The 41,210-nt window shown below is 37.5% G+C and carries 32 protein-coding genes and 2 tRNA genes; 14 read left to right on the plus strand and 20 right to left on the minus strand.

What is annotated here, in order from left to right:
- The 4 genes from carB to KAS42_04010 form a co-directional block, all read left to right on the plus strand.
- A partial coding sequence (gene carB, locus KAS42_03995) for a carbamoyl-phosphate synthase large subunit (protein MCK4905386.1) occupies positions 1-1,415 on the plus strand: 1,415 nt, incomplete at its 5' end.
- A gap of 79 nt (positions 1,416-1,494) precedes the next feature.
- Entirely contained in the window at positions 1,495-2,910 is a 1,416-nt protein-coding gene (locus KAS42_04000) for an amidophosphoribosyltransferase (GenBank protein ID MCK4905387.1), read from the plus strand.
- Between the two features lie 183 nt (positions 2,911-3,093).
- The gene (gene glmS, locus KAS42_04005; protein MCK4905388.1) at positions 3,094-5,004 is read left to right on the plus strand and encodes a glutamine--fructose-6-phosphate transaminase (isomerizing); all 1,911 of its coding nucleotides are present in this window, start codon (positions 3,094-3,096) and stop codon (positions 5,002-5,004) included.
- Between the two features lie 4 nt (positions 5,005-5,008).
- On the plus strand, positions 5,009-6,535 hold the full coding sequence (locus tag KAS42_04010) for a DUF1846 domain-containing protein (protein MCK4905389.1): 1,527 nt from the start codon (positions 5,009-5,011) through the stop codon (positions 6,533-6,535).
- A gap of 219 nt (positions 6,536-6,754) precedes the next feature.
- Here KAS42_04010 and KAS42_04015 read toward each other — a convergent pair whose 3' ends face one another.
- The gene (locus tag KAS42_04015; protein MCK4905390.1) at positions 6,755-7,453 is read right to left on the minus strand and encodes a GAF domain-containing protein; all 699 of its coding nucleotides are present in this window, start codon (positions 7,451-7,453) and stop codon (positions 6,755-6,757) included.
- 378 nt (positions 7,454-7,831) lie between these two features.
- On the opposite strand from KAS42_04015, the gene nth reads away from it, so the two are divergent.
- Positions 7,832-8,479: an endonuclease III gene (gene nth / locus KAS42_04020; GenBank protein MCK4905391.1), complete on the plus strand. Its 648-nt coding sequence runs from the start codon at positions 7,832-7,834 to the stop codon at positions 8,477-8,479.
- A 228-nt stretch (positions 8,480-8,707) separates the two neighbouring features.
- A complete protein-coding gene (locus tag KAS42_04025; GenBank protein MCK4905392.1) occupies positions 8,708-11,695 on the plus strand; it encodes a PD-(D/E)XK nuclease family protein in 2,988 nt (995 codons plus the stop codon).
- A gap of 358 nt (positions 11,696-12,053) precedes the next feature.
- On the opposite strand, the gene KAS42_04030 is transcribed toward KAS42_04025, so the two are convergent.
- The 4 genes from KAS42_04030 to pyrR form a co-directional block, all read right to left on the minus strand.
- A complete protein-coding gene (locus tag KAS42_04030; GenBank protein MCK4905393.1) occupies positions 12,054-13,211 on the minus strand; it encodes an MFS transporter in 1,158 nt (385 codons plus the stop codon).
- A gap of 81 nt (positions 13,212-13,292) precedes the next feature.
- The gene (locus tag KAS42_04035; GenBank protein MCK4905394.1) at positions 13,293-14,579 is read right to left on the minus strand and encodes a dihydroorotase; all 1,287 of its coding nucleotides are present in this window, start codon (positions 14,577-14,579) and stop codon (positions 13,293-13,295) included.
- Complete coding sequence (locus KAS42_04040; GenBank protein ID MCK4905395.1) at positions 14,579-15,610, minus strand: aspartate carbamoyltransferase catalytic subunit; 1,032 nt, start codon at positions 15,608-15,610, stop codon at positions 14,579-14,581. Before KAS42_04040 ends, KAS42_04035 begins: the two co-directional genes overlap by 1 nt.
- Positions 15,610-16,173, minus strand: coding sequence for a bifunctional pyr operon transcriptional regulator/uracil phosphoribosyltransferase PyrR (pyrR, locus tag KAS42_04045; GenBank protein ID MCK4905396.1), 564 nt, complete (start codon positions 16,171-16,173; stop codon positions 15,610-15,612). The genes KAS42_04040 and pyrR overlap by 1 nt, the downstream gene beginning before the upstream one ends.
- 212 nt (positions 16,174-16,385) lie before the next feature.
- Between pyrR and KAS42_04050 the strand changes: the two genes are divergently transcribed.
- From KAS42_04050 to KAS42_04080, 7 genes are all read left to right on the plus strand, one after another.
- Positions 16,386-16,461 (plus strand) — tRNA-Asn (locus KAS42_04050).
- Between the two features lie 121 nt (positions 16,462-16,582).
- Positions 16,583-17,656, plus strand: coding sequence for a DUF933 domain-containing protein (locus KAS42_04055; protein MCK4905397.1), 1,074 nt, complete (start codon positions 16,583-16,585; stop codon positions 17,654-17,656).
- 266 nt (positions 17,657-17,922) lie between these two features.
- Positions 17,923-20,154, plus strand: a complete 2,232-nt coding sequence (gene pflB, locus KAS42_04060; protein MCK4905398.1) for a formate C-acetyltransferase — start codon at positions 17,923-17,925, stop codon at positions 20,152-20,154.
- 200 nt (positions 20,155-20,354) lie between these two features.
- The gene (gene pflA, locus KAS42_04065) at positions 20,355-21,068 is read left to right on the plus strand and encodes a pyruvate formate lyase-activating protein (protein MCK4905399.1); all 714 of its coding nucleotides are present in this window, start codon (positions 20,355-20,357) and stop codon (positions 21,066-21,068) included.
- Between the two features lie 277 nt (positions 21,069-21,345).
- Positions 21,346-22,743: an MBL fold metallo-hydrolase gene (locus KAS42_04070; GenBank protein MCK4905400.1), complete on the plus strand. Its 1,398-nt coding sequence runs from the start codon at positions 21,346-21,348 to the stop codon at positions 22,741-22,743.
- Between the two features lie 29 nt (positions 22,744-22,772).
- A complete protein-coding gene (locus KAS42_04075) occupies positions 22,773-23,255 on the plus strand; it encodes a regulatory protein RecX (GenBank protein ID MCK4905401.1) in 483 nt (160 codons plus the stop codon).
- A 2-nt stretch (positions 23,256-23,257) separates the two neighbouring features.
- Positions 23,258-23,671 carry a hypothetical protein gene (locus tag KAS42_04080; protein MCK4905402.1) on the plus strand — a complete coding sequence of 138 codons (414 nt, stop codon included), beginning with the start codon at positions 23,258-23,260 and terminating at the stop codon, positions 23,669-23,671.
- 8 nt (positions 23,672-23,679) lie between these two features.
- Here KAS42_04080 and KAS42_04085 read toward each other — a convergent pair whose 3' ends face one another.
- Positions 23,680-24,621, minus strand: a complete 942-nt coding sequence (locus KAS42_04085; GenBank protein MCK4905403.1) for an ROK family protein — start codon at positions 24,619-24,621, stop codon at positions 23,680-23,682.
- A 3-nt stretch (positions 24,622-24,624) separates the two neighbouring features.
- Positions 24,625-25,176 carry an SIS domain-containing protein gene (locus tag KAS42_04090; GenBank protein ID MCK4905404.1) on the minus strand — a complete coding sequence of 184 codons (552 nt, stop codon included), beginning with the start codon at positions 25,174-25,176 and terminating at the stop codon, positions 24,625-24,627.
- A gap of 175 nt (positions 25,177-25,351) precedes the next feature.
- Here KAS42_04090 and KAS42_04095 point away from each other — a divergent pair, with 175 nt between their 5' ends.
- Complete coding sequence (locus tag KAS42_04095) at positions 25,352-27,166, plus strand: diguanylate cyclase (GenBank protein MCK4905405.1); 1,815 nt, start codon at positions 25,352-25,354, stop codon at positions 27,164-27,166.
- Positions 27,167-27,325: 159 nt separating this feature from the next.
- Here the strand turns inward: KAS42_04095 and KAS42_04100 are convergent, their stop codons facing one another.
- The 13 genes from KAS42_04100 to bamA all read right to left on the minus strand — a co-directional run.
- On the minus strand, positions 27,326-27,607 hold the full coding sequence (locus KAS42_04100) for a hypothetical protein (GenBank protein ID MCK4905406.1): 282 nt from the start codon (positions 27,605-27,607) through the stop codon (positions 27,326-27,328).
- Positions 27,608-27,851: 244 nt separating this feature from the next.
- Positions 27,852-30,350, minus strand: a complete 2,499-nt coding sequence (locus KAS42_04105; GenBank protein ID MCK4905407.1) for a phenylalanine--tRNA ligase subunit beta — start codon at positions 30,348-30,350, stop codon at positions 27,852-27,854.
- Positions 30,351-30,536: 186 nt separating this feature from the next.
- Positions 30,537-31,736, minus strand: coding sequence for a SufD family Fe-S cluster assembly protein (locus KAS42_04110; GenBank protein MCK4905408.1), 1,200 nt, complete (start codon positions 31,734-31,736; stop codon positions 30,537-30,539).
- Positions 31,737-31,740: 4 nt separating this feature from the next.
- The gene (locus KAS42_04115; GenBank protein ID MCK4905409.1) at positions 31,741-32,481 is read right to left on the minus strand and encodes an ATP-binding cassette domain-containing protein; all 741 of its coding nucleotides are present in this window, start codon (positions 32,479-32,481) and stop codon (positions 31,741-31,743) included.
- A gap of 171 nt (positions 32,482-32,652) precedes the next feature.
- Positions 32,653-32,898: a hypothetical protein gene (locus KAS42_04120; protein ID MCK4905410.1), complete on the minus strand. Its 246-nt coding sequence runs from the start codon at positions 32,896-32,898 to the stop codon at positions 32,653-32,655.
- A 137-nt stretch (positions 32,899-33,035) separates the two neighbouring features.
- Positions 33,036-34,442 (minus strand): DEAD/DEAH box helicase, encoded by a 1,407-nt coding sequence (locus KAS42_04125; GenBank protein ID MCK4905411.1) that lies wholly within the window; start codon positions 34,440-34,442, stop codon positions 33,036-33,038.
- 357 nt (positions 34,443-34,799) lie between these two features.
- A tRNA-Ser gene (locus KAS42_04130) sits at positions 34,800-34,887 on the minus strand.
- Between the two features lie 92 nt (positions 34,888-34,979).
- Positions 34,980-35,906, minus strand: coding sequence for a Gfo/Idh/MocA family oxidoreductase (locus KAS42_04135; GenBank protein ID MCK4905412.1), 927 nt, complete (start codon positions 35,904-35,906; stop codon positions 34,980-34,982).
- 116 nt (positions 35,907-36,022) lie between these two features.
- Positions 36,023-36,826, minus strand: coding sequence for a UDP-2,3-diacylglucosamine diphosphatase LpxI (lpxI, locus tag KAS42_04140; protein ID MCK4905413.1), 804 nt, complete (start codon positions 36,824-36,826; stop codon positions 36,023-36,025).
- Positions 36,827-36,936: 110 nt separating this feature from the next.
- Entirely contained in the window at positions 36,937-37,773 is an 837-nt protein-coding gene (gene lpxA, locus KAS42_04145) for an acyl-ACP--UDP-N-acetylglucosamine O-acyltransferase (GenBank protein MCK4905414.1), read from the minus strand.
- Between the two features lie 102 nt (positions 37,774-37,875).
- Complete coding sequence (gene lpxC, locus KAS42_04150; GenBank protein MCK4905415.1) at positions 37,876-39,213, minus strand: UDP-3-O-[3-hydroxymyristoyl] N-acetylglucosamine deacetylase; 1,338 nt, start codon at positions 39,211-39,213, stop codon at positions 37,876-37,878.
- A gap of 26 nt (positions 39,214-39,239) precedes the next feature.
- Positions 39,240-39,908 (minus strand): OmpH family outer membrane protein, encoded by a 669-nt coding sequence (locus KAS42_04155; protein ID MCK4905416.1) that lies wholly within the window; start codon positions 39,906-39,908, stop codon positions 39,240-39,242.
- A 35-nt stretch (positions 39,909-39,943) separates the two neighbouring features.
- Positions 39,944-41,210: outer membrane protein assembly factor BamA (bamA, locus tag KAS42_04160; GenBank protein MCK4905417.1), on the minus strand; the 1,267-nt coding region annotated here is incomplete at its 5' end.

Raw genomic sequence — 41,210 nt, forward strand, 5'->3', positions numbered from 1 at the left:
CAGATTATGATACCTCAGACAAATTATATTTTGAGCCCTTAACCGTTGAAGATATATTAAATATTATTGATTTGGAAAAACCGGTGGGAATAATAGTCCAGTTTGGAGGACAGACGCCTCTTAATATGTCGGTTCCGCTTTGGAAATTAGGAATTAATATTCTGGGGACAAGCCCTGATTCTATAGATAAAGCCGAAAACAGAAAAAGATTCCAACAGATAATCAAGAAGCTTAAAATTATCCAACCTGATAACGGAACAGCTAACAGCCTGGAAGAAGCCAAAAAAGCAGCAAATAAAATAGGTTATCCCGTAATTGTAAGGCCTTCGTATGTTCTCGGCGGCAGAGCAATGGAAATTGTTTATGATGATGAAGGGTTGGCTGATTTTATGGCAAAAGCCATAGAAGTATCTCCCGGGCATCCAATACTTATTGATAAATTCCTGGAAGATGCGATAGAAGTGGATGTTGACGCGATAGCTGACGGCGAAAGATGCGTTATAGGCGGCATTATGGAACATATTGAGGAAGCAGGTATACATTCAGGTGATAGCGCAATGGTTATCCCGACTTATACGCTATCCAAAAAAATACTAAAAACAATAAAAGAAAATACGTATGCTCTGGCAAAAGAGTTGGAAGTAAAAGGATTATTAAATATTCAATATGCGGTAAAAGATAATGTAGTATATATTCTTGAAGTAAATCCGAGAGCGAGCAGAACCATACCGTTTATAAGTAAAGTTATAGGTGTGCCTCTTGCTAATCTTGCAACCAAGATAATGTTGGGTAAAACACTTAAAGATTTGGGATTCACCAAGGAAAAAGAAATCAACTGTGTTGCAGTCAAAGAATCAGTCTTCCCGTTTATACGCTTCCCGGGCGTAGATGCGGTGCTTGGTCCGGAAATGAGATCCACAGGAGAAGTCATGGGAATAGACTCAACATTCGGCGTTGCATACGCAAAAAGCCAGATAGCGGCAGGACAGAAATTACCTGTAAAGGGAAACGTATTTATCAGCGTAAAAGATAGTGACAAGAAACACATAGTCTCAATTGCTAAAAAACTTTATGAACTTGGGTTTAAAATCTTTGCAACTTCCGGAACAGCGAATATTATCAAGAACAATGGCATAGAAGTCCAAACTCTTCCAAAGCTTCAGGAGGGTATAAGACCAAACATAATTGACCTCATCAAAGACAGCAAAATAGACCTGATGATAAATACTCCCGCAGGCAAAGCTACCAAAGAAGATGAGACAAAAATAAGGTCACACTCAATACTTTATAACGTGCCCCTAATAACTACCATCGCCGGAGCACAAGCATCCGTAAACGGGATAGAAAACCTGATTAAGAAACCTAAGTTAGATGTAAAATCTCTACAAGAATACCAAAAGGATATAAAGAAGTAACCAGTAACCTGTTTACAGTTATTGTTTACTGATTACTGTACACTGGTTACTATAAACTACCGAGCGTAGCGAGGAAAACATGAGCGGAATTTTTGGTGTAATTTCTAAAAAAAGCGATTGTGCCCAAGATTTGTTTTACGGGACAGATTATCATTCCCATTTAGGCACACAATATGGCGGTATGGCAGTTCTCGGGAAAAAATTCACACGCCAAATACACGATTTAAGTCAAACCCAATTCAAATCTAAATTCTACGAAGATTACAAGAGAATAAAAGGGAATAAAGGAATCGGGGTTATAAGTGACTTTGACGAACAGCCAATTTATTTGGAATCAAAATTCGGTCCTTTCTGTATAGTTACAAACGGACTTGTAGGCAATGCTAAAGCACTTATGAAAAAGTTCCTTAAAGAGGGCGGCTCTTTCAGTGAAGTAAGCAAGGGAGCAGTAAACATTAGCGAACTTGCAGCTAAGTTGATAAGTAAAGGAAGTAATTTTGTGGACGGAATAGAAAAGATGTTTGATGTAATAGACGGTTCCTGTTCACTATTATTACTGAATAAAGAAGGTATCTACGCAGTAAGAGACCGACTCGGATATACGCCCCTTGTAATCGGGAAAAAACAAGATGCTTGGGCAGTTACTACTGAAACAAGCGCTTTCCCTAATCTAGGATTTAAAATAACAAAACACTTAGAACCGGGAGAAATAGTTCTAATCAACGAAAAAGGGATACTGAGTAAAAAACCGGGTGGAAGAACAAATCAGATTTGTTCTTTCCTGTGGATATATACGGGGTTTCCTGCATCAAGCTACGAAGGAATAAATGTAGAAATTACAAGGGAAAGAAGCGGAAGAGCTTTAGCAAAAGCTGATAAGGATATAGAGGTTGATATAGTTGCAGGAGTTCCGGATTCGGGCACCGCGCACGCAATAGGATATGCTATAGAATCAGGCAAACCATACAGACGACCACTTGTTAAATATACCCCGGGATATGGGCGAAGTTACACTCCTCCTTCACAACAGACCCGGGATTTAATAGCAAAAATGAAACTCGTTTCCATTAAAGAAATAATTAATGGTAATCGAATTGCAGTTTGCGAAGATTCTATAGTCAGAGGGACACAACTTAAAAACTTTACCGTAAAAAAGCTTTGGGATGATGGGGCTAAAGAAATCCACGTAAGACCTGCATGTCCACCACTAATGTTCCCATGTAAATTTAATCTTTCTACACGCAACATCAATGAACTTGCTACCCGCAAAGCAATCCGAGCCATTGAAGGTAAAAATATCAATGATGTTTCGAAATATATGGACCATAATTCTAAAGAGTATAAAAAAATGATTAAATGGATAGCTAAAGATTTGGAAGTGACTACATTAAGATATCAGACTATAGAAAATATGGTAAAAGCTATCGGACTTGCCAAGGAAAAACTCTGCCTCTATTGCTGGACGGGGAAATGTAAAAACAAGAGAAAAGAGTAACCATTTTACAGTAACCAGATTAGCATTTTTAACTGCAAACTATACACTGTTCACTGTAAAAGGACAGTTTTAAGTAATAAGCTCTAAGTATTAAGTTTAAAAACCTACAACTTCAGGAAATGTATAGTTATTTTTTTACTGGTTACTGTACACTGTAAACTAAGGAAACGTAGCGAGGTTAAAATGTGCGGAATAGTAGGTTATATCGGTAAGAAAAATGTTGTACCAGTTGTTTTAGAGGGATTAAAAAAACTTGAATATCGCGGCTACGATTCGTCCGGCATAGCTGTAATAGATAAGGGGGGAATTTCTGTTGCAAAGTGCAAGGGACGAATCGCCAATTTAGATAATATAGTCAAAAAGAAAAATCTCTTCGGCAATATCGGTTTGGGGCATACGCGCTGGGCTACACACGGTGACCCGTCAGACAGAAATGCTCATCCACATACAGATGGTTCCGGAAAAATTGCGGTAGTTCACAACGGCATCATAGAGAATTACGCATCTTTAAAAAAATTATTAATAGACGAAGGTCATAAATTCAAATCCGATACCGATACAGAGATATTCGCTCATCTAATACAAAAATTCTATAAAGGGGATATTCTAAAAGCCGTTCAGGAAGCGCTTGTTTTAACAGAAGGGGCTTATGCTTTTGCTGTTATATGCGAAGACGAGCCGGATAAAATTGTAGCTGCCCGTTTGGGAAGCCCCTTAGTTATAGGAATAGGCAAGAAAGGTGAATATATCGTAGCTTCTGATCCGATTGCCATAGTTAAACACACAAGAAAAGTAATATATTTAGATGACGAGGAAGTCGTATTGCTTCAACCTTCCGGTTATAGGATTACCGATAGACACAATGCCAAGGTGGAAAAAGAAACCGAAGAGATAACCTGGTCCCTGAACAGAATCACAAAGGGCGGATTTCCTCATTATATGTTCAAGGAAATATTAGAACAGAGCCAGACCGTATATGATGCTATGCGCGGACGCATACTACCTGCCTCGCCTTCTTCGACTCATCAAGGCGGGAAAGAAGGAGCAAAAATTAAGCTTGGCGGGCTGGAATCTCAGCTGAAATGGATTGATAAAAAAGACGGGAAAATAACGGGGTTAAAATGTCTTCTGAATGCAAAGAGAATAATAATAGTCGGATGCGGAACATCCTGGCACGCAGCTCTTATCGGCGAATATATATTTGAAAATATTATCGGCATACCGGTCGAAGTAGAATATGCTTCAGAAGCAAGATATAGAAATTTTATAGTTGATAAAAATACTGTTGTTATAGGTATAAGTCAATCAGGAGAAACTCTGGACACACTGGCTGCACTGCGAGAAGCAAAAAAAAGAGGAGCTATTACCTTAGGGCTTGTTAACTCGGTAGGCTCAACAATTGCACGGGAAACTCACGGAGGAGTATATCTACACGCAGGTCCTGAAATAGGAGTAGCTTCAACCAAAGCCTTTACCAGCCAGGTATGTGTATTGGCATTAATGGTACTTTTGATGGGACAGGAGAAAAAGATAATAAACAAGAAAACTTCACATACTATCATACACGCCCTTTTAAAAATTCCCGAACAGATAAAAGAAATACTGGAGCAAAGCGATGCTATCCTGAACACAGCAAAACAATATGTCAATTTTAATAATTTTCTTTATTTAGGAAGAGGTTATAATTTCCCAATTGCCCTAGAAGGTGCGCTTAAATTGAAAGAAATCTCTTATATTCATGCCGAAGGCTATCCTGCAGCAGAAATGAAACACGGGCCCATAGCGCTTATCGATAAAAATATGCCTGTAGTATTTGTTGCTACTGATACCGAAGACAAGATATACCAAAAGATAATTTCCAATATCCAAGAGGTCAAATCCCGTAAAGGACAAGTTATCGCTATCGCAAGTAAAGGTAATAAATCAATAGAAGAAATTGCCGATTCGGTAATTACTGTTCCTAAAACTCTCGATTTTTTAACATCTCTTCTTACCGTTATACCTCTTCAACTATTTGCTTATCATATGGCAGTTTTAAGAGGATGCGATGTTGATAAACCCCGTAATCTTGCTAAAAGTGTAACTGTAGAGTAAACCAATGACAAAAATTATAGAAAAAGTTGGCTTTGACAATAACAAATATCTCCAAGAACAGAGCGAAGCCATTTTAGAAAGAATCAATATGTTTGAAGGCAAACTTTACTTGGAATTCGGCGGGAAACTTCTATATGATTATCATGCCGCCAGAGTCCTGCCAGGCTATGATCCCAATATTAAGGTGAAGCTTCTGAAAAAATTAAAAAACAAGATTGATATCATCTTATGCATATACGCCGGAGACATTGAAAAAGGTAGAATAAGAGGAGATTTCGGGATAACTTATGACGTAGACGCCTTAAAACTTATCGACGATTTAAGAAGTTACAGTCTGGATGTCATGGCGATTGTGATAACACGTTTTAACAACCAGCCCCAGGTAATTAATTTTAAAAAAAAATTAGAAGCACGCAATATAAAAGTTTATCTTCATTCTGCCACCAAAGGATATCCTACAGATGTAGATACAATTGTAAGTGAAGAAGGATACGGCAAGAATTCCTATATAAAAACAAAGAATAGGCTTATCGTGGTTACAGGTCCCGGTCCCGGCAGTGGCAAACTCGCAACTTGTCTTTCGCAGTTTTATCATGATTATAAAAAAGGGATAGAATCGGGATATGCAAAGTTTGAAACTTTTCCTATCTGGAACATACCTTTAAAACATCCTGTAAATCTTGCTTATGAAGCAGCTACAGCAGACCTCGGAGATATTAACTTAATTGACCCTTTTCACTTAAAAGCTTACAAAAAAACTGCTGTGAATTATAATCGTGATATAGAGGTTTTCCCCGTGCTTAGAAGCATATTTTCAAAAATAACAAAAGGACATCTGCCGTATAAATCCCCGACTGATATGGGAGTAAGTCGAGCTGGGTTTGCCATAGTTGACGACAAGATAGTAAAAGAAGCTTCCAAACAGGAAGTAATAAGAAGATATTTCAGGCACAAATATGAGAATATTTTAGGCATATCCGACGAGAAGAGCGTAGAAAAAATAATGTTGCTTATGGAAGAGTTGGATATTAAGCCGGAAGATAGAAAAGCAGTTATTCCCGCAAGGCATGCCGTCTCGGGAGTAAGAAGAAAAACAAAAACAGTCCCCCAAATTAGTTGTGGCGCGGCAATAGAATTAAAGAACGGCAAAATAATAACAGGGAAAAATTCTTCACTTATGAGTGCATCCGCAAGTTTAGTTCTTAATACTATAAAAGTGCTAGCTAGAATACCGGATAAAATTCATCTCTTATCTCCTAATGTATTAAAAAACATTGCGAATTTAAAGAAAGATATCCTAGGATTGAAACGAGATAATCTTGATCTGCAGGAAACATTAATTACTTTGAGTATGTCAGCGGCAACAAACCCAACGGCTGAAATAGCTATGGAAAAATTAAAAGAACTTTCCGGCTGCGAAGTTCATTTAACTCATCTTCCCCGACCGGGAGACGAAATGGGGCTTAGAAGGTTGAAAGTTAACCTTACCACCGACGGCATTTTCCCCACCAATGATTTATATATGCTGTAATTTCCTAACCAGAAGACAGAAAATAAGTTAGAAATAAATTGAAATACTGTTGAAATATTTTGTCTTTATCATTAGTTTTTTGAAGTTATAGTATGTAATTTTTTTAGTTTTCAATCCTCTAACAATATATATCCATTTATATCTACCGTATATCTATGTATTTCCATGTATCGCTATTGTATATCTATATACGTCTATTATATTTCGGTTGTATTTCTGTCATCTGTCTTTCACTTCATAACTGATAATAAGAGATTCTGCAATTTCTTTCATTTGTTTTCTTGTTTTCATCGAGTATTTTCTCATTAAATTGTATGCCGCATCCTCGCTTAAACCTTGTTCCTTCATAAGGATTCCTTTTGCCTTTTCAACTTTCTTGCGTGTTTGAAGCTCTTCTTTCATAACCTGAGTTTCAAATACAAGCCGTAGATTATCTATTACAATAGCTGCCTGATTTGCTATCGATTCTAAAATGTTGATTTCCGATGGCGTAAATTCATGTTTTTGGGAAGTGTAAAAATTCAAGACACCAATTAGGGAACCCGTTGCATTAAGCGGCAAAGAAAGAAGCGAGCACAGCCCTTCTGCTTTTGCGATATCTTGGTTGATATAAAAAGGGTCTTTTCTTACGTCAGCAGAAATATACAGCTTATTCTCTTTGGCTACTTTTCCGGCTATGCCTTCGCCTAGTTTGATTGGGAGTTTTTTCAGATATTGTTTGCTGACCGATTGAGTCGCCTTGATGAAAAGTTCGCATTTTTCGGCATCAAGAAGCATAAGAGAACAAATTTTAAATCCCATAGCCTCTGCAGTAAGCGTGACTATCAATTTTAAAATATCTTCCGTATATCTCTGCGAGGTTATAGCATAAGATATGCGGGAAAGAGCTTCTAACTGTTTTTCTAATTCTTTAGCCATGCTTTATTAATGTAAAATGCAAAAATCAAATATAAAAATTACATATAAAAATGTAAATAGGATACCCTAAATCACTAAGATACAAGATACAAATAAATTCCAATATTCAATAACCAATTACCAAACTTTCTGCTCAAGTGTCTTTTAGTTATTGTATCTCAGTGTTTGGTTATTTAATTTTTGATTTGTCATTTTCCACCTAGAAATCCAAAGGATTTCCGGGACCAAAGTCCTTGAGATTGCCTTGCAATCTCTAAGGGCATTTTAATTCTTGATTTTTGATATCTTATTTGCAATATTATCACACTCCGAACTTATATGTCTAAAAGTTGACGTTAATATCCCTTCACTATAGAATAGTTTGTGGAGTTTAAAAAAATGAGTCTAAAAACAGAAAGAATAGAGGAAATAGTAAAAATTCTAAGGGCAAGTTATCCCAACCTAAAAACTTCTTTAAAATATAAAAAGCCTTTTGAACTTTTAGTCGCAACTATCCTCTCCGCGCAATGCACCGATGTGAGAGTTAATCAATTAACACCCTCGCTTTTTAAAAAATATCCGAGTATTGAAGGCTTTGCAAGCGCAAGACAAGAAGAATTGGAAAAAGACATTTATTCAACAGGATTTTATAGAAATAAAGCTAAAAATATTATCGGAACAGCCAAAAAGCTATTAGAAGATTTTAATGGTAATATCCCGGACAATATGGCGGATTTAATTACTTTGCCCGGAGTGGCAAGAAAGACCGCAAATGTAGTGCTTTCCTCAGCTTTTAAGAAAGCGGAAGGAATAACAGTAGATGTGCATGTAAAAAGACTTTCTGAGCGGTTAGAACTGAGTAAAGAAAAAACTCCTGAAAAAATTGAACGGGACTTAATGCATACAGTTCCTAAAAAATACTGGATGGAGATAAGTTATTTTCTTATAGACCACGGCAGAGCAATTTGCAAAGCAAGAAAACCATTGTGCCTGAAATGTCCTATAAAGCACCTGTGCTCTTCTGCGGGGAAAATCAATATAAAATAGAAATATGATGGATATAGATAGATATACAATAGCGATACATGGAAATACATAGATATACGGTAGATATAAATGGATATATATTGTTAAAGGATTGAAAACTAAAAAAATTACATACTATAACTTCAAAAAACTAATGATAAAGACAAAATATTTCAACAGTATTTCAATTTATTTCTATTGTATTTCAAAGGGGTGTTTTAATTATATTTCAATTTATATCAAAAGAGTATGCAAATAAAAACTATCGGTTTTAATTTACCCTTTCTTCCTGTATTGGCAAAATACATAATCAAAAAACATTCTTCTGTTTCCCCGGATTTTGGTTCCATTTTAATAGTGTTTCCTTCCGAAAGAAATAAAGTTTATTTTCGCGAATATCTATTGCAAGAGACAGGGAAAGAAGGAATCATTTCTCCCGCTCTTCTCACTATTGAGCAGCTCTATGACCATGTTCTTGAAAAAACAGGCGGCGAAAAATCCACCTTAACCAACGAAATAGAACGCAACGTTTTATTAAAAGAAGCTGTCGGGAAAATTAAATTTAAAAACTTCGGACAACTGCCGTTTATAAAATTCATATCAATAGGCAGAAAATTGTTAGGATTTTTTGATGAGCTTGCAAGCTGGAATCTTGCAATAAAAGACATAGATAATGTAAAAGAAAAACTGCATTTTCCGTCACAATATGTAGAAGAAGAACTTCCGATTTTGGGAAAAATACACAAACGATACGAAGAAATTCTAAACGATAAAGGACTTATTGATAAAACTTCGGCTTATCTTGCAATAGCAAAGAGTTTTAAAACCAAATACTTAAAAGATTTTGAATTTATTTATATCGCAGGTTGCCTTGCCCTGCCATTTACCGACATTTTACTTATAAAAAAAATTCTAACTGATTTGCAATCAGAGCTCATAATTCACTGCGATAAGAAAAATCTGGCAGATAATTCTTTGGACAATATTTTTTATCATCATAATAAGATATTAAGAATGCTTGATGCAGATATTCAAAACATCCAAACTATTTGTTCCAAGAATTCAAATGATAATTCTAAAACTACGGTTTATATTCAAAAGTGCAAAAACGCTTTGGACGAGGTTGGCTTTATCATGAAAACCATTTCCGAACTTTCCCCAAGATACCCGCTTCATCGTATAGGAGTAATGCTGCCAGAGGAATCTTTCTACTTACCGCTAAAAGATGCCTTAGATAAATTTAGCATTCCTTACAATCTTTCGATGGGAATACCTTTTAAGCATACGCCTTTGTATTCGTTCCTTAAAGACGCTTACGATTTTATTGACTCGAATTTTTCATCAAGCCGATTTCTGAGGCTATTAAAAAATCCTATTATCAAGGGGATAATCAAAGACGGGATATTGTTTAAGGAATTCGCATATAAACTCGACATCAGAATCAGAAAAGAAAATCTATCCTATATTAATCGCAAAATTACATCCGCCCATTTATCGCCTGAAGACAAGGGTTCAGAGCAGATACTAACAGACTTTATTTTCGACATAACAGACAAATTAAGCAAAGATTGTTCTTTCGGCGAATATGCAAAAAGCATACGCAAAATCATTCAAGAAACAGTTGAATTAAATGATGAGTTTTACAAGAAAACTTTTGCCGTTTTAAATAACTTAATGGAAAAACTTATACAGATAGAAAATTGCGAAGTGCCCGACGAATTCTGCCAAAAAGGTAAAGACAAATTAAAATTTATAATAAATGTCTTGGAGACAATGAGCTTCCCTATTTCAGGAGACTTCTTAAACGGCGTGCAGGTTATAGGCATTCTTGAAGCGCGCAACATAGATTTTGATTGCATTATAATCCCCTCATGCAATGAAGGCATCTTTCCGCAAAAAAGCGAAAAAGACCTTTTTCTGCCGGCAAATTTAAGGAAAGAATTGAATCTTCCTTTTTATAAGGAAAGAGATGCCCTTTACTGTTATTATTTCTATCAATTAATCACAGGCAAAAAAGAAGTATATCTTTCTTACAGGAATGAGGAAAAGACGCAACTGGGACTAAAAAATAGATGGATAGAAAAACTTCTTGACCCTGAACCAGAACGAGTTCGGTACGGGGCAAAAGGTAAAGAAAAAAACTTCATAGTGAAAGAAAACAAAGAAGTTAATTCTGCAACATTAAGCCAGCTTTATGTTCAAAACAACAAAGATAATTTTTGTGGAAAAAAATCTAAAAAAAACAAACAAACTCCCAGCGTATACAAAAATGACAGAACTCTGAATTTTTTAGAATCTCTTACTTTTTCACCGTCTACTTTAAAAACATACAAACAATGTTCATATAAATTTTATCTTTCATATATATTAAATATAAAAAAACCCAAATCCATAAAAGATGAATATGATGCTTCCATATGGGGAATAATTTTACATAACACTCTGGCACGGTTATACAACGAGGTTTATCCCGAAGGATACACCGAGGATATAAAAAAGCAGGTGATAAGCGCAATGTCCCAAATCGGCGAAGAAGAATTTAAAAAAGCCTATCCTTATCCCAAGGGTTCGCTTAATTTTGATTGGGAACAAAATAAGAAAAAGTTTATAACTCTTATAGATAATGAAATCAGCCATTTCAAAAACGGATTTAAACCCGTGAACCCCGTTAGAGATAGGTTGTCATTAGGCGACAGTACCGAAACGCCAGAAGCACTTTTTATCTCTAACGGGGTAAAGATGGATAAAAAACTTACACCTTACATAATTGATATAGGCAATAATATTAAAGTTAAGGTCGGAGGGATACCGGACAGAATAGATACAAAACCTGCCCAACAAGATTTGGCGGGCGGGGACAAAAAGTTTTATATTATTGATTACAAAATGAGCAAAAAGCCGTCACCCAAAACATATCAAATCCCGAACTGTCTATCAGGCAAGGATAACGATTTCACCGAATTCCAATTACCTTTGTACGGATTAGTTTTTACAAAAGGCAAAATAGATTTAATCGGAGGACTTATCTATTATCATTTAGATGAAAACCGCCAAAATTTTCTTACACTGGATATACTGGAAAAAGAAGGAAAAGACTATATCAAAAAATTTAAAGAAAAAATGCTTTTACCCATTCTAAAAGATATATTTAATAAAAACTCTTCTTTCCAATTAACCGAAAATCTGGACATCTGCCAAAGATGTATTTTTGTAGACCATTGCGAAAGAAGGGTGTAAAGTTACAAAAAAGAAACCAACGGTTTTCTCTCCTTACATTTCTCTTGAAATGTAACAGGGGGACTATGGGTTATCGTTAATATAAAACAATTTGCAGTTGCCGATTGAACAGCATGGTTAAAAGATATACGATAGATATAAATGGATATACATAGAAATACATGGATATACAACGGATATACAGTGAAAATACATAGAGATATGTAGAGAGACGATTTATTTCAACATATTTCTATCTATTTCAATCATATTTCTTTTTTATGTATTTCGATTTATTTCTAATTTCATTATTTTATTGTAGTTGCTGATTTATCAGCTCATCTAAAAAAGCCCCGCCACTGCTTCAATGGCGAGGCAACTATTCTGTCTTTATTGTTGAGAATATTGAAAATGAAGCTAATACCAATAAAGAAATAATAGCACCAAAGACAAATGCGTAAGTTGCGTTCAAATCCCACAAGTATCCTGCAATAAGACCGCCTGGTAAAGCCACCAAGCTAATCGACATATGGAAAGCTCCCAAAGCAGTGCCTCTAATCTGCTCCGGCGCCAAGTCTAATATAAATGCCCTCTGGTTAGAATCAACTAAAGCATAGTTCACGCCGAATAATAAAAACAATATTATAAAAAACCATAACGACTGCGCGAAAATAAAACCCAGACAGACCAAACCAAATAGGCCGTATCCCATAAATAGAACTGTCTTTCTGCCGATTTTATCTGATAACATTCCTGAGGGAATAGCAAATAAAGCATATGAAATATTATAAATAATATATAAGATTATCGGGACTGCGCCCCCCAATCTACCCGTAAAATATGGTTGGCTTTTCAAAACAAAAAACATATAGCTAAAATTACCCAATGCAAATAAAGTAGCAATTACTATAAAAAACTTAAGAGATACCGGTAAACTTTTAAGCCCAACCTTAAGAGTCATTGTCTTTGGTTCTAAATGTTTTTCTTTTACAAACAAAAGGGGGATTAAGGAAATGAAACTTATAAGACCGGCTATTAAGAATATATTTCTGAAACTGACTTGAAAAGACCAGAACAGAACAAATGCTAAAATGGCACCAAACACGGAACCACTGCTATCCATCGCCCTGTGAATACCGAACCATTTACCTCTGGTTTTCTTGTCCGTTGAAGCGGCGAGAATCGCATCCCTTGGAGCCGACCTCATACCTTTGCCTAATCTTTCAAAGGAACGTAGGACCAGAACCTGCGGCCAGATTGTTACAAAAGTGAAGAGAAATTTACAAAAAGAAGACAGTCCATATCCAAAAAACGTAAACGGTTTTCTCCTGCCTAATTTATCCGACCAAAACCCCGCGAACATCTTAAACAAACTGGCTATACTTTCGCCTAAACCGGAGATTATTCCTATGGCAATACCCGCTCCACCTATATCTTTTATGAATAGCGGTAAAACAGCAAGTATCATATCGCTGGCAGTATCGTTAATGAAACTGACCAGCCCTAACCACCAAACATTCTTTTTATTCTGGTTCATTGGGGGGATATTTTAATTGATACGGACTTTCATGCAAAATTATTACAGATAGGAGAAGAAAAATTCCTATATAATCGTTGACTAAACTTCACAGAATTCTATCTTCCCTCTGACAATCGTCCCGACAACCTTCCCCTTAAACTCCCAGCCAATAAACGGAGAGTTTTTGGATAGGGATTTGATGTCTTCTAATTTGAGCTGCCAGTGCTTCTTGGGGTCGATAATCGTGAGGTCTGCATCGTATCCAACTTTAATTTGACCTTTCTTTAAATTAAGTATTTGGGCGGGATTGATTGTCATCTTCTCAACTGCTTCGGATAAGGTGAGTATCTTTCTTTCAACTAATTGTTGCATTACAAGAGGTAGCGTAGTCTGCAGACCAATCATGCCAAATGGCGCAGTTTCGTATTCAAATTCTTTTTCTGTTGAAAGATGTGGCGCATGGTCTGAAGCAATTACATCAATGGTCCCATCTTTCAATCCCTTCTCTATCGCTTTTATGTCTTCTTTCGTTCTTAAAGGTGGATTTACTTTTGTATTGGTATCGAATGATTTAACCGCTTCTTCGGTTAATGTAAAGTGATGAGGTGTTACCTCGCAGGTAACTTTCACGCCTCTTTTCTTTGCTTCGCGGATAAGTTCCACCGAGCGTCTCGTTGATACGTGGCAAATATGAAGACGCGCTCCCGTTAATTCTGCAAGCAATAAATCTCTTGCAACCATTATTTCTTCTGATTCTTTAGGTATTCCTGAAAGGCCTAAGACTGTGGAAATATAACCTTCGTTCATGCTTCCGCCCAACGATAAACTTTCGTCTTCGCAGTGGCTTATTATCGCAACATCAAGCATAAGCGAATATTCCATCGCCCGACGCATTAACAGTGAATCTCCAACGCCATTGCCGTCGTCAGAAAAACCAATCGCGCCCATACCGGCAAGTTCAGCCATCTCAGAAAGCATTGCACCTTTTTGCCCCTTTGTTATTGCGGCTATCGGATACACATTACAATGAGCTTTTTTTGCTTTTTCCAATACAAAATTCAGTGTGGATGCATCATCTATGGCGGGAGTCGTATTGGGCATACAACATATACTTGTAAACCCGCCGTGAACTGCGGCCATACTGCCCGAGGCAATAGTCTCCACATTTTCCCTTCCGGGTTCGCGAAGATGTGTATGCATATCAACTAACCCCGGCAAAACTATTTTACCTTTTGCATCCAAAATTTTTGCGCCGTCTGATTTCAGATTTTTCCCTATTTTGGAAAACTTTCCGCCTTTGATGTGAATATCTAAAATTTTATCCGTTTTGGAAGATGGGTCAATCAGCCTTCCGTTTTTAATTAGAATTGCGCCTCTTTTTGCCATCACGGTTTCTTTCCTCCTGTTCTGCGCCCCATAGCATTGCCTCGTCTTACAGACGAAGCTGACTGCAAAGCAGAGGTTGACGCCCCCCCGAGTAAAATATAAAGCACAGCCATCCTAACAGCTACGCCATTTGTAACTTGAGCCAAGATAACAGAATTCTTGCTGTCAGCAACTTCAGGATCTATTTCTACACCTCTATTTATAGGACCGGGGTGCATAATAAGAACATCTTTCTTTGCTTTACTCAATCTTTCCATCGTAATTCCAAAGCGCTGTCTATATTCTCTTAACGATGGGAAAAAACTACCTTTTCCCGCCTCATCGGGGACGGCAAGTCGAGGCTGGTGTCTTTCTGTCTGGATACGCAGAGCCATCAGCACATCCATATCTTCTATTACTTCATCAAGTGAGTTAAATATCTTTACAGGCATATTCTCAAGATACGCAGGTATGAATGTCGGAGGAGCTACTATGAAAACCTCCGCTCCCATTTTACTAAGTCCCCAGATATTTGAGCGAGCAACCCTGGAAAAACGAATATCGCCTATTATTGCAACTTTAAGACCTTTAAATTTTCTTTTCTTTTCGCGTATCGTGAACATATCAAGAAGAGCCTGCGTAGGATGTTCATGTGCACCATCTCCTGCGTTAATTACGGGAACTGATAATTTTTTTGCCAAAAGATGCGGGATCCCTGCACCGCTGTGTCGGACTACAACGGCATCTATTTTCATTGCTTCAATGTTTAGCGCAGTATCAAGAAGAGTTTCATTTTTAAGAACTGAAGAACCTGATGTGGAAAAACTTACCGTATCAGCAGAAAGCCGTTTCTCTGCTAACTCAAAGGATATGCGTGTGCGTGTTGATGGTTCAAAAAAGAGATTAACTATTGTCTTTCCTCGTAATGTCGGAACTTTTTTGATAGGACGTTCGGAGATTTCCTTGAAAGAAATCGAAGTGTCTAGAATATGAATAATTTCATCTGGATTTAGTTCTTCAATACCAAGAAGGTCTTTTCTATTCCAGTTCATCAGGGTTTAGCTATTTCTTCTTTATCTAACTTCTGTTTTATTGCTACTACTCCCTCTTTCCCATCTATCTCTTTAAGTTTTACTTCCACAATCTCGCCTGCATTTACAGTCATTTTCTTTGACACATAATCAGGCTGGATAGGTAATTCTCTCTCTCCTCTGTCGATTAAAACAGCAAGACGAATAGAGGAAGGTCTACCGAAATCCATTAAAGCGTCCATTGCCGCTCTTATGGTTCTGCCCGTAAAGAGAACATCGTCGACAAGTATAACATTTTTCCCGGTAATATCGAAATCTATTTCGGTTTCACGCACTATTGGATCAGGTCCCACAGAAGTAAAATCATCACGATAAAGAGTAATATCAAGAATCCCTAAGGGAATCTCTACGCCAGCTTCCTTTTTTATTCCTTTCACCATCCTGGAAGCAAGTATATTTCCCCTTGACCTTATACCAACAATCACAAGTTCTGAAAGTGAAGGGAAATCTCTGATAACCTGATTAATTATAATCTTCCAAGCTTCTGCCAATTCTTTCTCTTCCATCACGTTTTTGCTAATCATTCGGTAAAAATTATCAGAATCGAGGCTAATAGTCAAATGGGAATGCATTTAGTTATTCTTGATAATTGGTAACTCGTAAAGCGTAATCCGTAATTCTAAAAATTACTATTTGCCAATTATTAATTACTTATTACTAAAAAATTGGTTTTGTTTGACTCAAAAAAAAGAAAATGCTATGCTTTCGCCAGTAAATCGCTTTTGATTTACTAATTTCCCTGGTAGCTCAATCGGTAGAGCGGGTGGCTGTTAACCACTAGGTCGGGGGTTCGAGTCCCTCCCAGGGAGCCAAGTTTTAATGATTATCCCCCCCCCTCAATTTCAAAGGCAAGGAGAGGGGATAATTTTTTGGCACTTTAGTATAAGATAGTGTTAAACTTCGCCAAGAGTTAGAATTAGGAGAGAATAAAAAATGAAAATAGGACTTATAGGATTGCCTCAAACAGGTAAGAAAACACTTTTCAGTCTGCTTACGCAATACACATTTTCCGAAAAAGATTTAGTTGCCAATAAAAACATAAAAAGTCTTTTCCAAATAAAAGACCCAAGGTTTGACCATCTTGTTTCAGCATATAAACCCAAAAAAGAAGCCCGTGGGAGAGTAGATATTGAATTACTTCCTGACATAGGGTCTGATTCAGTAAAAAATAGCGATATATTAAAAGATATTTCCGAATTTGACGCTATTTGTCACATAGTTCGGGCTTTTAATGATGATTCTATTTATCACATAAACGGTTCCGTAGATTTTAAGCGCGATATAGATAATATTAATTCCGAGTTTATACTGCATGACCTTCTTTTTATTGAAAAGAGATTGGAGCGCATAGAAACTAATTTAAAAAAAGCTAACGCAGGAGAAGAATTAAAAGAAAAGGAACTTTTGCTAAAACTAAAAACGCAATTGGACAAGGAACTGCCACTGCGGTTAATTGATTTAACTACACAAGAAATAAAGATAATAGCCAGCTATCCGTTTGTTACGGCAAAAAAACTTATCATCGTGTTGAATATTTCAGAAAACGAACTTAGCAATATTGAAAATCTTAAAAAACTGGAACAGGAATATCAAGCTCTGGATATTTATATATTGCAAATTTGCGCAAAAGTAGAATCAGAAATTTCCGAATTGGAGACTAAACAGGAAAAAGAAGAATTTCTGGCAGCTCTGGGTATTAAAGAGCCGGCAATAGACGCTCTTACACGCACATGTATAAAAGCGATTGATTTGATATCTTTTTTTACGGTCGGTTCTGATGAGGTCCGCCAATGGCTGGTAAAAGCAAATTCATCCGCTCCTGAAGCCGCAGGTGTTATACATAGCGATTTACAAAAAGGATTTATCCGAGCCGAAGTTATGAAATATGCTGATTTCTTGGCGCTGGGAAGCGAAGATAAGTTAAGGCAGGAAGGTAAAGTTACCTTAAAAGGTAAAGACTATATCGTTGAAGATGGCGATATAATAAATATTAAATTTAACGTTTAAGAGTTTTCCTCTATAACAATTAAGAAGATTTGAAATATTTTTTACGTTTTGATAGCATATCGTTGACGTCTTGAAACTGGCGGTTAACCTCTATACATGGAATGACCATGGGGAATCAAGATGTCAACCCGTAATAAAATATATTTTAAACGGGTTTAGTTCATGTCGTCCGCCTGGGCAAACACGAGTTGTTTACCGGGACGGGCTCACCTCGCTGGCGAAGCAGGCAAAAACCTTCCAAAGGTCAATAACTCCGGGAGAGAAAAATGAAAAATAAAACCTGGAGAAATTTTAAAGGTCAAAACTGGCGCAAAGATATAAATGTCAGAGACTTTATTCAAAACAATTACACTCCTTACAAGGGTGATTCGTCATTTTTAGAAGGTCCGACCCAAAGAACCCAAAATCTCAGCCAGAAACTTATAAAACTATTAGAACTTGAAAAAAAGAGAGACGGAGTATTAAGTATAGACACAAAGACAGTATCATCGCTTTTGACTTATAAACCAGGTTACATAGATAAGAAAAACGAGATCATAGTAGGACTGCAGACCGAAAAACCACTCGAGAGAGGAGTCAACCCTTTTGGCGGAATTCGGCTGGTCAGAAAATCCTGCGAAGCTTATGGTTATAAACTACATAAAAAAATAGAAGAATATTTTCATTTCAGAACAACCCATAATGACGGAGTATTCAGGGTTTATACCGACGAGATAAAAAAGGCAAGAAACAGCGGAGTTATAACGGGGCTGCCTGATGCGTATGGACGAGGCAGAATTATAGGTGACTACAGAAGAGTTGCTTTATACGGCGTTGATTTCTTAATAGAAAAAAAACAGGCTGATAAAGTTATACTCGGTAAAAAACCTATGAGCGAAGAAAATATAAAACTTTGCGAAGAACTTTACAGACAAATCGATTTCTTAGACCAGTTAAAAAAGATGGCAAAGATGTATGGCTTGAATGTCTCAAAGCCAGCATCAAACTCCATAGAGGCAACCCAATGGCTCTATTTCGCATATCTGGGCGCGATAAAAGAACAAAACGGCGCCGCGATATCTTTGGGAAGAGTGAGCACTTTTCTTGATATTTATTTCCAACGCGATTTAAAAGAAGGTGTTTTGACCGAGAAAGGCGTGCAGGAAATCATAGATGCCTTCGTGTTAAAACTTAGAATGGCAAGAGAATTAAGGACCACTGAATATAATGAACTTTTTGCAGGAGATCCGCTATGGGTAACAGAATCTTTAGGAGGAATGGGAACAAACAGCAGAACTCTGGTAACCAAAAGCTCCTTTAGATTTCTTAACACTCTTTACAATCTCGGTTCTTCCCCCGAACCGAACCTGACTGTTTTATGGTCGAAAAAATTACCTTTAAAATTCAAGCAGTTCTGCGCAAAAGTATCTATCGACACAAATTCCATTCAATATGAAAACGACGACTTAATGAGACCTCTCTACGGGGACGATTACGGGATATCGTGTTGTGTTTCCGCAATGAAAATAGGTAAACAGTCGCAGTTTTTTGGCGCGCGTTGTAATCTCCCAAAAGTTCTTCTCATGGCTCTAAACGGAGGCAGAGATGAAAAAGACGGCAAACAAATCGGACCGGAAACACTTATTTATAAAACCAAAAAACTTGATTATAAAGAAGTCCTAAAAAGATACAACTTTTACCAAAAATGGCTCTGCAAACTATATGTGAACACAATGAATATAATTCATTTTATGCACGATAAATATGCCTACGAGAAACTGCAGATGGCATTACACGACACAAATGTTGAAAGATTTATGGCTTTTGGAATCGCAGGATTATCCGTAATCGCAGATTCCCTAAGCGCCATTAAATACGCAGAAGTTAAACCAATCTACGGCAAAAACGGTCTTATAACCGATTTCAAAATCAATGGCGATTTTCCCAAATATGGAAACGATGATGACAGGGTGGACAACATTGCCCAAAAAATAGTGACGGATTTTTATAACAATCTAAAGAAAACTCACGCATATAGAAATGCAAAACATACCCTTTCAATTCTGACCATAACTTCAAATGTGGTATATGGCAAAAAAACAGGCGCTACGCCTGACGGCAGAAAAAAAGGCGAACCCTTTGCGCCGGGCGCAAACCCCATGCACGAGAGAGATTCTACGGGCGCGCTCGCCTCGCTTAATTCTGTTGCAAAGATACCCTACAAATGTTGCAGAGACGGAATATCAAATACTTTTAGCGTTATGCCGTCTGTTATAGGAAAAGAGGAACAGGAACAAATAGACAATCTTACGACAATGCTTGACGGATACTTTACAAAAAGAGGGCACCATCTAAATGTAAATGTTTTAAACAGGGAACAACTTATTGATGCAATGAAATATCCCTATAAATATCCTAATCTCACCATAAGAGTCTCCGGTTATGCGGTAAATTTCCACAAACTTAGCAGGGAGCAACAAAAAGAGGTTATCTCAAGAACGTTTCACCGCAGTATCTGATGAAATGAAACAAAATGATTACGCAGATTATTTAAATACAGATTACACAGATTGGAAAATATAGACAAAATAAATCTTTAATCAGTGTAATCTTTCGCCCTTAGAAATTCGTAGAATTTCAAGGACCAAAGCCCCTGAAATCTTTCAGATTTCTAGGGGGAAATCTCTGTAATCAGATATCTGAGCGAAGCGAGGATTACATGAAAGGCTACATCCATTCTATTGAAACACTTGGCGCGCTTGACGGGCCGGGCTTAAGAGTTGTCGTTTTCTTCCAAGGTTGTCCTATGAGATGCAGATATTGCCAAAATCCCGACACTTGGCTCATGAAAAACGGGATTCTAACAGATACAAAAACACTCATCAAAAAGATAGAAAATTACAAGCCTTATTTCGGAACAGAAGGCGGCGTTACAATTTCGGGCGGTGAACCCTTTATGCAGGCAAAGTTTCTCATATCCCTACTTAAAAGTTTAAAGAAAAGAAAAATAAAAACTGCGGTTGATACCTGCGGATATTACTTGTCGCCTACCGTAAAAAAATGCCTTGAATACACAGACCTTATTCTTCTTGACATAAAACATACTGTCAACAGCGAACATAAAAAACTAACAGGCAAATCTATTGCCAATACACTAAAATTCTTCAATTACTGTTGCAGCCAAAAGAAAAAGCTCTGGATAAGACAGGTAATCATTCCTAAAATAAACGATACTAAAAAAGATATTCAAAAACTCGTTTCTTTGGTAAAAGATTGTAAATCCATATCAAAAATAGAACTTTTGCCGTTACATCTGATGTGCGAGTGGAAATGGGAAAAACTTGACAAGAAATATCCTATGCATGGGAAAAGAGAACCCACTTCTGAAAAAATCCGCGAACTTCAAGCTTTTCTCTCGGGAGAATTAAAATAGTTAGAATGAATCTCCCCGCGCTAAAGCACTGGGTTTCTTTCTTAGATGAACCCCGCAACGTGAGACATTGGGAAAATTTTGAAGAAATTTTCTTGATACTCTGCGGGGTAATCGTCGCACATTTCCGCCACTAAAACTTAGGCGAGACCTCGCCAGCTACGCTGGCGGGCATCCCCGCCTTAAAAGACGGGGATTTCTGCGTTCCGATTAAAGTTCAGCAAAATAAAAATTTTTTATTCTTTTCTATTTGAACTATAATATAAACACTTAAACTACGATGAAAATTAAATTCCTTGGTGCGGTCGGAGACGTTACAGGTTCTAGGTTTCTTCTTGAAGGCGAGAAAACGCAAGTCTTGATAGATTGCGGCTTGTATCAGGGTAGAGGTTCTCGCGCGCGCAACTGGGAAAAATTTCCGGCGGATCCGACAAAAATAGATAGCGTAATCCTCACACACGCGCATCTTGACCATTGCGGTTATCTTCCTAAACTCGCGAAAGAAGGTTTCAAAGGGAAAATATTCTGCACTGAACCAACTGCAGAGATTGCGAAAATTAGTCTTTTAGATTCCGCAAAAATACAGGTAGAAGACGCAGAGCATAAAAAGAGAAGACATGAAAAGGAAGGACGCAAAGGACCATATCCGGAAGTTCCGCTTTATACAGTGGAAGATGCTGAAAGCGTTTTTCCGCTTTTGGAAACGGTATCTTATAAAGAAACTGTTCAAGTTGCGCCCAATATAACAGCAACATTTTACGATGCAGGGCATGTTCTCGGCTCGGCAATGATTGAACTGAAATCCAATAATAATGGTAAAGAAACCAAAATTATTTTTTCCGGGGATATAGGCAGATGGGATAAACCCCTTCTGTGTGACCCGACTCTTTTTGAAAAAGCGGATTATGTGTTGATGGAAACAACTTATGGTGATAGGCTCCACGAACAGAAAGGTCCTTCCGTAGAAAAATTACAGAAAATCATTGTTGAGACTGTTGCAAAAGGTGGGAACATCATCATTCCGACATTTGCAATAGAAAGAACACAGGAACTTCTTTTTCATTTGAGCCAACTGTTAAGAGTAAAGAAAATTCCGGCTCTGCCTGTTTTCATAGACAGTCCTATGGCTATAAATGTTACCGAAGTTTTTAAAAATCATGTCAATTATTTCGACGAGGAAACGCGGGACCTTATCAAAAATGGCAATTCGCCTTTTATTTTTCCGTCACTAAAAACAACAAGGTCAAGCGAAGACTCTAGGAAAATTAATGATGTGAAAGAGCCCTCTATCATTATGGCAGGTTCGGGAATGTGTACCGGAGGCAGGGTAAAATATCACCTTTTGAGTAATATTACCCGACCTGAAAGCACTATATTATTCGTGGGATATCAGGCGAGAGGGACTTTGGGAAGAGAAATACTGGAGCGACCCGAAACAGTGAGAATTTTGGGCGCAATGCATGAAGTCAAAGCAAGAATCGAAAAAATAAACGGATTCTCTGCTCATGCTGACAAGGACGAACTCTTAAAATGGGTCTCAGGCTTTAAGGAAATTCCCAAGAAATTTTTTCTTGTACATGGCGAAAAAGAGGTAACTGAAAAGTTTGCATCATTTTTAAAAGAAAAAATTACCAGCGAGATTATAATTCCGGAATATTTAAAAGAATATATTCTTTAAAAAATCCTTAAGTAAAATAAAAAACTAAGTTGCAAGAAAAAATAGAAAAAGCAAAAGCAGCTGCACTACGACTCCTTTCCTACCGCATGAGGTCTTGCAAAGAAATATCGGATAAACTTCAAGACAAGGGTTTTACCCAAAATATTATCCAAGCCGTAATACAAGATTTAAAAAGAATAAATTATCTTAACGACTACGAATTTGCAAAAGCATTTATAGAAAGCCGTCTTATACATAACCCTAAAGGTAAAACACTTCTCCTATATGAATTATTGAAAAAAGGCGTGGAAAAAGACACCGTAAACAAGGTATTAGGTGAAATTATATCCCGTGAAAAAGAAGAGAATATAGTTAAAGTTTTGGCGCAAAAGCTCTGGCAGAAAAAAAGAAATTTGGACAAAGCAAAAAGAAAGGCTCAAACTTATAATTATTTAGCAAGAAGGGGGTTTCAATCTTCAATGATTATAAAAACAATAAAGGAGCTGGAGAAAGAAAATAAAAAAAGGAGGTAAAAATGGACTTGAAAGGCATAATTTTAATTGTTTGTGTTTTAGCACTGATAAACATAGTCACAGGGTTCATTGATATTAAAAAATTTCTTTCAAGAGTCTCTGTTATTAATTCCAATCAGGAAATGGATGACTTCAAAAACACTGTCAGAAAACAGATGTACCATGCCCTATTGCAAATATTTTTAATTTTCATCCCAACAATTTTGTGTTTAGACGGTCTATTCACCAAAAAATTAAGCTTGGGACACTTTTTCTTAATAATATTCGTCTTCAACGGGATTATGTTTATAATGGGGAAATTATTTAAAAACACAGAGGAACAAGCACGTTCACTTACCGTAAATAACGAAAACTTAGCAGAAGAATACAAAAAAATTTGCCATATATGGCTTCATAAACCCTTCCCTAATTTTTAAAGCAGATTTTATGACATAAAAAGAGAAGCGGCAGCAACAATACCTGCATCTTTACCCAACTTTGCAGGCACTACTTTTACTTCTTTTGCAAAGAGAGAGAAACTCCTTTCGTCTATAACTTTCTTTATTGTGGAAAATAGAATCTCTCCGACTTGCGCAACTCCTCCGCCTATAATAATAACCTGAGGATTAAGTAAGTTTACAAGCCCGCTAAAAAATGCCCCAAGATAGGTTCCAACCTCGACCCAAACCGCTTCAGCTACTTTATCTCCTTTATGATAAGCTTCTGATATTATCTTTGGTGTTATTTTAGTAATATCTCCGCCGACCATATCTTTTATTAGGGAATCTTGTTTTTTTAATTTTTCCTGTGTAGCCCTGACAATATACTTAGCCCCAACATAACTTTCTATGCAACCCAGGCTCCCGCAACCACACTTGGGACCACTATAACAGATAGGCATATGTCCAATTTCAAACGCAGAGTATTTGTTTCCTCTAAGTAATTCTCCGTTTAATACAACTCCTCCTCCTACGCCTGTGCCCAGCGTAACACATATGATGTTATCATAGCCCTTTCCTGCTCCAAATTTGTATTCACCCCAAGTAATAGTATTCGCGTCATTTTCAACTTTTACGGGTAAAGAAAATTTCTCTTCAAAGATTTGCTTTAGATTTAAATTATCCCAGTTGGGCAGATTCGGCGCTAGAAATACTTTGCCGCCTTGGTCTACTAATCCCGGAGTATCAATGCCTATACCGATAAACTCTTCCTTGGTATAATGTTTTAGAAAAGAACGGATACTTTCTGCCATAGCGTCAATAATCTTTTCTCTGCCCTGCCCTTGAGGAGTAGGAAGTTCTGCCTTTTCTAGAATTTCGCCATTCTCATCAACAACTCCAATCTTAATAAATGTGCCGCCTAAATCCAATCCTATTACTTTTTTCATTGTTTATTCCAAATTTGCATGACGTTTTAAAAGCTCTTGATTCTCCAATCCTTTTTTCTTCTGAATAAGAATTGCTATTATATCGCAGAATATCAAAAGGCTCTGTTCAAATAGGTTGTTAAGCGGCTGAAAAGACTTCTTTTCTGTAGGAGAATCCTGTTTAATAGATGCAGGTATATAAACCGTCAAATCCGAAATCTTTGAGATTTCAGACTCTTTTCTATCAGTAATCAAGGCAATCCTCATATTTATTTCTTTTGCTTTTTTAGCGATACTTAAAGGAAAAAGACTCTTTCCCGAACCAGAGGCAATAATGAGAAGATTGTCTTTGGATGCTGTAGGTTGAACAATCGCTCCCACAACATGCGCATCCACACCAAGATGACCTAACCTCTTGGCAAAAGCTTCTATCATTAATTTAGTTCTGCCTGAGCCAACTACAAAAACCTTACTTGCAGAAACAATTTCCTCTACCAATTCGTTTGCTTCTTCTACTTTATCTAACGTAGAACTAATCTCTTTTATTACCCGTTCTTTAATTTCTAGAAAATCCATTTTAATCGTTGCTATTTTAGCATACTTTTTTATTCGGCAAAATCACCATTTGACAAGCTCTCATTCCGCTGGTATGCTCGTATTCTTTCAAAGGAGAAAGATATATGATCTTTTATACTAATCCCACCGGTTATATTAGAAATTCCTTGATATCTTAAGATAAGAAAAAATGGATATGGAAGATAAGACAAAGGAACAACTTATAAAAGAAATCGAGCGTTTGCGCAAACAAGCGGAGGAAGAATTAAATGCAACGAAACAGCAAATTGAGCTTGTGCTCAGGTATACAAAAACAGGATTGGACATCATAGATTCTAATTTCAATATTAGATATATAGACTCGGGGTGGCAGAAGGCTTACGGTGACCCAAAAGGCAAAAAATGCTATGAATACTTTATGGAACGAAAAGATGTTTGCCCCAACTGCGGCATACAAAAAGCACTCGAAACAAAAAAACCTGTTGTAACAGAAGAGGTTCTCGTCAAGGAAAACAATCGTCCCGTCCAAGTTACAACTATACCTTTCCAAGACCAAAACGGCGAATGGCTTGTTGCGGAGGTTAATGTAGATATAACCGAGCGTAGAAAAATAGATGAAAAATTAAAACTATACCAAGAACATCTGAAGGAATTAGTTGAAAAGCGTACCTATGAATTGGAAATGGTTAATAAAAAATTTCAGCAAGATGTCATTACCTGCAATAGAATGAGCGATGAACTGCAGAAAAGTGAAAAACGCTACAGAAACCTGTGGGATGATGCGCCGGTTGCTTATCACACATTGGATACACAAGGCATTATTACGAATGCAAATAAAACCGAGGCCAAAATGCTCGGATATAAGTTAAAAGATATGATTGGAAAACCCATTTTTAATTTCATATTGCCGGAACAACGCGAAGAAGCCCAAAGAAGGTTTCAGGAAAAATTAACCGGGAAGCATCTTTCCAAGGCAGAACGCAGAATGTATGTTAAAAACGACGGCTCAAAACTTTATGTGTCAATTGACGATATGTTGGAATATGACAATAGCGATAAAATTACCGGCATTAGGACAACAATGATTGATGTAACCGAAAGCAAAAAGATGGAAGAGGCCCTGCGAGAATCGGAACTGCAATATAAAACGACAATTAATTCCATGAGAGAAGCAATTCATGTCGTTGATGCCGACCTGAGAATTATTTTATGTAATAATGCTCTGCAAAAATGGTTGGAGGACATGGGATTCAAAGCAGAACTCTCGGGGGAAATATTATTTGACGTTATTCCGTTTCTTTCCGACAAAGTCCGCAACGAATACAATCAAGTATTTGAATCCGGAGAAATACTCGCAACGGAAGAACATATCAACTTTATAGGAAAGGAATGGATTACAGAAGTTCGCAAGATACCGATCAAGGAAAACAACAAAACAATTAGAGTTCTTACAGTCATAAGAGATATTACCAAACGCAGGAAAACAGAAGAGACTATCAGACATTTGGCTTATCACGATATCCTAACAGATTTGCCCAACAGAACGCTTTTTAACAATCGTCTCGCTTTAGAATTAAACCGTGCGCAAAGAAATAAACAAAAGGTTTCCATAATGCTTATGGACCTTGACAGATTCAAGAAGATTAATGATACATTGGGACACAGTTTAGGAGACCAATTGTTGAAAGAAGTCGGGAAACGGTTGTCAGAAATTGTACGCTCAAGCGATACCGTAGCCCGAATGGGCGGAGACGAATTTCTCCTGTTGTTACCCGAAACTCCTCGCATTCAGGATGTTGCAAAGATAGCAAAAAAAATCCTGGGAGAGATTAAAAAACCTTTTTTTATAAGTGGCAAAGAGTTAAAAATTACTACCAGCATTGGAATAAGCGTTTATCCAACTCACGGCAAGGATGCAGAAGCACTCATTAAAAACGCCGATATTGCAATGTATCAGGCCAAAAAAGCAGGCAGAAATAAATTCTTCCAGTATAAAGCAAGTTCAAAATAAAGAATGAAAAATATTTTGCCCGATTTAGATTTGGAGTAACCCAGAGTTTTAACAACCGCCTTTTCAATGTTGTTTTAATCTACACTAAAGACCTCATCTACGGCTTTGCAAATAGTATTCTTTTCATTGTAGACCGGCATTATTATTGAAAGCTTCATATTATTCGGTTGTTGATGTTAAATTATTGAATAGATGTTTTTCTTTTAAGATTTTTATAAGTGTCTTTACTTTTTCTCTAACGATTTGTCTGTCTTTCTCTAAAACTTTTATTCTTTCTTTAAGCAACATTTCTTCTTTGTTTGTCCGCACTAATTTAGTGGTCTGTTTTTGGAGTTCTTCGATTTCTTTTTTGAAATCGTCCCTCTCCTTTTTTGTTTTTTTATACTCAGAGACAAGATGTTCTGTTTTTTGTGAAAGCTCCACCCATTTTTGTTCAGACATGATCAATAGTGAAACAATAGACTATAGACATTAAGATTACTAATGAGAGCACTTTATACTTAATATTTCATATGTGAGCTGTCATTCCTGCATGTAGTAAGCAGGAATCCAGTCTTTCGTCATAAATTAGACCCGATAAGGACCCCCGATTACTGCATTCGGGGGCAAGCTATTCGGGAATGACACACAATGTAAAGCACTTTCTGCATTCCTTAGTAATTAGCCTAAGGTCTTATGTCTAGTTCTAACTTCTTAATTTCAAGCCCAATTCTTCTAATTTTTTGATGATTTTATCTTGCAACTGGTTAATTTCTTCATCAGTTAATGTTTTTTTATTTGAACGGAAACACAAAGAATAGGACATGCTTTTAAAACCGCCCGGAACTTGTTTGCCTTTATAATAATCAAACAGTTTTATATTCTCCAGTAGCTCTTTTGCCTCCTGCGACATTATATTTTCAATCCGGTCTGAAGAGATATCATCCGGAACTATAAAAGAAACATCTCTTACAACGGGTGGATATTTAGGCACGGCCTCTATTTTTTTCTTTAGCCGAACAAACGGTAATAGTAATTCCATATCAATCTCAGCAATATAGGTTTTTTCTTTTAACAAAAAATTGTCCATTAACATAGAATTCGCTTCCCCTATTACTCCAACTTTAACATTATCTTTCAAAAGTGAAAACGTATATGTTTCGCCAAAAACAGAATGTTTATCTTTATTGTAGTCAAGTTTTATTCCAAGCTCTTTAAAAAACGTTTCAATCACACCCTTTAACATATAAAAAGACGATTTTACGCCGCTATTAATCCAATTCGGCTGTTGCCAATCACCAGTCAATAAAATTCCCAAACGGATATTTTCTTCGGGTAACTTATTTTTTCCATATTTATGTATGTTGCAAAGCTCAAAAACTTTTATGTCTTTCTCGCCTCTTGAGATATTTTCTTGTGCTACCTGAAGAAGCGAAGGAATTAAAGAATATCTTAAAATTTCAAATTCTTCCGAAATGGGATTATCTATTTTGATAGTCTCGTCCATCATGCCCATTGCGGATTTTTTAAGCAAATCAGCGCTTATAAAAGAATAATTTACGACTTCGTTTAGGGAAAATCTGTTTAATATGCTGCGGCATTTCTTAATAATTTTTTCTTTGTTGTCTTCTTTAAGAGAAGGCATTCTACCCAAAGGTAGAGATAATGGGATAAGGTCATAATTGTTTATTCGCGCTATTTCCTCTATTAAATCGATTTCTTCTTCAATGTCGTTTCTCCAACTCGGGACTTGCACTTTCAAACAACTACCGTCTTTTTTTGTCCCGTTAGAAATCCTTTCCAAATGTAAGGCAGACGCCTTTGGCGTCTTATTTCTAACAGGATTTGTCTCAAATCCTAATTCTTGAAGGATTTTATTATAGGAAGGAATCTCTATTCCAAGCACTCGTTTAATTTCAGAGGGATTAAACGAAATCGTTTTTTTCGCTATTGTTTTCTTTATATCGACAATTCCTGAAACAATTTCTGCGCCTGACAATTCCTGTATAAGAGAACAGACACGGTTTACCGCAAACTCAGTGCCTTCCCAATCCACCCCTCTTTCAAAACGATAAGAACTTTCACTTGCAATATTTAAAGATTTCGATGTTTTTCTTATAAGCGTCGACGAAAAATTTGCGCTTTCAAGTAGAATATTTTTTGTGTTTTTATTGACTCCCGCTTCTTCCCCGCCCATTATGCCGGCAAGAGCAATAGGTTTTTTGCTATCGGCTATAACGAGAGCCTGTCCTAAGTCGAGCCTGCTCTCCCGCCTGCTACGAAGCGAGCAGAGGTTCGGAACATTAAAAGAGAGAGCTCTTTGTATCCCGTCTAAACATAAAATCTTTTCATTCTTTTGGGCTTTTCTTACTATTATCTTTTTGTCTGTTATTTTCTCGTAATCAAAAGCATGTAAAGGTTGTCCTGTTTCAAGCATTACATAGTTGGTTATATCAACTATATTATTTATGGGACGAACTCCGGAAAGAATAAGCCGACGCCTTATCCAATGCGGAGATTCTTTGATGTGGACTCCCTCAGCCATTCTGGCAGTATATCTGGGACATAGTCCGGAGTCTTCAACTTTAATCTCTATCTTGTCTTTGATCTTTTCTTTTGTTTCTTTAATTACAATCTTAGGCAGTTTTAATTTTTGAGAGGTTAATGCGGCAAGTTCCCTGGCAATGCCCATTATAGATAAGCAATCTCCTCTGTTAGGCGTTATCTTGATATCAATCACAGCATCATCCGTTTGGATTTCATCTGTCAACTCATTGCCTGCTTTGCATTTATCAGGCAAAATCCATATTCCTTGAGAATTATCTTCAAGCTCTAATTCTGTTTTAGAACAAATCATTCCCTCAGACTCTACTCCTCTCAGTGCTCTCTTTTCTATTTTTAATCCATTTGGAAGAGTGTTCCCGGGCAAAATTACAGGGACCTTTATTGCCTCTTTTATGTTGGAAGCGCCACAAATAATCTGTTTGATAGAATCTTCGCCGACATCAACCATACAAATAGTCAGTTTATCGGCAGATGGATGTTTTTTTACAGAAAGGACTTTGCCGATTTTTATCCCTTTAAGGGTTGAAGATTCTTCAATTCTTTCTACTTCAATCCCCAACTGTAATAATTTTTCGGCAAGTTCTTGGGAAGAAAAAGGAATTTCTATAAACTCTTTAAGCCAATTAATCGGAACTTTCATTTTTGTTTATGGTAGGCATTATTGTATCTTCACTGTATCTAATATGTCAACCTTAAGAGGCAGATTGCTTCGTCGCCTTCATCTCCTCGCAATGACAACCTAGATATGTCATTGCGCCCCTGAACCCAACGTGGTTCAGGGGTGGCAATCTTGCTTTTAAAATATCTTAGAATTTCTGGTGGTAATCTACATCGTTTCTTCTTGGCAAGACTTGACCAAATCATCAATGCCTTTCTGAAGTTCGGGCGGAAGACCTAAAATAGCAGTATCCATAAAACCTCTTACTATAACAGCTTGTGCTTCTTGCGAGCTTAAGCCCCTTGCCATAAGATATTCAATTTCTTCTTTTGCAATTTTACCTACAGCCGCTTCATGAGACATATCTAAATCTTTATTTTTCCCCTCAAGTTCGGGAATGGCATGTATAGCTCCTCCGGAAGAAAGAATAAGTCCCCTGCATTCCAAATGCGCTTTTACAAAAGGGGCTTCGCCCTTCAAATGTCCTCTTGCGATAATCGTTCCCCCGTTCGTTACCGCGCGCGATATTATCTCCGCTTTTGTATTGGGCTTACTTAAAATCACACGAGAACCGACATCTATATGAGAGTGGAGGTGAGCATACAGGATTGAATTAAACCGCGCCGTTGCGCCTTCGCCTATTAAAGTTGCCGTAGGATACATCTGAAGAGATTTAACTGGTTTAAGGCAAATATAATTAGATAAAAACGCACCACCTTCCTCCACAACTGCTTTTGAACGAGAGCGAACGACAACCTCTTCAGCCCAATTATGAATCATTGTAAATTTTACTGTCGCATTTTTCTTTATATAGAATTCTGATATACCTACATGCGCGCCTTTTTTTACATAAGAAGCCGTCGTGCATCCGGTTATTATGTTCAACTCTGAACCCTCTTCGGCAATAATAAGATTATGGACATTCTGTAGTAGATTTTCTTTCTTCAAAAAAAGACAGGATTGAATGGGATGCAACACTTTAACACCCCTTAACGCTCTTATAAAATAGCCGTTACGCGAATCTTTTTCCGATAGAGCTGTATATTCATCTCCATCTTTAGAAACAGCATTCCACCAATATTTCTTTAGCCAATCGTATTTCTTTAAAGCATCGCTTATATTCATTACCTCTAAACCCTTTTGTAAGCTCTTGGCATGAATAACGCTATGGTCTGCCTGTATAAATGTCCCTGAACGACCTTTTTCGGAAACATCTACCCCTGTTTCAATAAGATTCTTTCTGTCTGCAACAGAAACCTTAGAAAGGTCTTTTTGATAAGAATGTTCTTTTGTTTCTCTGTCAAATTTATCAACCCTAAATCGAACTTGTTCTGGTTTGGGGTAAATTTTTATTTTTTTATCAGACATTTTCTCAATCTTTCCCAATAACTTCGGGTTTTTTCCTGTGACATCTTACGCATTTTTGATAACCATACTTGCGAATCCTGCTTAAAATATCATGTGGGTCACCTACGCATTGAATTTTCTTGTTAGATAAAACACATCCTCTATTAGCATTTACATAATTAAGGATATGTCCCGTGTGAGTAATAATCAGAGCAGATTTATCTTTTCCCAATAATTTACTTATAACTTCGCCTATCAAGACGATATTTCCCAAATCTACGCCTGATTCCGGCTCATCTAAGAGCAAAAGGTCAGGCGATTGAGCTGTAAGCTGTAAAAGCTCCGAACGCTTCATCTCACCGCCTGAGAACCCTAAATTCAGGTCTCTATCCAAAAAATCCTTCATGTTTAATTTATCAGCCATTTTTCCCACATCTATTTTCTTTTTGGCAATACGACTGATAAGTTCAAGCATCTGCCTCATCTTTACACCCCTTACAGTGGGCGGTCTTTGAAGTAAAATACTAATTCCAAGTCGCGCGCGCTGGTCTATGGATAGTTTATTTATGACTTTGCCTTTGAAGATTATTTTACCTTTGGTTATTTTATACTGCGGAAAACCCATTATAGCCATAATAAGTGATGTTTTTCCGGAACCGTTTTCTCCGAACATCACAGAGGTTTGTCCTTTTTCTATACTAAAATTCACTCCGGTGAGAATTTTATTGCCGAAAATTTCAACGTGTAAGTTTTCTATTGATAGCATAATCGTACCTTTAAAAATGTGTTAAACCACAAAGGATAACATGCCTACAAACGAGTATCAAGCCCCGTTAGAGGTTTAATAGGTTGAGTGTAAGTATTAAGAGGCGTGATAATTGCTTATATATTTAATGAATATTTAGCAGTTTTTTAAATCTCTAACGGGGCAAGTCTATTAAATTTTATATTTCTTATGTTGTTTTAACGCTTTTTTAACAAATTGTCCGAATTTTCGGTCTTTTCTTCTTTTTTCAAGTTCGATAATGGACACCCAATCTCCGACGGCAAGATAATCTGCTTTTGATAATGCGGTAAACATTTGTCTGCCGATTATTTTAGCCAAGTATTCATTGGTAGTATTTTTTACTATATAGGACTCTTTATGTTCGGCAATAACACGCGCGACCGAATAGGCACCCAATCCTCAAGTTTTGCAATTAGATTTAAAAAACGCGCTATAACCCATATTTTATGATTGCGTAATTTCTAAAAGATGAGACATTTTTGCCTATTTAAAATATCCGAAGTGATTTTATACAAGAGTAACAGATAACCCAATCATCGTCTTGGTCTATTATTTCCTGACCGACCTGAGGTAGGCGATGATGAGCGCTTGCGTTTATGGGAGAATCGACCGGGACGGGAACCGCCTGCATGAGAACTACTTGAGTGCGAACTCCCTGAACGAGAACTATTTGAACGTGAATTACCTGAGTATGAACTGCGAGAAGAAGAACGACCTGAGCGGGAACCACCTGAATAAGAACGGTTGCGAGAACGCGATGATGAACCCCGTTGTTTATCGGAAGAGAATTTATGAGCGCTGGACGGCGGAAGGTCTGCCGGAAGCGGTGAAATCGGAAGGCTTTTTCTTATCAGCCTTTCAATACGCTGTACATCGCGCCGCTGGTCTGAAGTAACAAAGGAAATAGCGTGTCCATCAGCGCCGGCACGGGCTGTTCGCCCAATACGATGCACATAATCTTCAGAGTTATCCGGAAGGTCATAGTTTATTACCAGTTTAATGCCGATTACGTCAATGCCTCTTGAGGCAACGTCAGTAGCGACTAATATTCGATATTTTCCAGACTTGAATCCTTGAAGCGCCGCACGACGTTGAAAAAGGGAGCGATTAGAATGAATTTCGGCGGCTTTATGGCCAATGCTACAAAGCACCTTTGTAAGTTTGCTGGCTCCGTGTTTTGTCCTTGTAAAAATAAGCGTCTGCCCGGGATATTGTTTTAAAAGATTTTCTACCAGACGGGATTTTAAATTTTTTGAAATAATAAAAATTTCCTGAGTTACCTGTTCAACTGTTGTCCCTGTAGGAGCAACTTCTATTCTAATCGGAACTTTCATATATTTCGTAGCCATATTCATAATCGCATGCGGTATTGTCGCCGAGAAAAGCATAGTTTGTCTTTCACGCGGTAGCGCGTTGAAAATTGTTCTAATCTGGGGCTCGAAGCCCATGTCCAACATACGGTCTGCTTCATCAAGCACAACAATAAGAACATTTTCAAGTCGCAAGGTTCTCTGCTGTAAATGGTCATTAAAACGACCTGGAGTTGCTATAATAACGTGCGGATTTCTGTGAAGCGCTTGTATTTGAGGACGTATTGCCGTGCCGCCGATAATAACTGCCGTTCTTAATCCCATATCTGCGCCAACTTGGTGTAAGGCTTCGTCAACTTGTATTGCAAGCTCACGCGTGGGAACTACTACCAAACCGCGCCCTTTCGTTTGACTCAATCGCTGGATCATCGGGATACCAAAAGCAATAGTCTTGCCGGTGCCTGTTTGGGCAATAGCAACCACATCCTTACCCTCTATTGCAACCGGCATGGCTTGCCTTTGGATAGGAGTCGGCTCTTTATAATTTAATTTTTCCAGCGTTTTCAAAAAACCGGGCATAATGCCCAATCCTGAAAACCCTGTATTTTTTTGTTGACTGTTTGGACTCATAAAAGTATTAGCTGATTATTAGAGCAGGTAAAATGAAAATTTATCTTTCTTTCCTGCGTATTATAACGCTTTCAGATATAAAAATCTTAAAATAAATAATGCAGACAAAAGATACACCAGCCGTGATACCTTCGCGGTCTTCTGTGGCGGTGTTTTCTGAATAAAGTTCAAACATTGTCCAAAAAACACAGCCACGTTTAAATTTCTAACTTTGCCCAGAACCACTCACTTTGCTTTCGCAAAGTTCGGGTACAGGGCATTCACACACTCGCAAAAACCCCCTTGCTTTTTAAAAACGTAAGGGCTGTGCCATGAACCCGAGTGAAATTTTCGATAGAAAGTTTTGCGAGTGGTTCATGGCGGAGAGGCAGGGATTCGAACCCTGGAACCCTTGCGAGTCACACGCTTTCCAAGCGTGCGCCTTCAGCCACTCAGCCACCTCTCCAGCTTAAGTCCCCCCTGTCACCCGCCATTGTTGCAGTGGCGTGGTAGGGGGGATAATTTCGGATTGCGGATTTCAGATTGCGGATTAAAGCCTTAATCGCATCCGCTTTTTAAATTCTCGCATATCAAATTAGCTAATTGTAACGCTTTTAATCCGTCTTCTCCGCTTACTTTAGGTTGTCTATTATATTGTACACAGTCAAGAAAATCTTTTAATTCTTCTTTTAAGGGTTCTTTCTTTTCTATCGGAATAGAAATTTTCTTAATGGTATTGCCTTCCGCTTTTTCAGAAATATCTATTGTTTGATTGAAATAGTCAAGCGAAACGTAAGAATTTTGCATAAAAACTCTTATTTTCCTCAAATGCTTTTCGCTTACCCTCGATGCCGTAATATTTGCAGTACAACCGCCGTCAAAATGTATTCTGGCATTAACGATATCATCGGTTTGTGATAGAACTTTTGCTCCAAAAGCATCTATTGATTCCACTGGAGAATTAATGAGGCGTAAAATTATATCCAAGTCGTGTATCATAACTTCCTTAACAATGTTTGTTTCCGTGCCCCTGCCCGGATACGGACCTACGCGATGGCATTCTATAAAGAGAGGACTAGAAACGATTTCGCCTAATTTTATAACAGCCGCATTATATCTTTCCACATGCCCAATCTGAAGAACCAGTTTGTTTTTTATAGATAATTCAATAAGTTCTAAGGCCTCTTTTTCTTCAGAAGTAATTATTTTTTCTACAAGAACATGAACGCCGTTTTTTAAAAAATCTTTAGCTATGGAATAATGAAATTTTGTCGGCGTAGCAATGCTTACGCCATCCACTTTTCCTATAAGTTGCCTATAATCGGAATATGCTGTTGTCTTGAAACTTGAAGCTGTTTTGTTTCTTCGTTCTTCTGATTCATCGCATACGCCTACAAGGTCAGCATTTTCTATTTCGGAAAAAATCCGCGCATGCCTCTGGCCCATATAACCTACGCCGATAACTGCAACTCGCATCGTCTTCATAATAAAGATAAATGTAAAAATCAAAAAGTGGATAGAAATATAATTGAAATAAATAGAGATACATTGAAATACATTGTTTTTCTACTACGTATTTCTATTTTTAATTTTTGAATTTATTAAAGTCCTGTCAACGCAATGCCATAATCATTGCATGCTTTTATAAGAGATTGTTTTTCTAATACTATGGTTTTCTCCGCTTCAAAAGCTATGACAGAAATACCTGCCTTATGTGCAACATCCAAAGTGTTCAAACCTATAACAGGCGGGTGGTCGAAACGGGAATCTTGATTTGGTCTTGCCACTTTTACAGCAACAGCTCCTTCGCCTGCCAATTTTCCCCCGCGCAATATAGCCGCATCAGTTCCCTCCATGGATTCTACGGCAAATACCATTCCTTCTTTTACCACTACAGTGTGACCTATATCAAGATGAGCAATATTTTTTGCGATATTCCATCCCAAACTTATATCAAGGTTCTCCCTGGAAGTGGGTTTTCTCTTACTTAAAACTCTTTTACCAACCAGATTTGATTTCAGATACTCATAGGGACTAATTAATTCAATGTCTTCTTTTTCTAAAATATTTGCTATATGCCATAAGAGAGAAAAATCGCCTTTATCTTCCATTTTATCGAGAAATTGTTTGACTTTGTTGTCAAAATGACGGTTATCAAGTAACAATTTTTTGTCGATTTTCCCCGAAAAAATGAGTTTATTTACGCCTGATTCTTTTAGGATAGTGATAAATTTTTCAACCTCGCCGAGATGTAACCAATAAACTTTTCCGCTTAACTTCGCAACTTCTTTTTTGGTTATACCTTTTAGCGCTAATATTGAAACATTTTCACGTCTTTTTTTTATTTTATCGACAATCAAAAAAGGTAACTCGCCACCCCCTGCTAATACAGCTATTCTTTCCATTTGTTTATCAGATATCAGAAGACAGATTACAGAAATCAGAAGTTAATATAGGTCACTAAAGGCTTTAAATTATTTTTTCTGTCTTCTGTTCTCTGTTTTCTGTATTCCAGTTATTTTGTTATCCCTCTTTTTGATTTCTCTATAAATATGATTACATGTTTTACTTCTTTTTGCTCGGGGAATTGTTCTTTTAATTGAGCCAAAGATTGAGATGTATTAAGCCCGGCCCTAAATATAATTTTAAAAGCTTCTTTCAGTAAATTAATCGCTTCTTCCGGAAAATTGTTTCTTCTCAGGCCTACCGAATTTAGGTTATATATTTTTAACGGGTGCCCGTCCGCTTTCGCATAAGGCAAAACGTCTTTTACGACCTTGGAACAACCGCCGATAATCGAGAGTTTGCCTATGTTTACAAATTGATGCACTCCCACGAGCCCGCCCAAAATAGCGTTATCCTCTATGTTTACATGACCACCAAGAGCCGCTGCATTTGCCATTACAATGCCGTTTCCAAGATGGCAGTTATGCGCCACATGCGAGTAAGCCATCAGATAATTATTATCCCCCAAAACTGTCGCTTTGCCGTCTTCTGTAGACCTGTTTATAGTCACATATTCTCTAATCACATTATTATTGCCGATATTAAGATATGTTTGTTCGCCTTTATATTTGAAATCTTGAGGGGGAGTGCCCAAAACAACTCCTTTGGAAATATCGCAATTCTTACCTACCGTAGTCCCCCCTTCTATAAAAACATTCGGACCGATTTTAGTGTTTTCGCCGATATTCACGTTTTTTTCGATAGAAGTATATGGTCCTATTTGCACGCCTTTTCCCAAACATGCATCCTTGTGAACTACAGATGTTGGATGAATTTGAGTCTTTGTCTCTTTCCCGCCTGATCCCGAAGTGCTATAGCCGGCAGGAGTCTCACCTTTTATACGCATATCAAACATTTATCAATTTCCTTTTCTACCCCCCACCTCAATTCGCCGCTAGCCCTTCGGCGGAAAAGCCGGGCGCCTTCGGCAAGACAGGGATGTTGTCATTTAGATTTTATCAACTAAAGAGAATATAAATTCCGCTTCCGCAACAACTTTATCCGCTACCGTAGCAGAAGCGCGGACTTTGCCTGTCCTTTGTTTAAGTTTTATTATCTCGACTTCTATAATCAACTGGTCTCCCGGCAAAACAGGCTTCCTAAATTTAGCGTTTTCTATTGCCGCAAAAAACGGCAATTTGTCCCTGCTTTCGGATTTGCTTAACAAAAGCACGCCAGCCACTTGAGCCATAGTTTCCAACGTTAAAACCGCCGGCATTACGGGAAAATCCGGAAAATGTCCCTGGAAAAATTCCTCTCCGCCCGTAATTGATTTCATGCCTACTGCGCGCTTTTTACCAAGTGAAAGAATCCTATCCACAAATAGGAAAGGATATCTATGCGGTAGTATTTTTTTGATTTCTTTTAAATCCATTACTTCCTCCATATCTCCTCCTCCCCGCCTTGACTCGCCATCTTGGGCGAGGCAGGCTTTAATTATTTTCTTTGCCATTTTTATATTTAAATCGTGCCCGCTTTTCACCCCGATTATATGAGTGTTTTTCAAATGTTTTCCGCTTAAATAAAGGTCACCGATTATATCTAATGCTTTATGTCGCGCAATTTCATTTGGGAATCGTAAATCATCGTTTAAAACTTTATCCTTGTCTATTACAACGGCGTTTTCTAAACTACCCCCTTTTATTAAGCCGTTTTTCTTCAATGCATTTACTTCTTCAAGCAGACAAAACGTTCTTGCGGGAGCAATTTGTTTCGCAAACATTTCCCCGTCTTCAAAAAATACCGAACAGGTATTTCCGACCAGATTCGCCTTTTCGCATCCCGCAAAACTTTCAGGAAATTCAAAAGTATACGTAACTTTTCTTGAATTAGAGGGTAGCAGAATAAGATACGAGTCATTTTGGGGGTTTGAAACTATATAAGGACATGAAGGAGTGAAAGTTTCTTTCTTTTTATTGTAAAACTTTTTCTCTGTTTTAAGCAGAATATCTGTCCAAACTTTTGCGCTACCGTCTAAAACAGGGGGTTCACAATTATCTATCTCTATTAATAGATTATCCACTCCAACCCCTGCAATTGCCGCCATTACGTGCTCAATTATGTAAACCTTGACGCCGTCTTTTTCTAAAGTAGTAGACCGTTCGCTATGATTCGCATAATCAATTTTTGCTGGAATTCGAGGAGACCCAGAAAGGTCTTTTCTGATAAAAACTATCCCGGAATCTTCGGGCGCTGTCTTAAACGTAAGGTTTGTTATTTTACCAGTGTGAAGACCTATCCCTTTAACAGAGACTTCCTTGTTGATACTACATTGAAATTCTTCCATTTTTTTAAGTATAAGTTTATCCTTATCTATTCGTTTTTATTTTTGTTTATATAATCAATTATTTCTTGTGTAACATCAAGCCTTGTGTCTGAAAATATAAGTTCGTTCTTGTCAAAAATCATAGCATAACCTTGTTCTTTCCCGTAGTTGGAAAGTTTCACCTTTAAATCCTCTATCAATTTATCGATTATCTGCCTTCTATCACTGTCTATTTTTAGGTTAAACCCTTGAATATTTTCGGTTATTTGCGTTTTTAGTACTTCAACTTCTTTGCTTAAATTTTCCCTCTCTTTTTCGGAAAGAATCCCCGAATCCATCCGTTTTTCAAGTTCAATAATTTTATTTCTATCCGCATCGATTTTTTCCTGCAATTCACTCCCTGCTTTTTTTAGTCGTTCGTCTTCTATCTTCGTCTGAGAATAAGAATGATAAATCGTCAAAAAATCAGCAAAACCCACTTTATTTTCTGCGTCTACTTGCGTAGAATTTTCTTCGTTTAAGACAAGAGGTTTTTCCTGGCTGAATACCGCAATCGATACTGAAAAAAATATCAACAACACTATCGCAGAAAGTAAGAATTTCGCCTGTCTGCTTTGACGCAACATTACGCTAAGCAATAGAGTTTGGTTGCCAGTCACACATCGATAAGCTAACTTTGATTTTATAAAAGGAAAAATTTTATTTCTAATGCCCATCCTTAGTTGCCTCCTTTGTTTAATTAAGCAGAGAGTTAGAAAGAATAACCCATTGAAAAATGGAGCCTGCCTTTATTTTTTTCTATGCCATAACCATAATCTAAGTTAACGGGTCCTATAGGAGTTTGCATTCTTAAACCAACACCAACGCCTGGGACGAGATCATTAAAATTCATCCCGCCAGGTTCTTCCCATGTATTTCCGATGTCGTAAAACAATGCGCCTCGTATTGTTTGTTTCCAGATTGGGAAAGTGTATTCTGCATTGGCTATCAGAAAAGATTTCCCCCCAATTGGGTTATCATCTTCGTCTTGAGGTCCTATGCTTCTTTCAGGATATCCCCTTATCGTGTCACTGCCACCAAGAAAGAAACGTTCATTTATTGGAACATTATCCGAATCTGCAAATTCTTTGGCTATACCGGCTCTTAAACGAAAAGATATTACATGCTCGAGCTCTTCTTTTTGAATGACAGGGAAAAACCAGGTGGCATCTCCTGCATTTTTGGTAAAGTTTCTGTCTCCCCCCAAGAAACCGCCCGCATATTCAGTTGATATGCTACCCAAAAAACCTCGAGTCGGAATAAAGACACTATCTCTGGTATCTTTAATAAGATCAACTGTCAGGCTGGAAGTGGTGAATTTGCCCTCTTCGTCCTTTATAGCATCGCTAGCATCTGAAGAGACATCAGAAATCTCGACTCCTTCATGTTTATAAGTCGTATGCAACCTAACATAATCGGTAAGTTTTTTGCCCACTCTTATGTTCCCGCCATGATTTCTTTGGTCATAAACAGGCCATCTGCGCATTTTGTCATAAAGGTCAAAACCCACAGACAAAGGATAGCCTAAGAAATATGGCTCAGTGAAACTCAACAGATATTCTTCCGACAGTGAGCCGAATTTGGCCTTAACTCTGATCTTCTGTCCACCCCCTGTAAAGTAAGGCGGATTTCCCATATCAAAATTATTCTGCTCAAGTTGAACAAATCCGACAAGGTCTTCAATACTGGAATAGCCTAATCCAAAACTAAGCGCGCCTGTTTTTGTCTCTTCTACTTCAAAAACGAGATCCCTTAACTCCGGCTTATCTGTCGCTTCTGTATACGCTTTTACATCGCTAAAATAGCCTAAATTAAAAAGTTTTTCTCTTGACCTTTTTATCTGTTTTCCGTCAAACGCCTCTCCAGGTTTGATTGTCAGTTCTCGGCGTATTACATTATCTTTGGTTTTAGTATTGCCTGCGATTTTTATAAGACGCACATAAATTTTTGGTCCTTCATTGATATGATATGTCGTTCTA

Source organism: bacterium (genome assembly GCA_023135785.1).
Taxonomy (GTDB): Bacteria; CAIJMQ01; CAIJMQ01; order CAIJMQ01; family CAIJMQ01; genus CAZNJA01.

Coding starts and splice junctions, on each gene's coding strand:
- nth (MCK4905391.1), top strand. CDS start 7,832: ATGAGTCTAAAAACAGAAAGAATAGAGGAAATAGTAAAAATTCTAAGG.
- KAS42_04135 (MCK4905412.1), bottom strand. CDS start 35,906: ATGAAGACGATGCGAGTTGCAGTTATCGGCGTAGGTTATATGGGCCAG.
- KAS42_04125 (MCK4905411.1), bottom strand. CDS start 34,442: ATGAGTCCAAACAGTCAACAAAAAAATACAGGGTTTTCAGGATTGGGC.
- KAS42_04010 (MCK4905389.1), top strand. CDS start 5,009: ATGACAAAAATTATAGAAAAAGTTGGCTTTGACAATAACAAATATCTC.
- pyrR (MCK4905396.1), bottom strand. CDS start 16,173: ATGATTAGCAAAAACGTGATGGAAGAGAAAGAATTGGCAGAAGCTTGG.
- lpxC (MCK4905415.1), bottom strand. CDS start 39,213: ATGGAAGAATTTCAATGTAGTATCAACAAGGAAGTCTCTGTTAAAGGG.
- KAS42_04085 (MCK4905403.1), bottom strand. CDS start 24,621: ATGAAAAAAGTAATAGGATTGGATTTAGGCGGCACATTTATTAAGATT.
- KAS42_04115 (MCK4905409.1), bottom strand. CDS start 32,481: ATGCTATCAATAGAAAACTTACACGTTGAAATTTTCGGCAATAAAATT.
- KAS42_04035 (MCK4905394.1), bottom strand. CDS start 14,579: ATGGCAAAAAGAGGCGCAATTCTAATTAAAAACGGAAGGCTGATTGAC.
- KAS42_04090 (MCK4905404.1), bottom strand. CDS start 25,176: ATGGATTTTCTAGAAATTAAAGAACGGGTAATAAAAGAGATTAGTTCT.
- KAS42_04070 (MCK4905400.1), top strand. CDS start 21,346: ATGAAAATTAAATTCCTTGGTGCGGTCGGAGACGTTACAGGTTCTAGG.
- KAS42_04095 (MCK4905405.1), top strand. CDS start 25,352: ATGGAAGATAAGACAAAGGAACAACTTATAAAAGAAATCGAGCGTTTG.
- KAS42_04100 (MCK4905406.1), bottom strand. CDS start 27,607: ATGTCTGAACAAAAATGGGTGGAGCTTTCACAAAAAACAGAACATCTT.
- pflB (MCK4905398.1), top strand. CDS start 17,923: ATGAAAAATAAAACCTGGAGAAATTTTAAAGGTCAAAACTGGCGCAAA.
- KAS42_04080 (MCK4905402.1), top strand. CDS start 23,258: ATGGACTTGAAAGGCATAATTTTAATTGTTTGTGTTTTAGCACTGATA.
- KAS42_04025 (MCK4905392.1), top strand. CDS start 8,708: ATGCAAATAAAAACTATCGGTTTTAATTTACCCTTTCTTCCTGTATTG.
- lpxA (MCK4905414.1), bottom strand. CDS start 37,773: ATGCGTATAAAAGGTGAGACTCCTGCCGGCTATAGCACTTCGGGATCA.
- KAS42_04055 (MCK4905397.1), top strand. CDS start 16,583: ATGAAAATAGGACTTATAGGATTGCCTCAAACAGGTAAGAAAACACTT.
- glmS (MCK4905388.1), top strand. CDS start 3,094: ATGTGCGGAATAGTAGGTTATATCGGTAAGAAAAATGTTGTACCAGTT.
- pflA (MCK4905399.1), top strand. CDS start 20,355: ATGAAAGGCTACATCCATTCTATTGAAACACTTGGCGCGCTTGACGGG.
- KAS42_04000 (MCK4905387.1), top strand. CDS start 1,495: ATGAGCGGAATTTTTGGTGTAATTTCTAAAAAAAGCGATTGTGCCCAA.
- KAS42_04030 (MCK4905393.1), bottom strand. CDS start 13,211: ATGAACCAGAATAAAAAGAATGTTTGGTGGTTAGGGCTGGTCAGTTTC.
- KAS42_04040 (MCK4905395.1), bottom strand. CDS start 15,610: ATGAACTGGAATAGAAAAGACCTTCTTGGTATTGAAGAACTAAATCCA.
- KAS42_04105 (MCK4905407.1), bottom strand. CDS start 30,350: ATGAAAGTTCCGATTAATTGGCTTAAAGAGTTTATAGAAATTCCTTTT.
- KAS42_04155 (MCK4905416.1), bottom strand. CDS start 39,908: ATGGGCATTAGAAATAAAATTTTTCCTTTTATAAAATCAAAGTTAGCT.
- lpxI (MCK4905413.1), bottom strand. CDS start 36,826: ATGGAAAGAATAGCTGTATTAGCAGGGGGTGGCGAGTTACCTTTTTTG.
- KAS42_04110 (MCK4905408.1), bottom strand. CDS start 31,736: ATGTCTGATAAAAAAATAAAAATTTACCCCAAACCAGAACAAGTTCGA.
- KAS42_04015 (MCK4905390.1), bottom strand. CDS start 7,453: ATGGCTAAAGAATTAGAAAAACAGTTAGAAGCTCTTTCCCGCATATCT.